This is a genomic window from Lawsonibacter sp. LCP25S3_E2, assembly GCF_052117285.1.
Taxonomy (GTDB): domain Bacteria; phylum Bacillota; class Clostridia; order Oscillospirales; family Oscillospiraceae; genus Lawsonibacter.
This window is the reverse complement of sequence record NZ_JBQKJL010000003.1, coordinates 1-53,636: the sequence shown is the minus strand read 5'-3', so window position 1 is coordinate 53,636 and position 53,636 is coordinate 1. Positions and strand designations below refer to the sequence as shown.

The following is a 53,636-nucleotide window of genomic DNA, read 5'->3' as shown; positions in this document are numbered from 1 at the left end:
CCTGTTGGATGACAGCAATATTATGGCTTTTATCCGAAAGCTGCGAAAGAAAATCGAGCCCAACCCCGACTCCCCCCAATATATCCTGACCATCTGGGGCATTGGATACAAATTCAGTGATAAACTGTAAGGTTCAATTCTTACCAAATCGCAAGAAAATCGCAAGGTTTCGGCCCTGTGATTTTTCTTGCGGTTTTTTTATACTCGTGGAGGACGCAAGAAAGGGGGGAACAACATGGATTCTGACGGCAGTCCTCAAAGGCCGGTACAATATGGTATGCATGGAGTTCCGCTCCCAGCAACGGTACCGCCTTGCATACACACAAGGAGGTAAGAAATGATGAACAAAAAGGAAAATCGCCGCTCGGCTCGCCAGGCAGCGCAGAAGGCTGTCCTGCGCGATCAGCAGAACCGCCGCATTCAGGATGCGGCGACCGCCCCGGTCAATATTCTCCTGAGCGAGCTTCACGCTCCGCTGGGGGGGCTTGCTCCGCAGGCCGTTGCCGCCAGCCGGGCCAGATACGGCAGCAACAAGGTAACCCACGAGAAAAAGAAATCCTTTCCCAGGCGGCTGGCGGGGGCTTTTATCAATCCCTTTACTGCCATTCTGCTCTGCCTGGCTCTGGTGTCCACGATGACGGACATGGTATTCCCTTGTCTTTCGCTGTTTGGCAGTACACCGGAGGATTTTGACTGTTTGACGGTGGTCATTATTTTGACAATGGTCATGATCTCCGGCACACTCCGTTTTGTCCAGGAATCCAGAAGCGGCAGTGCGGCGGAGAAGCTGCTGGCTATGATCACCACCACCTGCACGGTTACACGAAAGGGCCAGGAAAAGGTGGAGATCCCCATGGATGAACTTGTGGTGGGTGACATTGTCCACCTGTCTGCGGGGGATATGATCCCCGCCGATGTGCGCATTTTGGAGGCGAAGGACCTGTTTATCAGCCAAGCAAGCCTCACCGGAGAAAGCGAGCCGGTTGAAAAACAGCCTCAGGTGAACCAACCGAAAGAAAGCATCACGGACTATACCAACATCGCCTTTATGGGAAGCAGTGTGGTTTCCGGCAGCGCCATCGCCGTGGCGGTCTGCGTGGGGGATGATACCCTCTTTGGTTCCATGGCTTCTGCAGTGGCGGGAGAGGCGGCCGAAACCAGCTTTACCAAAGGGGTAAACGCCGTCTCCTGGGTGCTTATCCGCTTTATGCTGGTGATGGTTCCACTGGTCTTCCTCATTAACGGCATCACCAAGGGAGACTGGCTGGACGCGTTCCTATTCGGTATCTCAATTGCTGTGGGCCTAACACCGGAAATGCTGCCCATGATCGTGACTACCTGCCTGGCCAAGGGGGCGGTATCCATGAGCAAAAAACAGACCATTGTCAAAAACCTCAATTCGATTCAGAACTTTGGGGCCATTGATATCCTGTGTACGGACAAGACCGGAACCCTGACGCAGGACCAGGTGGTGCTGGAATACCATCTCAACGTAAGGGGGGAGGACGACACACGGGTGCTGCGCCACGCCTATCTCAACAGCTATTTCCAGACCGGTTACAAGAATCTTATGGACCTGGCCATCATCCGGAAAACCGAGGAGGCCGAGGCGGAGGACCCGCGGCTGGTGGATCTGTCGGAGCACTATGTGAAGGTAGATGAGATCCCCTTTGACTTTTCCCGCCGGCGTCTGAGCACCGTGGTACAGGACAAGACCGGAAAAACTCAGATGGTGACCAAGGGGGCGGTGGAGGAAATGCTCGCTGTCTGCTCCTTTGCTGAGTACGGCGGCGGGGTCCAGCCATTGACGGGCCATGTACGCCAACAGATCCTTCAGACGGTGGACAGCCTTAATGACAAGGGCTTTCGTGTGCTGGTCATCGCCCAGAAGAGTAACCCCTCTCCCGTGGGAGCGTTTGGGGTAAAAGATGAGTGTGACATGGTGCTTATTGGCTATCTGGCCTTTCTGGATCCGCCCAAGGAGTCCACAGCGGATGCCATCCGGGCCCTCAAGCACCACGGTGTTACCACCAAAATCCTGACCGGTGACAACGACAAGGTGACCCGAACCATCTGCAAGCAGGTGGGGCTGAAGGTACGCAACATGCTGCTGGGCTCCGACCTGGAGGCTATGAGCGACGAGGAGCTGGCAAGGGCGGCAGAGTCTACCGATGTGTTCGCTAAACTGACTCCCGATCAGAAGGCACGGGTGGTTTCGGTGCTGCGGGAGAGCGGGCACACGGTCGGCTTTATGGGAGACGGCATCAACGATGCTGCTGCTATGAAGGCTGCCGATATCGGTATTTCCGTGGACACTGCGGTGGATGTAGCCAAGGAGTCGGCGGATATTATTCTGCTGGAGAAAGACCTGATGGTTCTGGAGCAGGGAATCATCGAGGGGCGCAAAACTTACGCCAACATGATCAAATACATTAAGATGACTGCCTCGTCCAACTTTGGAAACATGTTCTCAGTGCTGGCCGCCTCGGCCCTGCTGCCCTTCCTGCCCATGATGAGCGTACACCTTATTTTTCTCAACCTCATTTACGACCTGTCCTGCACTGCCATTCCCTGGGACAATGTGGATGAGGAATTTATCGCCAAGCCCCGAAAGTGGGATGCATCCAGTGTGGGTAAGTTCATGCTCTGGATCGGACCCACCAGTTCCATCTTTGACTTTACCACCTATCTCTTTCTGTACTTCATTTTCTGCCCCATGTTTGTCTCCGGAGGTGTGCTTTTCCACGACCTGTCCGCCCATTTCGGCGGCGCGGAGCTGGCCCTGATGCAGGTAAAGTATATCGGCCTTTTTCAGGCGGGATGGTTTGTGGAGTCGATGTGGAGCCAGACCCTGGTCATTCACATGATCCGTACACCCAAGCTGCCCTTCCTTCAGAGCCGGGCCTCCGCACCGCTCACGCTGCTCACATTGACCGGCATTACCGTGCTGACCGTGATCCCCTTTACGCCCTTGGGTGCTGTGCTTGGATTTGTTGCCCTGCCTGCCGCTTACTTTGCTTACCTGATTCCTTGTATCCTGCTCTATATGGTGCTGGCAACCAGTCTGAAAAAAGCCTATGTACGCCATTACGGTGAATTACTTTGATGATGGGAGGAATTTGTATGACCTGGTCTGAACTGTGGATGAACTTATTTGGATGTACTTCCTTTTGCGGCATTGACATGGGGTTCTGGGTGGCCCTGTCCGCTGTTTTGTTGATCGTAATTTTGATGAATGTAGTGTTTTGGAGTATGAAGCCCAAAGAGAACAAAGACTGCTGACTTGCGCTGAAGAAAAGAATATGTCCTCTGAAATTAAGCTAATTTCAGAGGACATATTCTTGGCCTATCCGGTGTCAAGCCTGTGCCCTGTGTTGAAAATCACGTTTCAGCGCTTGCGGTTATGGGGGAACGACGGGAAGAAGTTTTGATTGATAATTTCTGTGAAATTCGGTATGATGGGAACCGATTGATGGAAGCGCACCTGGGAATGGATGCGGGGCTTTTTTCGTCAGAACGGAGGAGCGGAATGAAAAAGCTGATACTGAACCCCATTGGAATGCTGTTGAGCGGCCTTTTGCTTGGCGTTTTGAGCCGGTGCTTGGATGTTTATACAACGAATCTAGGCAATGTATTTTCCCAGCTTGCGGTCTGGATTCTATTCGGCGTGCTGATCTCCATTTACAGCAGCACAAAAGGACGGGCTGCGGGCAATCTTCTCCTCTTTTCCCTGGGGATGCTGCTGACCTATTATGGAGCGGCTGTGGCGACCCATGGGGTTTACAGCCGCACCTTCATCCTAGGCTGGACGGTATTTGCCCTTTGCTCGCCGGTTCTTGCCTGGTTTGCCTGGAGCGCAAAAGAAAAAGGCGCTTTTCCTGCGATGATCCGAATTGGAATCTTACTGGTTTCGGTGCTGTCCAGCATAATTCTCTTTGATGGGTTTCGGATCTATGATTGGATCATAAACGGATTGCTGGTTTATATTCTGTTTTTCAAACGAATCAAGCGGTAGGTGGACAAAGTATCCACTGAATCGGCAAGGCGGATCGGGAAGTGCTTGGTCCCATATGATTGACGGATGCCTTCCGGAGCTAGTCTATCATGCGGCTTTTGTGTTCTGGGTCACGACAATGTCTGACACTGGTAAAATGGCAGATAGGCTGAAAACATATGAAACCTAGGAAGGCCCCCTGCCGTTCATAACGGCAGGGGGCCTTCCTAGGGTAGCGGGATCACTCTAAAAATTCAACGCTGTCATCTTCGCCGATGGCAAGTTTGATATACGTCATGGTATCATCTTCGTAGGTGGCATACACACCCAGGAAAGCAGTGTCCGGTGCAAGCTCTGTTTTGCTGTATGCGGTGCCGTTTAAGACAAAATCCGGACCGTCCGTTAGCACACCAATGGCGGATTCTGTCTCCACGGTGACTCCCTCACAGGCAACAAACACTTTGATGAGGTTATCTTCCAGTGTGATCTCCTTGGAAGCACCGGAGGTGGCTTCCTGACAGGTGACAACGGAACCATCACCAAACGAACAGTTTGCCCCTAAGCTGACCATGGCGTGGTAGTCACCCACGATGGTAAGGCCGGCGTTGAAGGTACAGTTGTCAAAATAGATGTTGCTGCGCAATTCGCTGCCGCCATCGCGGGTACTGGCCGGGTCAATGGTAACCGTAACCATTTGATCAAAGGTCACATCGTAGACCTCGGTCGTTTCCCCGGCTTTCAGCGAATAATCGTACAGTATCTTGGAATCTTCTGAGCTGGATTCAGCGCTCTGAGAGGTGCTTTGAGAGGGGCTCTGAGAAGTGCCCTGAGAAGTGCTGCCTGTATTTGTGCAGGCGCAAAGTGACAGCAGCATAAACGCGGAGAGTAATGCGAGTAATTTTTTCATTGTGCAACATCCTTCCTCTTTTGCTTCCGGAGAAGATTGCCTAGGGCCCCAAATGCCTCCCTTGCCACGGCCGCTGCCAGATCAAATTGTGATGAAACGCAAATGGTGTGGTATATCAGCCTGAGCTGCCATACACAGGGAAAAGGAGAAGGCCCATTCAAAATGTATGGGGACCGCGTCAGTATTTTGCTCTGTGGTAGTGTCAATGTATCATAAAATGAGAATTACTTCAACAGAATTGATAAAAAAGTGCATTTTTTCTGGAAACAGGGCAGTAAAAATGATTTGATTCCGTGACCTGTGCTGGGGAAAAGGAATTGCCTTTCAGTTCGGAAGACCGTATAATGTCAACATGAATATATAAGAGTTTGCGAAGTCAGCCAAGGAGGAAGCATTACAATGATATTTACCCCCATTGACCGGGAGCACTGGGCCCGAAAGGAATATTTTGACCACTATTTCACTCAGGTTCCCTGTACCTACAGTGCAGTGTTTCCATTGGATATTACTGCCCTTCGCCAGCGGGGAGAGAAGCTATATCCGACCATGCTGTATCACATTGCTGCAGAAGTAAATTGCCGGGAGGAATTCCGTACCGCGTTGGATGGGGCGGGAAGGCTGGGAATCTATGACCGGATGCACCCCTGCTACACCATTTTCCACAAGGAGAGTGAGACCTTCTCCAACCTTTGGACGGAATATACGCCGGACTATGATGCCTTCTGCCAGGCGTACCAGCGGGATATGGAGGAGTATGGCGGGAATCTGGGCATGGAAGCCAAACCGAACACTCCAGAGAACACCTTCCCAGTGTCCATGCTCCCGTGGGCCGGGTTTGAAGGGTTCAACCTGAATCTGCAGAAGGGATATGATTTTCTGCTGCCCATCTTCACCATGGGCAAGTACCATGAAGAGGATGGCAAGACGTTGCTGCCCCTGGCGGTGCAGGTGCACCATGCAGTATGCGACGGCTTTCACCTGTGCCGTTTCGTCAATCATCTTCAGGCGCGGCTGGATGAATCTGCGGCCATTCAAGAACATAAGGAGAGCCAATGATGATTCGAGAGATCTGTAAAGACGAGACCTTTTTGGCCCAGAGGGCACAGCCTGCCACGCCGGAGGATTGTTCCATCGCCGCTGACCTGCTGGAGACATTGGAGCACCACAAAAGCGGCTGTGTGGGCATGGCGGCCAACATGATCGGAGAAAATAAGCGCATCATTGCCTTTGATAACGAGGGGGAATACATGGTCATGTTTAACCCCGAAATTATCAAAAAATCCGGGCCTTATGACACGGAGGAGGGGTGCCTCTCCCTCACCGGCACCCGTCCGGCCAGGCGGTGGAAGTCCATCAAGGTGCGCTGGCAGAATGAGAAATTTCAGGAACGGCTGAAGACCTTCACCGGCTGGACAGCCCAGATCATTCAGCATGAAATTGACCACTGTGAGGGGATTCTCATATGAAAAAATGCAAAATTACGGTTATGCGCGTGGCCCGATATGAGGACTTGATGGCACAGTATGAAAACCCCATCTCCCACGCCTGCAATATGGAGGAAGGCCAGGTGTTCCTTGCCAACGGCTGGGAGAAGCCCGAGGGGTTTTGCCAAAGTGCCTGGGATACCCTCTCCCCATTTGTGCTGGCCCTGAGCCACGGCGGAGAGAACTTTTACGACGGCTGGATGAAAGATCCAAAGTCCGCCATGCTTTCCTGCAACGACGGCTTTCGTCCGGTGAGCTTTCTGGTGGAAGCTATGGACGAGAATGCGGACTGAGGAGGGACAAGCGATGAAAACCGCCATTTGCTACTATTCCCGTCACCACGGAAATACCTTGAAGGTGCTGCAGGCCATGGCAGAGGAGGGGGATGTGGAGCTGATTGATGTGACTGTGCGCCAGAGTGTACGGCTGGAGAGCTATGACTGCGTCGGTTTTGCCTCCGGGATCTATGGTTTTGCATTTCAGAAGGCCGTGGTGGAGTTTGCCCGGCAGTATTTGCCCCAGAGGAAACCGGTATTCTTCGTCTATACCTACGGAGGGGCCAAGGGCAGCGGTGCAAAAGCCGCGGCAGACATTGCTGGGGAGAAGAATTGCCCGGTTTTGGGAGAGTTTTCCTGTAAAGGGTATGATACCTTCGGCCCCTTCAAGCTGGTGGGAGGCATTGCCAAGGGCCGCCCCAACAAGCGTGACCTGGAGAAGGCCCGCAGATTTTACCGGGATCTGCAAGCGCGAATGAACCAAGCATAACGAGACCCCGCACAGCGGAGATCTGGAACAAATCCGGCGCATGGAAGCAGGATGAGAGGAGCTTATATGAGACTTGCCATTCTCTCCGACACCCACGGCCTGCTGCGGCCTCAGGTGCTGGAACAGTTGAAAACGGCCGATGCCATTCTCCACGGGGGAGACATCAATCAGCAGGCAATTGTAGAGGAACTGAGCCAATACGCCCCTCTCTACGTCGTCCGGGGCAACAATGACAAGCAGTGGGCGGAGGAAATCCCCCATCACTTGACCGTTACACTGGGCGGTATGACCTTTTTTATGGTCCATAACCGGAAAGAGGTTCCGGCGGACCTCTCCGATGCGGACGTGGTGGTGTTTGGCCATTCCCACAAGTATGTGCAGGAGGAAAAGGAGGGGATCCTTTGGCTGAATCCCGGCTCCTGCGGGCCCCGGCGGTTCCATCAGGAGATCACCATGATGATGGCGGAGGTGTCCCATGGGAAGATTCGGGTGGAGAAAATCACGATCCCCCACGAGGTGAAGGAATGGAGTTAGGACTGACCTTTCCGCTCCAGCGGTTTCGGAACGTAAAAACGCCGCCCTACGGCAGGTCGCCGGACCGGAGATTCTGCTGGGACCTGCATGTGATCGACCTGCGGGGGAACAAGAGTTTGCTGGCCGTCCACTGCTATAGCCGGTATACCTTTGTGCGCTATGGCGTAACCCCCATTCAGTGGGGAGACATCTTCGGCCTGTTTCGGGAGGGACTTCAGGAGAGCTTTGCAGCCGCCGGTTTTTCCACCCGGCAAACAGAGGAGTATCTGCTTCAGGGAGGAAGGATGGAACTCACCCGTACCCACGGCCGAAGGGAAGTGGCCTTTCTCAACCGGGCCTGGGAGGATGTGCTCTCGCTGGACTTGTGCCTGGACACCGCCAGCCAGGCCCAGCCTTTGCTGGATCATGCCGTCAATACCCGTTTCAGCCGGTGCGCAGGGGTTGAGGGACTTGGAACGGGGCTGGAGCGGATGGCGCTGTGTATGACCGGGGTGTCCAATAAACAATGAAGTAATGGGGGAAACGAGCATGTACGCCATCATTCGGGATGGACAAGGAGGATATTATACTTCGATGGTGTTCGGCTGCTACTGTCCGCTGTCATCAAACAACAGGCGTAAGCGTTATCTTGAGCGTATATACAACCAATTTTTTGTAGTGCTCAGCGAGGATAAAACAAGATTAGTAAAAAAAGAAGTCTTTTCCAAACAAAAACAGGGCCTTGATCCTCTTGTGCTGATCGTAGATGAAGAACACACAAGGTGGATTGTGGACCAAGAGGGATATGGCTGTCTTGACTTTTTAGCAGGAATAGATTTTGAATCGGGACAAGAGGAGTTTGAACTGGAGCCGGAAGTGTTAAAGCGGTGCATTGAGATGGATTCCGCCTATGCGTATCAGGAATATCAAGAAGTGAGGACGGAAGCGGAATTGAGGAATTTATCCTGTGCAGCCGGTGGCTTTCATGATGCCTTCCTGGAACGATGCCAGCAGGATGGCGACCGGATTTATGTGCTGTTTGGCGGTATTTGGGGCTGCAAGGTAGAACTGTGGTTTGAAGGTGAAGCCGCGTGTTCCATCGAAGCACGCGATCCCCAGACGCAGGACCCAAATTGGTTTTCGGCCGCACTGGTGAAGGAGAATGGCTTTTACTACTTAATTGATGACGAAGCTGCAGATGTAAAACAGCTTGACCGCAACAATTGTTGGTTCAAAGCAAGAAGACTTCGTTATCACGTAATTCCAAATCCCTGATGATCGGCAAAAAACAAATCGGAGAGCAGCGGTAAATGGGAGAGTGTATGATCTAAAAAGTGCTCTGGAGTACCAGGTGGAAGATGAAGTGATGGAGTGTGCCATCTGCCATAAAAAGAGTCCAGCACAAAAACTGTCAGGAAAGCGGGCGAAAGTGTCCGCTTTCCTTGGTGGATGTTTGATGACCCAGGCGGTATAATAGGGCCAAACGTTCACAGTCAGGAGGATACTGCCATGAGTTTGGGAAGCAGCTTGTACCATGCCCGGAAAAAGAGCGGACTTTCACAGGAAAATGTAGCGGAAAAGCTGGGGGTCAGCCGCCAGACCATTTCCAAATGGGAGACCAATGAGACCCTGCCCGACATCCGCCAGTCAAAGGGGCTGGCTATGCTCTATCACATGACGCTGGACGAGCTCATCGAGTATGATTTTGACGAACAGCAGGCCCAGCAGATGATCGAAAGCGTGAGCGACGAGGCCCAGGCCCGGATCGACTGGAACAAGGTGTGGAGCAAGAAATATCCGGTGCTGGCCACCTACCATAAAACCGTGCGGATGGGCGACTACGCCCCTGCTCTGCGGGAAATGCTCACCCAATTGCGGGTAGACTACGGCTATAACAATACCGATGCCCTGTTAGTGCTCAAGGACATCCTGGCACGGGTATGGAAGGGACAGCTGTGAGCCCTCTGAACCGTGGGGGCTATGCAGGTGTTTGTGCAAAGGCCTAGAAAGCGGGATCATAAAACATTCCCCCGATTCTGTGCTTTGACGATGTGTCAGCAGAGAATCGGGGGATTTTACTCCGTTGGCCGCCCGGCAGGCAGCCATTATTTTCTTAAAATTTGGTCCATAGCCTTTCCATTGGCCAGCTCGTCCACCAGCTTATCCAAATACCGTATATCCCGCATCAGAGGGTCCTCGATCTCTTCCACCCGGAGCCCGCAGATCGTCCCGGTAATGAGCGTGCGGTTGGGATTCATGGCGGGGGCACGGCGGAAAAAGTCACCGTAGCTGGTGTCGGACTGTTCCAGGCGGGCAATGTCCTCGGCAATGTATCCAGTGAGCCAGGTGGTCACCTGATCTACTTCTTCCCGTGTGCGGCCCTTTTTCTCGGCCTTCTGCACCAATAAGGGGTAGAGCTTGGCAAAAGGCATCTGTGTGACATCAGTACGGGGCATGAGAACACCTCCTTACAGAATAGCTCCATCATAGCATGAATGGCACCATCTGACAATGCAGGGGAGAGATTTCTTCCATGGAGGATAAAACCGGCCGCAGGGATCCCCTGCGGCCGGTTTGGTTATCGTTTGCAGCTTCCTCCACAGCAGCCCGAGCCAAATGCGCCGGACAACAGCCATCCGACAAGACCCATGTACAGCATGGAGCTTACGGGGCTGGAGGTAATGACGCAGGACCCGGTGGAACAGCCTACCAGCTTGTAGTAAATGAGACCCGCCAGTGCGCCGCCCAGGGTAAACAGGACTGGACGCAGCCATTTTTTCATGCGTTCCTTCATCATCGGTCCGCTCCTTTCTGTTGTTTGTCTTAGTATATCCAAATGTCTGGTTCGATTCTGTGATCAGATCACGCAAATGAGGTGAGGGGCCATACTCCGGCGGCGGGCACAATGGTTTATGGGTTTGTTCCGTTTTTGGCCTTGCAGATGAGCTGTGTCATGGTGCCCATGGGACAGTAAACGCACCAGCTGCGGGGCTTAAAAAGTACCATGGTCACAAGCCCCAGCAGGGTGGAGGTGAGCATGACGCTGTAGAACCCAAAGGCAAATTGGGCCACACCGGGATGGAACAAGGTTCCGTGGTAAGCCCAGTGCCAGGGAAGCTGAAAGGTCCACAGCAGAGTGACGGCCTGCTTCAGATCCTGAGCCCCGGCGAACACCAGGTATGTATTCCACAGCATCAAAAAGAACATGATGAAGAAAAAGATGAGAAAGCCATAGCGAAAGGCCTTGCTTTTCATCCAACGGGGGATGTCCTTCCTTCTGGACAGACCAAAGCGACCGCCCAGCAGGCCAAAGAGCTGTCCCCGGCCGCAGTAGCGGTTGCAGTACCCTTTCGTCCCACCGAATACGGAAATGAGCAGCGGAATAAAAAAGCACAGCAGCCCCAGCCAGGCAAACAGAATATTGAAAAAGCCTAAGAGAAGATACAGCAGCGATGCAATCCACAGGTAGTCGTACCAATGCTTTTTCATGCCTCTACCTCCCGGATCTCAATGACGCTGGCAGGGCATTCTTTGGCACAGCGGCCGCAGCCCACGCATGTTTCCGTATCGACCTGGGCCGTGATGCCCCGGACAATTTGGATGGCCTGCAGGGGACAGACCTTTACACAGCACCCACAGGCCACGCAGGCCGAGCGATCTACCACGGCCTTGCGCCGCTTCTTTTCCAATGTCATACAATGCCTCCCTGATGTTTGTGTTTGGATGATATCATAAACAGTATGAGCGGTACTGTGATAAAATCACACAGAGCAAAAAGATAAGGAACATGGCTTGTATTGCGGTACGCAGATCAATTCCGTTGTCACAGCCAAAGAGGAAATTTAAAACCAGCCGGGAATGGATCCAACGAGGGAGTGACCATCCCGATGCAGATGATGGCATTGCCGCTGCAACTGACCGGTTGGGCAGCCAGTTGGGAATAAAATGCAGTTAAAAAAATTCTTTCCCGTTTGAACGAAAAAGACAAGAGGCTAACCATCTAGGTTAGCCTCTTGTCTTGCCGGTTGGAGTTGGTCCGGCCTGTGAGGAGAAAATAGGGCGCATAATGAATTATGCTGGAAAGCGGGCGGGTTTGGATGGAACCTGTCCGCGCAACGAGCGAAAAGCGACTTCACGGTAAAAATCTTGATTCTGCTGGTTTGCCGTTTTCCTTTGGAAGTGAAAGTATTGTATCACAAAACCATAAAAAGATAAAATACATATGTTATTGCAAATATAATATATTTTTTGTATGATAGAATAAGGGGAGGAAAAAGATGGAACTTCGAACGCTGCGCTACTTTGTGACGGTGGCGCAGGAGCTGAATATTACCCATGCGGCACAAAAGCTGAATATCAGCCAGCCGCCACTGAGCTATCAGATCCAAAAGCTGGAAGAAGATTTGGGAACTACGCTGTTTCTTCGGGGAAAGAGAAAGCTGCAGCTCACGGACGACGGCGTTTTGCTTTTGCGGCGGGCCATGCAGATACTGGACCTGTCAGAAAAGACGCGGCAGGAGATTTTGGCCCGGAAAAATGAAGTGACCGGAACGCTCTATTTGGGCCTGGTGGAGGGAAGAGCGCCCTATTTAGTGGCCAGATGGATTGCGGAATTTCGGAAAAAGTATCCGCTGGTCCGGTATCATCTATGGAACGGAAGCAGTGACGATGTGCTTCTGCGGCTCAACCAGGGATTGGTGGATTTGGCCGTGATTGCCGCGCCCTATGATACAGAGCATCTCTCCGGATTTTCGGTGGGCGAGGAGCCATGGGTGGCCATCATCCCCAGTGATCACCCTCTGGCCAAGCTGCCGGGAGATCAGGTATCCCTGCAAGCCCTGGTAGGGCAGCCGCTGATCGTTCCGTCGCGTAAGTCCAGGATTCAAGCGATTATCCAGTGGTTTGGGGCCATTGATGCGGAACCTGATATTCTGTGTGAGATGTCCAACTATTTGGATGCGGTGGCTCTCTCAGAACAGGGGGTTGGAATCAGCATTTTTCCGCGGACCACTGAAACCAATAATCCGCTGGTCCGGTCCAAGGTCATTGTTCAGCCGGAGCTGCAGGTGGAGTATGTCCTTGTGTGGGATAAGCAGAGTCCGCCGCTGGGAACTGCGTCTACGTTTATGCAGGAGGTGGCGGCCCACTGTGGCCAGAGGTCAGAGAAGCAAGAGAAAAAATTGGACGGTTCCTTTTTATAAGCGCAGTACAAAAAGCATAGCCTTTGGGGAAAAGACAGAAAAGGAAGGGTTGGATATGTTAGCTTATACCTATGTGGGACATGAGAATTTTCAACTGATGGAGAAGCAAAAACCGGTGCTTTTGGATGACCGGGATGCCATTGTAAAGGTAACGCTGGCCAGTATTTGCACCAGTGACCTGCACATCAAACACGGCAGTGTGCCCCGTGCGGTGCCCGGTATCACAGTGGGGCACGAGATGGTAGGCGTTGTGGAGCAGATAGGTGCCAAGGTTACGACGGTAAAGCCCGGCGACCGGGTGGCGGTGAATGTAGAGACCTTCTGCGGCACATGTTTCTTCTGTGCCCACGGCTGGGTCAACAACTGCACCGATCCCAACGGCGGCTGGGCGCTGGGCTGCCGTATGGACGGAGGACAGGCCGAGTATGTCCGGGTGCCTTATGCTGACCAGGGGCTGGATAAGATTCCCGATTCGGTCAGCGATATGCAGGCCTTGTTGGTGGGGGATGTACTGGCAACGGGTTACTGGGCAGCACAGATTTCTGAGATTCACCGTGAGGACACCGTGCTGATCATCGGTGCCGGGCCCACGGGCCTTTGTACCCTGCAATGTGTGCGTCTCCATCAGCCCAAACGAATCCTCGTCTGTGACCGGGACGAGAGCCGGCAGGCCTTTGTCCGCGAGCATTATCCGGATGTGCTGACCACTGGGCCGGAAGGCGGAAAGGAGTTTGTGCTGGCCAACAGTGATCACGGCGGGGCAGATGTGGTGCTGGAGGTGGCAGGGAACGAGGAGAGCTTTCGTATGGCCTGGGACTGTGCCCGCCCCAACGCTATTGTCACGGTGGTTGCCCTTTACGACGGCCCACAGATCCTGCCTCTGCCTGAGATGTACGGAAAGAATTTGATTTTTAAAACAGGCGGTGTGGACGGCTGCCACGGCAAAGAAATTCTTCAGCTCATTGCACAGGGAAAGCTGGATACCACTGCTTTGATTACCCATACTTACCCGCTGAAACAGATTGCCCAGGCCTATGAATTGTTTGAACAAAAGCAGGATGGGGTGATCAAGGTAGCAGTTTCATTGACTTGAACTGGAATTGTGAGCAGGAAGCGCTGCCGGAACCGTGACAATATGCTGCAAATGGAACGGATTCGGGAAAAGACGCAGAGGATCATGCCCAGAGAGAACACGAAGTATTATGGCGTGTGTCGCCGGGGGGAGTTCAGCATAGAATGGTGGGAGCGCCAGCTCAATAACAAAAAAGGAGAATCACCTATTATGGGTATGCCTGTCATTACCGCCAGCGAGACCACCAGAGACCAAGCCATTACCGATCTTATTCAGTCGGTGGCTCTGGAGGAGACCGCCCTGTCCCACATCCTCAATGCGGAGGGGGAAAAGATCCAGAAAATGGTAGCCCTTCCTGATGTGACCCCGGAGGTGCTGCTTGCCACCAACAAGTCGGTGGAGTCCATGGTCAACGCGGTGTCCCGGCTGGAAATGATCCTGCACTCCAAACTGTCCAGCTTTGAGGGTTGCCTGTGCAAGTCCACTTCGGTCAAAGAATAAAGAAGGAATCAGTGGGGCTCCTCTGGGAGCCCTGCTTTTTTGTGTACCGTCCGGCCAGTGCAGCATAGGATGCATAGGGAGCGGACCCTACCCGTTCCTGCTCCTGGAAACGGAACTTTCAGGAGGGTGTAATTCCAATAGGAGGATTGAATATGGCAATCAATTTTGGCATTGCCAATGATTATAACGTATTTGTCTTTGGTAATTTGAGCCTGAGCAACACCGATGCAGAGGGCCGGGTTGCGGTGGGAGGCAATGCCACCCTCAGCAATTACGGCGTTGGTGCCGGCGTTGTCCCCCTGCCTCCCGCCAACACAGATGCATCCTTTGTGGTGGATGGAACGGTCAATGTGACCGGCGGCTCCAATGCAAGCGGCAATACGGTGGTCAATCCGGGCAGTACCATCCTCAGCTACACCATGGGAAATCCCAACGGGCAGCTGATTACGGGAACGCCCATCGACTTTCTTGCCGCCGAGCAATATTTGAAGTGTGCCTCTGCCTTCTGGGCCGGGCTGGCGCCCAACACAACAGGCCAGGTGGTCTTTGGACAGCTGAATCTGACCGGAACGGATGAGGCGCTCAACGTATTTTCCCTGGACAGCGGCAATCTCTATGGCAGCGGACTGTCTCTGGCCCAGCTAAACGGCATCAATATCATTGCGCCCCTGGGTTCTACCATCCTGATCAATGTGGCTGGGACAGCCATCCAGTATGGCAGCTACCAGATGTTCCGCAACGGTGTGACGGCCACCCGAGAAAATGCCCGCCGGATTTTGTGGAACTTCCCCCAGGCCTTGACCTGGTCCAACAGTACGACTGCCGTTTACGGTTCTGTGCTGGCTCCCTTTGCAGCTGCTAATACCACATTCAGCCAGATCAACGGCAACATCATCTTTGACAGCTATTCGGGAAACGCGGAGAGCCACAATGAGCTGTTCATTGGGGAACTGCCCGAAGCGACGGCCTGCCTCTTAACCACATCGAGTACGACCAGTACTACAACCAGCACCACGACCAGTACCACGAGCACGACTACCACAACCAGCACCACGACCAGCACCACGAGCACGACTACCACAACCAGCACCACAACCAGTACTACGAGTACCACCACCACGACTACGACAACGACGACCAGTACCACCACTACGACCAGCACAACCACTTCAAGTACCACGACCTCGACCACCACCACGCAAGTTCCGGTACCCCGGCAGCAGGCCATTACGGATCTGCTTACCTCTGTTGCCCTGGAGCAGGCTGCCCTGTCTCATATCCTCAACGCGGAGGGTGAGAAGATGCAGAGGATCCTCTCCTTTGAGCAGGTAACAGCCGAGACGGTTTTGCAGGCCAACCGGTCGGTGGAGTCCATGGTCAACACCATCTCTGGCCTTGAGATGATTTTGGCGGATAAAATTACGCTGTTCCAGGATTGCATCTGCGAAGAAAACCAGTAAACAAATGGATGGCGCAGCAGAGCTCTGCTGCGCCATCCACTTCATCAGGAAAGGGAGGCGCTAGCTATGAAGGTCGCCATTTTAACCATGTTTTCCGGCCTGTCTACCACCTATTCTCTGGTCAATGTAGTGGCGGATCAGATCAAAATGCTGCTGGAAGCCCAGGTAGAGGTAAAAATCCTGGTGTGTGAGACCTGCCCGGATGAGGAGCGCTGGGGCATTTTTCGGGACCCCAGGCTGGAGTGGGTAAAGATCACCAACACCTGCGGCGGTGTCCCCATCGTCTGGCACGACTATTCCTCGCCTACAGGCACGGTTCATGAGGGATTTTATCAGGAAGCGGAAACCATCGCACGGGATTATGTCCGGAATCTCCAGGATGTGGATGTGTGTATCCTGCACGATATCCTCTACCAGGGGTGGCACCTGGTGCATAATGTGGCAATTCGCCGGGCTCAAACGTCCTTGCCCAATGTGAGATTCCTGGCTTTTACCCATTCATTGCCTGTAAACCGGCCGCAAAAGATGGAGGAGCCTTTTTCTGCCCGTTTCACCCCCATGCCCAATACCTGTTTTGTCTATCCCAGCCGTTCCGGGATAGAAGCTCTGGCCCGGCAATATGATGTGCCACAGGGAAACTGTGCAGTGGTGTACAACAGTCTGCCTCTTTTGGAAGTGCTTAGTGAAGACGTTCAGCGGGTGGCGGGCAGCATAGATCTGCTCCATGGGGAGATCCTGGCCGTCTGCCCCGGACGGCTTACTCCGGGAAAACGATTTGAAAAGGCGGCGGCATTGGCAGGGGCAATCCAGCGCAAAACAGAACAGCGTACCCAAATGGTGTTTTGCGATTTTCCCTGTGCAGATATTCCCAGCAGAGTTTACAAAGAGATGATCCAAATGGAGGGAAGAAAATTTGGCCTGGAGGAGGGAGATATGGTCTTTACCTCTGACCTGGGATATGAGCAGGGGTTTCCCCGCAAGGGGGTGTTGGAGTTGTTTGGCTTGTCCAACCTCTTTATCTGCCCCTCTTACTCCGAGTCTTTTGGCCTGACGGTGCTGGAGGCGGCCAGCCGCGGAAACTTCCTGGTGCTCAACGAGGCAGTGCCCGCGCTGAAGGAGCTGGGAGAGAGTCTGGGAGCCTACTTCATGCGGTGGGACGGGCGCAACTTTGGTTATGATACCCATGAGCGATATGTGCCCTCGGAGCAGGCCTATTATGAGGAGCACGGCGGAATCATTGTGAACCTTATGCGGGAGGACCGCAGTCTGCGGGCTAAGACGCGGGCCCGTACCCAGTACAACGGGGCCTGGATTTGCCGCAACCAACTCATGCCTCTGCTGAGGGGGAACTGATGCGCGGAGGAAACCGGAGTCTTGTAAAGACTCCGGCTTTTTCTTGGGTGGTGCTATAAATAAGATGAATCCCAGCGCATAAGATCTAGTTATTTGTAATTTCATGCACGAAGTGCTACAATCAATGTTAATTCATTCCCATAAAGATCATATGAAACACCGGTAAGGAGGTATTGTGATGAGCAAAAAGGTTTTGGTACTTTCCACCAGCCCCCGAAAGGGTGGAAACTCAGATGTGCTGGCGGATGAATTTGTCCGGGGTGCACGGGAAGCGGGACATGAGGTGGAAAAAATTGCGCTTTATGATCAGAACATCGGGTTTTGCAGAGGGTGTTTGAGCTGCCTGGAAACCCAGCGCTGTGTCATTGGCGACGATGCCAATGTCATTGCCGAGCACATGCGCACGGCTGATGTCATCGTCTTTGCCACGCCCATCTATTACTATGGAATGTGCGGACAGATGAAGACATTGCTGGACCGGGCAAATCCGCTCTATTCTGCTGATTACCAGTTTCGGGACATCTACCTGCTGGCCGCTGCGGCTGAGCAGGAGGAGCACACGGTGGACGGGGCAGTTACGGGGCTGCAGGGCTGGATTGACTGCTTTGAAAAGGCCCGCTTTGCGGGGAAGGTCTTTGCTGGCGGCGTGACCGGTGTGGGAGAGATCCGGGGGCATCGGGCACTGAACGAGGCTTATGAGATGGGAAAAAATATAGACAGAAGTAAGTGAGGTGCTTATCAATGGCGGTAAAACAGACGGCGGGCAGAGATGCTTTGGGGAAATTTGCGCCTCAATTTGCCCAGCTCAATGATGATGTGCTGTTTGGCCAGGTGTGGAGTCGGGAGGATAAGCTCTCCCTGCGGGACCGTTCTCTGGTCACGGTGGTGGCTCTGATGGCCCAGGGGCTGGTGGACAGCTCCTTTCAGTACCATCTGGAAACTGCGAGAAAAAATGGCATCACACGGGAAGAGATTGCCGAGGTTCTGACCCATGCCGCTTTCTATGCGGGCTGGCCAAAGGCCTGGGCTGCCTTTCGCATGGCCAAGGAGGTCTGGGCGGAGGAGCAGTCTGAGGGCAGCGGTAAGTAGCAGCACCGGAATCTTGTCAAAAGAAACGTGTATGCGCGGCGCTTTCTGAAATTTGGAAAGCGCCGCGCATATGTTACAATTGGCCGTGCAAAGCCCCTTACTTCTTCTGGAAATGGTTCATGAAAAAGTCGGTAAAGGCGGCCAGCTCCTCCTCCTGGGAGACGTAGACATAGAGCGTTTCATCCTCCAGCCAGTCGTAAGCGTTGATGGCAAGGTAGCCGCTCTTGTCCGGGTAGATGACAAAGGCATCGGTGGGATACTTGTTGCGGTAGGCCTTTAAAATGTCAGAACGGCGGTAATAGGTGGGGTCTCCTCGGCCGGAGAGGTCGGGCACGGTGGGGACCACCACGATGGTCTCTGCGGCCTCGTTCCAACCTACGATCAGGTTGCCGATTTTGGTCTTGCTGCCGTGGACAAAGCCGTAATTGAAACGGGAGACATCCTCGGTGTAGCCGAAAATCAGCCGATAGCTGTCCCCGTTCTCCACCGCATCGTTGAATAGGCTCCGCATTTTTTTGGCGTTGGCGTTGCTCTTTTCCATGTCTACTTCGGGTCCCTTAAAAAGCTTGCTGAAAAATCCCATGGTTTGGTTCCTCCTATGTTCTATAAAAGTTTTATTTGGAAACCGGGACGGAACGTGGCCCGGTTACCTACAATAAAGACGAAATATGAAAATCATCTTTATTATTCAGAAGAAAAACCGCCTGAACCAGGCGAAGTTTGGATTCAGGCGGGCAGAGGTGTATCTCTGAGCTGCTCCAGATAATCGGCGATGGCACGGATCTGAAATTCGACGGTCTCTTCGCGGGCATCGGGAACAAAAAAGGGGAGGGTATCGGGAATGGCCCGGCGAACGACGATCGCTGTCAGGCTGATATTGGTGAATAGCTGGATGCGTGCGCGGCTGGGTTGTATACCGAAGCAGAGCAGAAGCTGGCTGAACAGCTGCTCCTGCTTTTGACGAAACAACTGATAGCTCGCAGGTGACAGGCGGTGAAAAAGAAGCTGCTGTTCCTGGATCGTCATCACCGCGATTCCGCTCTCTTCTCCATAGCAGCAGGAGCGGAAGAACTGGACGACCCCCTCTTTCCAGGTGAGGGCGGGATCAGACATAAGGGACTGGGCATAGGCCAGGATTTTGGGCTGCTGGAGATAGAAGGTCTCTACGATCAAATCCTCTTTGGAGGGAAAGAAAGTATAGAAAAACGTGCGGGAGATGCCCACAGCCTGGTAGATCTGTTCCACGGTTGTGTGCTGGATCCCCTGCTTTGCCATGAGCTCCAGAGCTTTGACCACCAGTGCTTGCCGGATTTGCAGGCGGTCCTCTTCGGAATAAGCTACCTTAGGCATGAGCTCCCTCCAATAAAAGCAAAATCACAAAGTTGTATTTATTTTACCACGTGCTGCCTTGCGGCACAAGATGAAAATTATGATTTATATAGTGGAAACCGTTTCTTAAATTTATTGATTATCAATAAAAAATAATTGTAATTCAATAAAATAGGTGGTAATATGAGGTTGTGAGATGGAACGTGCAGTTTTAGGCAGAATGCGGGGGGAGATTATGGAAGCGGAATTGAGGGAAAAACAATGTAGACGGGCGGCGCTGTTGGGGTTTCTCTGGAGCGGGAGCGGCTTTGCCGCAGCCATGTATCCAGTCAATTATGGCCTGAAGGATCCGGGAGGTGTTATGGGGTGGGCAGCTTATGGGGTGATGGTAATCTACATGGGTGCACTACTTTATTTTGACACCCTCCTTTTCCAAGTGCATAATCTGGGTGCCAATCGTTTGATGTTACGCTATTGGGGCCTTTCGACCCTGGGACTTACCTTGTGGCTGCTGGGTGGCCGATCTGTGTGGAATGCAGAACAGGGGGGTGTGCTGGTTATGCTTTTGCTGTTATGTGCATTTACCCCCTTTTCGGCTGTACTCCCCCTTGGCCGCGCTTGCGTTTCGGATGGAGGATGGAGTACAATGATAATGACCAACACAATGATCGCCCTTCTCCTTTCTCTGTCGCAGTTATTGTTGTTTTATCTACTTCAAAAGAGAGAGGATAAGGTGGTCTGAAATGGGAGGGACCTTTTATGCAGACATCCAACGACCTGAAAAACCTGCTGGAGCGCATTGACCGCAGAAGCTATCCCGCCTATAAGGATACCAGGGGAGCGTACCGCTTCGGCGATTATGTGCTGTCCATCGACCATGTCCAGGGTGACCCCTTTGCCGCTCCCTCCAGGGTGAGTGTGCGGGTGGAGGGAAAGCGTGCAGGGTTTCCGCCGGAGCTATACCGGACGGATTGCCGGCGTGTGGCCGTTCAGGATGCCCTGACCCGCCGCTTTGGCCGTTTGGCAGCCGGGGCATCCTTCCAGGCCAAAGGTTCTGGACACAGCGGTTTGATTTCGCTGAGCCGATGTGGTCAGGAGGTGCTGGAGCGTACCGCTTGTACCCTGAATCCAAATAGCGGAGAGGTACTGCTGCGCCTGGAAGTGGGATTTCCCGCCAATGGCCGGACGATCAACGCGCGGGAGCTGGAGAAGATCCTCTTCGTGCTGCTGCCCCGGTGTGTGAGCGAAGCCCTGTTGTATCAGAACTGGGACCCGCGGGAGCTGAACGCGGCGGCCGATCTGGCTGAGGACCAGGACTATATCCGCAAAACCCTGCCCCAGATGGGCCTATGTGCCTTTGTGGCGGATGGGAGTATCCTCCCCCGTGCCTCTGGGGTGTCTCAACTGCCCATGAAGGGGGCAGTGCCCTTCCATTCCCCCGAAGCGCTGTCGGTGGAGCTGGAGCTGCCCCACCGGGGGAAAGTTACCGGTATGGGGGTCAGAACAGGAGTCACCCTCATCGTGGGCGGCGGCTATCATGGCAAATCCACTTTGCTCAAGGCCCTGGAACTGGGCGTTTATAACCACATCGCCGGAGATGGAAGGGAGTATGTGATCACGGACCCCTCTGCGGTAAAGGTTCGGGCTGAGGATGGGCGGAGCATTGGCAGAGCAGACATCTCCATGTTTATTCGAAACCTGCCAAATGGGAAGGATACCACTCGTTTTACCACCGAGGATGCCAGCGGCAGCACCTCCCAGGCGGCCAATGTGGTGGAGGCCATAGAGGCAGGGACGTCCCTTCTGCTCATGGACGAGGACACCAGTGCGACCAACTTTATGGTCCGGGACGCGCTGATGCAGCGGGTGATCCACCGGGACATGGAGCCCATCACCCCCTTTTTGGACCGGGTGCGGTGGTTGTACGAGCACCAGGGTATTTCGACTATCTTAGTAGCGGGAAGCTCAGGGGCCTACTTCCACATGGCAGATACGATTATCCAGATGGACCGCTATGTGCCCCAGGACATTACGGTCCCGGCGAAACGAGAAGCTGCCCTCTTTCCTTTGACTGGAGAACTCCCGGAACCGGCAAGGGAACCAGCCTTTGATCGCCGGCCGAAGGCCTCACAGGAGTTGAGAGACGGCCGGACAAAGGTAAAATCTCTGGGCCGGGACGGGGTGTCCCTGAACCGGGAGAACATTGATTTAAGGTATGTAGAGCAGCTGCGGGATGGGGAGCAGTCCGCTGCCCTGGGCTACTGCCTGCGCTACGCCCACCGGTACCTGCTGGATGGAGAAAAGACGCTTCGCCAGGTGGTGAAGGAGCTGGAACAGGTCATGGACCGGGGTGGTGTAGCAGCCCTGTGGGAGGAGGGGGGAGGCGTCCCCTTCCTGGCCAGACCCAGGACCCAGGAGATTTTTGCCTGCTTTAACCGGGACCGGACTTTGAAGCTGGCTCCATAATGATGGTTGATGTTCCAAAGATGCAGATATGCCCGGCAGTGGGGTCCACTGTCGGGCATATTTTTTTGCCCATAGATTCATGGGCAAAAAAACTAAAAGAAATGGAATTCACAGGTTGCATTTGTTCATAATTGTGATACACTTAACATATGTAACAGAAAGGGGGCGGCGCCCATGTATACCAGCGGGGAAAAGGAGCGGCGGCTGGCCCATGTGGCCAAACGGTATTACCTGGAGGAGCAGAAGCAGAGCGACATTGCCCGAGAGATGGGAGTGTCCCGCCCTCTGATCAGCCGCATGCTCAGCGAGGCACGGGAGCTGGGGATTGTAGAAATTCTGATTCACGAGCCGGGCGAAAAGGACAAGCAGGTGCTGGACCGGCTGTGCCGGGCGTATGGGCTGCGGGGTGGCTCCCTTGCTCCTGATGGGGAAGATGACAGCCAGACCAACCAGAGCCTGTCACGAGGTGCGGTGGAATTGCTGGAGGAGCTGGGAGCACGGCGCGTGGGCATCGGCTGGGGCCACCTGATCGGCCAACTGGTGACCTGGCTGGAGGAGAATCCCCAGCCGGGCAGCACCGTCAGTGACCTGTGCCCTTTGGTGGGCAACGCCAGTATCCCGGCCCGAAACTACCAATCCAATGAAAATGTCCGCCTGATGGCGGAGCGATTGGGGGCAGTCCCGCATTTTCTCTATCTGCCTGCATTGCCGGAGAGTTTGGAGGAGAAGCAGCTGCTGTGTTCTACCGAGGTTTACCGCCAGATCCAGCTTCAGTGGGACCGGATGGACACGGCCCTGGTGAACATCGGAAACTATCCCTCCAGTCCTGATTTTGCCTCCCTGGTGCGCTATGGAAGCTTGCTGCAGCAGGAGCATACCTGTGGGCGGCTGCTGGTCTACTACTTCAATGAAGAGGGAAAGGTCATCCAGTCGGACCAGGATTTTGCCATCCAGATTCCCCTGGAGCAGCTGCGGCGCTGTCCCAATATTATCGGTGTCTGTTCGGCGAATACCAGCCTCAGGGCTTTGCGGGGGGCAGTGCGTTCTGGGATGTTCAGTCACATCGTGGCGCGGGCGGAACTGGTGCGGGAGCTGCTGTCAGAAAAGTAACATATGTAACATATATGGGACTGCTGCAGAAAAAAGACGAAAAAATATTTGTATATTTCCACTAAAATTAAGGCGGTTTTCTGTGAGAAGCAGGGAAAATACACTGTGTTATTGACATTTGTTATAGCTGGGAATACAATCACCTTACAGAAGTAACAAGCTGGGGCTGATTGCAATGCAGTGTCCCACTTGACCGAAAGGATGGCCGTAATATGAATAAGGAAGCGTTTTCCCTCCGGCTGAAGCACGCCTGTGACAAGGTCATTGCCGCGGAGGATATGCTCACAGACATTGACTCCAAATTTGGCGATGCCGACCACGGCCTGACCATGGCTAAAATCGCAGGAGCCATTGCCCAGGCGGTGGAGGAAGCGGAGGGAGGTATCCAGTCCATGCTGGACGATGCCGCCATGGCTGTGATGGTGCTTAACGGCGGCAGCGCCGTTCCCCTGTGGAACACCTGGCTGGATGGGCTGCAGGAGGCGGCCCCCGAGGGGGATGAGGTGAGCACCCAGCAGCTCCAGACCATGTTCGCCCACGCCCTGGAGGCCCTCAGCGATATCTCTGGGGCCAAAGTGGGGGATAAGACCATGATGGACGCTCTGATTCCGGCCAGCGAGGCCATCGCCGCCTATTCCGGGGATGAGGCGGGGCTCTTTGCCGCCGCGGCCCAGGCGGCCCAGGAGGGGGCGGAGGCCAGCAAGAATTTTGTCTCGAAATTTGGCCGGGCCAAGAGCTACGGTGAAAAGACCATCGGTACTCCCGATGCGGGTGCTGTGTCCATGGCCTGCTTCTTCCAGGGACTGGCCGAGGGCTGAAGAAACGATTATTTAATTTTAATAAGGAGGCACTCCATATGAAGATGAAGAAGTTTATCAACGCCCCCGAGACCATCACCGACGAGGAGCTTGTCGGCCTGGGGCTGGCCTATCCCGACATTGTGGAGGTGGACGGCCACCTGGTCATCAGCAAGGACCTGGCCGATGCGGACCGGGTGACCATCGTCACCTATGGCGGCTCCGGCCACGAGCCTGCCCAGGCCGGTTTTGTGGGCAAGGGCATGCTGGACGTCCAGGCCGTGGGCGACATCTTTGCCGCTCCCAATGCCAAGCTGGTGTTTGACGCCATGAAGCTGGCCGACAAGGGCCACGGCGTGCTGCTGCTCACCCTGAACTACGCAGGAGACCAGCTGGCCGGCAAGCAGGCCATCAAGCTGGCTCAGAAGGCGGGGCTCAACTTCCGCCAGGTGGTCACCGGAGAGGAGATCCAGTTTGACCCCAATGGCGAGGACAACAAGCGCGGCCTGGCCGGTGCGGTGGCCCTCTACCATGTGGCCGCTGCCGCAGCCCGTGAGGGCAAGAGCCTGGACGAGGTGGCCGAGATTGCCCAGCGCTACGCGGACAACATGGCCTCCATCACCGTAAAGTCCACCGACGCCACCCACCCCCAGAACGGCATGTCCTTCGGTGACCTGGGCGAGACCGATCTGATGGAGATCGGCGCCGGCCAGCACGGCGAGGGCGGCGGCGTCCGGGTGCCCATGATGTCCGCCAAGGACACCGTGAACACCGTGGCCGAGGCCCTGAGCAAGAAGCTGGAGCTGAAGGCTGGGGACAATGTTTTTGTCATGATCAACGGCTGCGGTGCTACCACCATGATGGAGATGCTCATTCTCTTCAAGGATACTGTGGAGTTCCTGAAGGACAAGGGCGTCAACGTGGTGGCCAGCATGGTGGGTGAGATCCTCACCGTTCAGGAGGCTGCCGGCTTCCAGATGAACATCGCCAAGTGGGACGATGAGATCCTCCGCCTGTGGAACACCCCCTGCCACACCCCCGCCTACAGCAAGGAGTAAGCCATGGCAGATAATATTGGAAACAAGGCCGCCCACGACTACCACCTGGACATTCCCCAGGCCCAGGAGGGCTTTTACGTCAAGGGCGCGGGCCACTGTGACTGGGGCCTTCAGAACCGGCTGGGCCGGATGTTTGACCCCAAGTCGGGCAACACCGTCATGCTGGCCTTTGACCACGGGTACATTATGGGCCCCACCGCCGGGCTGGAGCGCATCGACCTGGTGATCCCGCCCCTCATCCCCTATGTGAACGTGCTCATGGGGACCAAGGGCATCATCCGCTCCTGCATCTCCCCCGCCGACCGGGTGGCCAAGTGCGTCCGGGTGACCTATGACTCCACCGTCCTCTTTGACGACATGTCAAACGGCGGCGGCATCGCCTGCGATATGGAAAACGCCATCCGCATGAATGCCGACTGTGTGGCCGTGCAGACCTTCATCGGCTCGGCGGGAGAATCCCGCTCCCTGGAGCTTCTGTGCCGCACCGCTGACGCGGGTGCCCGCTACGGCATCCCCACCCTGGGCGTGGTGGCCGTGGGCAAGGAGATGGAGCGCACGGAGAAGTTCTTCCTGCTGGCCACCCGAGTGCTGGCAGAGAACGGGGCCAACGTGGTGAAGAGCTACTACTGCGAGGGCTTTGAACGGGTGGCTGCCGCCTGTCCGGTGCCCATCGTCATCGCCGGAGGAAAGAAACTCCCGGAGCTGGAAGCCCTGGATATGGCCTACCGGGCCATTCAGGAGGGTGCCCACGGCGTGGATATGGGCCGGAACATCTTCCAGTCCGACTGCCCCGCCGGTATGGCCCAGGCCATCGGCAAGGTGGTCCATGAGGGGTATACCCCCAAGCAGGCCTTTGAGGTCTACGAGAGTGTCAAAAACAGCTAATGAAAAAATAGGAGGAAACGTTATGTCCGCTGAGTATATGCACATTGGTATTCCCATCACCAACCGCAAGCCCAACATGACCTACAACGAAGGGGGCAAGTTCTGGGTCAGCAAGGTAGACGACTATGATTTCAAGATCGAGTACCTGAAGTTTGAGGAGGGCACTCCCTTCCCCGAGGAGATCCACCGCCATCCCCATGTGGCCTATAAGGTGGACGACCTGGACCACTACATTGCCGACGCGGACAGCGTCATCTGCGGCCCCATGTCCATGGGGGACAGCGCCAAGCTGGCCTTTGTGTGGAAGGACGGAGCCATCATCGAGCTCTATCAGGAGCTGTAACGGAACATAAAAAACGCCGCCGGACCGATTCGAAGTCCGGCGGCGTTTTTTATTTGAGTGATCAGGAATCAATAAAGCTGCGGATGCGCAGGCGCACCCCCAGATCGGCAGCAATCTGCTTGCAGTGCTCGATCTCCTCCGGGGTCTTGTCCTTATCCACAATGGTCATGACCACATGGGGGACATAGTGTTTGGCCTCACCGGCAAAGTCCAGCATGGCCTGATAGGCCTCCTCCCCCTGAATGGGATGGCACAGAGCGGTGTAGTCGGCGGCGTTGTCGGAGTTGAGGGAGATGGACAGGGTGTCGATGCGTCCCTTCAGCTCCGGGCACACATCACGGCCGTTAATGAGATTGGCGTGGCCGTTGGTGTTGATGCGCACGGGGGGCAGCTTCGCGCCAAAGCGCTCTTTCAGCTCATCCACCAGCCACAGCAGGTCATCCAGCCGGTAGGTGGGTTCCCCGTAGCCGCAGAAGACGATCTCCCGGTAAGAGGGAATGTCCCGGCCCAGGAAGCTGTCCAGCGCCTCCTGCCGGGTGGGTTCCCGCTCCAGCCACAGGGAATCCTCCGTATAGATAGAGCCCTGGGCCTTTCCGTGGCGCAGACAGAACTCACAATTGCAGTTGCATTTGTTGGTGAGGTTCACATACAGCGCGCCCTCATATTCATAGGTGATGGTCATAGCCTTCACGCCTCCTTAAATATTAAAAAACCGTTTGCCGTTTTCCAATGTGATCCGGGCGACCTCTTCCGGCTCCATGCCTTTTACCTGGGCGATCTTCTCTGCCACCAGGTGGACCTTCCCGGAATCGTTTCGCTTGCCCCGGAAGGGCTCGGGGGTGAGGTAGGGGGAATCAGTCTCAATCATAATGCGGTCCATAGGCAGCCATTCAATGACCTCCAGGGATTTCCGGGCATTTTTATAGGTGACCACTCCGGTGAAGGAGAGCATCCACCCAAGTTTGACCAGTACCTTTGCATCCTCCAGGCTGCCGGAGTAGCAGTGGTACACGCCCCGGACATCGGGGTACTCCCGGACGATGGATAAGCAGTCCTGGTGGGCTTCCCGGTCGTGGATGATGACGGGCAGGTCCAGTTCCCGTGCCAGCTCCATCTGCTTGCGGAAGACCTGCTGCTGAAACTCCCTGGGGGGATTTTCCTTCCAGTAGTAGTCCAGGCCAATTTCGCCGATGGCCTTTACCTTTTCATGGGCGGCCAGGGTCCGCAGCTCCTCCAGCCAGCTGTCCTCCCAGTCTCCGCAGTCGGAGGGATGGACCCCCACAGCGGCGTAGACAAAGGGGAACTGCTCCGAGAGGGCCACAGCGGTGCGGGAGCTCTCCAACTCGCAGCCGGGGTTTAAAATAAGCGCCACATCCTGCTCGGGCATGGAGGCAAGTATCTCCAGCCGGTCGGCGTTGAAGGCGCCGGAGTCGTAATGGGCGTGGGTATCGAATACTCTCATGGATGTTCCTCCTGGGGATGTATCTCCTTTTTGTGGGCAGAGTTTATCATACCTCCAATTGTGGGGAAATGCAAGAGGTGGGGAGCATAGCTGCCAATTTTAGAGCGAAAAGGGGTGAAAACAGGCAACTTTTGTCGATTTCCCACCACCTGATCAAATATTGGCGGGCCAGAAATTCCCTGTTTGTTGAAATTTTACATTGACTTTTCCCCATGGAGCAGGTACAATACGCTCAAATATTTTAATTAAATAATTTTAACTAAAATATTTTAACTGAAAACAAACCAATTATTGAGAGGAGAACTTCCCATGTTTGAGAAAGTACGCGAGATCATTGTTGATACCCTGAGCTGTGAGATGGACGAGGTTACCATGGAGGCCGACCTGACCGAGGACCTGGGCGCCGACTCCCTGGACGCCGTGGAGCTGAACATCGCTCTGGAGGAGCAGCTGGGCCTGTCCATCGCTGACGAGGACCGCCCCAACCTGAAGACCGTGGGCGACATCGTGCGCTACCTGGAGGCCAAGGAGGCCTAATCAATCTAACCGCAAGAGGAGTAATACCATGGAACTGGAATCCATTTACGCGCTGATGGAGCGCTTTGAGCGCTCCTCCATCACTGGGCTGGAGCTGGAGCAGAACGGCACCCGGCTGAAGCTGGAAAAGGCTGTGGCCGTGGCCGCCGCCCCTGTGGTTGCTGCCGCCCCTGCTGCTGTGGCTGCTGCCCCTGTTGCTGCCGCCCCTGCTGTGCAGGAGGAGGGCGAGTACATCAAGGCCCCTCTGGTGGGCACCTTCTACACTGCCGCGGGTCCTGACGCCGCCCCCTTCGTTCAGGCGGGGGACAAGGTCCAGAAGGGCCAGACGGTGTGCATCCTGGAGGCCATGAAGGCCATGAGCGAGATTCCCGCTCCCATGGACTGCGTCATCGAGGAAGTGCTGCTGGACAACGGCAGCCTGGCCGCCTTTGACGCCCCTCTGTTCCGGGTCCGGAGGCTGTGAGATGTTTCAGCGTGTTTTGATCGCCAACCGCGGCGAAATCGCGGTACGCATCGCGCGGGCCTGCCGTGAGCTGGGCGTGGAGACGGTGTCGGTCTATTCTCAGGCCGACGCCGATGCCCTCCACGTTCAGCTGGCCACCCGTGCGGTTTGCATTGGCCCCGCCAAGGCGGCCGACAGTTATTTAAATGTGAACGCTCTGCTGACCGTGGCTAAGGAGACCGGCTGTGATGCCGTTCACCCAGGCTACGGTTTTCTCTCAGAGAGCGCGGAATTTTCCGATCAGTGTGCCCAGCTGGGTCTGCGGTTCATCGGTCCTTCCGGAGACGTGATCCGGATGATGGGCAACAAGTCCGCCGCACGGGACCTGATGAAGAAGCATCATGTCCCGGTAGTTCCCGGTTCGGATGGGGCGGTGGAGACCGCCGAAGAGGCCGGGAAGATCGCCGCGGAGATCGGCTACCCCGTGCTGGTGAAGGCCAGCGCCGGAGGCGGCGGCCGCGGCATGCGCCGGGTAGACCGTCCTGAGGATATGGAGAGCAAATTCCAGCAGGCTCGGGCGGAGGCCCTGGCTTGTTTTGGAGATGGGCAGCTCTATGTGGAAAAGCTCATTCTCAACCCTAAGCACATTGAGTTTCAGATCCTGGCCGACCGCCAGGGCAACGTGATCCATCTGGGGGAGCGGGACTGCTCCATTCAGCGGAAAAACCAGAAGCTGGTGGAGGAATCTCCCTCCAAGGCCCTTACTCCCGAACTGCGGGAGGCCATGGGCCAGGCTGCGGTGGCTGCCGCCAAAGCCGCCGGCTATGAGAACGCCGGCACCATTGAGTTTGTCCTGGATCAGGAGGGACATTTCTATTTTATTGAGATGAACACCCGAATTCAGGTGGAGCACCCGGTCACCGAGATGGTTACCGGCCTGGACCTGGTGCGGGAGCAGCTGCGTATCGCCGCGGGTCTTCCTCTGTCGGTGCGGCAGGAGGACGTGGTCCTTCGGGGCCACGCCCTGGAGTGCCGCATCAACGCGGAGGATGCGGCCCAGGATTTCCGGCCCTGCCCCGGTACCACAAAGTTTCTGCATTTCCCCGGAGGCCCTGGAGTGCGGGTGGATTCTCTGCTCTATAACGGCTATGAGGTTTCCCCCTTCTACGACTCTCTGGTAGCCAAGGTCATTGTCCACGCGCCCACCCGGCTGGAGGCCATTCGCCGTATGCGCCGGGTGCTGGAGGAGATGATCATTGAGGGGTATCCCACCACCGCCGATTTCTGCCACCTCATTCTGCACCACCCCGACTTTGTCAAGGGGCGGTACGACACCGGCTTTTTGGCCCAGCACCAGGATGAGCTGCTCCGTTGGAATAAGGAGGACTAAATGCAACCACTGTTTCGTTCCCGCCGGGACCGGCTGGACCGGCTGCGCCGTCAGCGGGAGGATGCCGTCAAGGCGGCCGCCCAGCGCTCCGACCTGACCACCGGCGGTTCCCGGACCTGTCCGGACTGCGGGGGTGAGTGCCAGAACCAGGAACTGGTGAAGACGGAGTACGTCTGTCCCCACTGCGGCTATCACCTGCCCATTGGGGCCTATCTCCGGCTGTCCCTGCTGCTGGACCCCTTTACCTTTCAGGAGCTTTGGCCCGAGCTCACTGCTCCCAATGCGCTGGATTTTCCTGGCTATGAACAAAAGCTCGCCGCCCAACGGGAGAAGACCGCCCTCAGCGACGCGGCGGTGGTGGCCACCGGAAAGCTGGACGGCCGCCAGGCGGTATTCGCTGTGCTGGACAGCCGCTTCTTTATGGGCAGCATGGGGGTGGCCGTGGGGGAGAAGATCACCCGTGGTGTGGAGTACGCCCAGAAGCATAAACTGCCCCTCATCATCTTTTCCGCCAGCGGCGGAGCCCGGATGCAGGAGGGCATCCTGTCCCTTATGCAGATGGCCAAGACCAGCGCTGCCATTGAGCGATTTTCTGAGGCTGGTGGGCTCTATATCTCCGTGTTTACCCACCCCACCACCGGCGGTGTCACCGCCAGCTTTGCCTCTCTGGGAGACATCACCCTGGCCGAGCCCGGAGCCCTCATCGGCTTTGCCGGTCCACGGGTTATTCAGCAGACCATTGGCCAGGAGCTGCCCGAAGGCTTTCAGAGGGCGGAATACCTGGAGGAGCACGGCTTTGTGGACCAGATCGTCCCCCGCAGCCAGATGCGCCAGGTACTTTCCCAACTTCTATTTCTTCACAGGAAGGGGGTCATGCACCGATGAGCAATCTCACTGCCGCTCAGCGGGTAAAGCTGGCCCGGTATCCGGGCCGTCCGGGTACCATGGACTTTGTCCATCACCTGTTTACCGATATTTTTGTTTGTCAGGGTGACCGCCTGGGCCGGGAGGACCCCAGCATTTTCGGGGCCATTGCCCGGTTCCATGGAAAGCCCGTTACCGTCATCGGCCACCGAAAGGGCCGTAATTTTGAGGAAAATATGAAGTGCAACTTCGGTATGCCCTCCCCCGAGGGTTACCGCAAGGAGCAGCGCCTGCTGCGGCAGGCGGAAAAATTCGGCCGTCCGGTCATCACCTTTGTGGACACGCCGGGGGCCTACCCCGGTCTGGAGGCCGAGGCAGGGGGACAGGGAGAGGCCATTGCCTCCTCGCTGGCCCTCATGAGCTCTCTCACCGTGCCTGTGGTTACCGTGGTCATCGGCGAGGGAGGCAGCGGCGGGGCGCTGGCCCTGGCTGTGGGCAACCGGATCATCATGCTGGAGAACGCCATCTACTCGGTGCTCTCCCCCGAGGGGTTTGCCTCTATTTTGTGGAAGGATGCCGCACGGGCAGACGAGGCCGCATCCATTATGAAGCTCACCGCCGCAGACCTTCTGCGTCTGGGCGTGGTGGATCAGGTGATTCCTGAACCCGAGGGGGGCGCCCATGTGGACCCCAGGCCGGTTTTTGAGGCGGTAGACAAAGCCATTGCCCGCAGCCTCACCCAGCTGGGCCGGGAAAAGGACCTGGCCGCCCACCGCTATCAAAAGTTCCGCGCCATGGGCGCGGTCCGGGAGGAGAAAGAGACATGAACGGACTGCACATCCTTGGCACCGGCCGGGCGGTTCCGGAGCAGATCGTGACCAACGACGACCTGGCCCGCCGGGTGGACACCAACGATGAGTGGATTGTGACCCGCACCGGAATCCGGGAGCGGCGTTTTGCCCGAGAGGGGGAGACCCTCACCCAGCTTACCGTCCAGGCTGCCCGCCAGGCCCTGGACCGGGCGGGGTTAAAACCCGAGGACATCGGACTGTGCCTGACCGCCACAGTGACCCCCGACCGGCTGACCCCCGCCCAGGCCTGCCTCATTCACCAGAAACTGGGCCTGCCGGAGGACTGCCCTGCCTTTGACCTGGGGGCGGGGTGTACCGGCTTCCTCTATGCCATGGAGACTGCCGCGGCTATGCTGCCCCGCATGAACCGGCCCTATGCCTTGCTGGTGGGAGGGGAGCTTTTAAGCCGCATTGTAGACATGGATGACCGCTCCACCTGTATCCTGTTTGGAGACGGGGCGGGCGCCGCCGTGGTGGAGGCCACCGAAGACGGCTGGTACAGCCAGCTGGGGACACGGGGAGATAAGGACATCCTGTGGGCCTGGGGGCCCGGACAGGACCGGCCCTACCTCCATATGGATGGCCAGGGCGTATTTCAGTTTGCGATCAAGACCGTCCCCGAAGTGGCAAAGCAGCTTTTGGAAAAGGCCGGCCTTCAGAAGGAGGACGTAGCCTGGTATGTGCCCCATCAGGCTAACCACCGCATTGTGGAATCGGTGGCCAAGCGGCTGAAGCTGCCTCTGGAGCGTTTTTATGAGAACATGGACCGCTACGGCAACACCTCCGCGGGCAGCATCCCCATCGCCTTGGACGAAATGGTGGAAAAGGGACTGCTTCAGAAGGGCCAGTGGGTCATGTGCCTGGGCTTTGGCGCGGGGCTGACGTGGGGAGGAGTTTTATTCAAATGGTAAAAGCGTTCCGCTTTTACCATTTGAGGAATTGCACCCAAAACGGGCCTCGATTCCTGACGGAAAAGTCGGCCCGTTTTGGGCGAGAAGTGTTTTTTCGGCGGCAGAGCCGCTGAAAAAACCGATTTAAAAATATTCCGCCGCCTGCGGGCGACGGAACTCCCTGCGGGAGGGCCCTTGATACATAGATTGACAGCCTGATGGTTAACAGGCTGAAGTGGGAGGAACACCATGAAATTAAACGAGCTTCTGGGGATCGAATTTCCCTTTATTCAGGGTGGTATGGCTAACATTGCCACCGCCGAGTTTGCCGCTGCTGTTTCCAACGCCGGGGCCCTGGGCCTCATTGGCGGGGGCGGAATGTCCCCTGAAATGTTCCGGGACAGCATCCGCCGCTGCCGCAGCCTCACCGATAAGCCCTTTGGTGTGAATATTATGCTCATGCACCCCCAGGTGGAGGAGCTGGCCGCCATTGCCGCAGAGGAGAAGGTGGCTGTGGTCACCACCGGTGCCGGTGATCCCTCCCGCTTTATCCCTGCCTGGAAAGAGGCTGGGATCAAGGTGTTTCCCGTGGTGCCTGCGGTGGCTCTGGCCAAGCTGGTGGCCAAGCGGGGCGCGGACGGCGTTATCGCCGAGGGCACCGAGAGCGGCGGCCATGTGGGCGAACTGACCACCATGGCCCTGGTGCCTCAGGTGGTGGAGGCGGTGGACATCCCCGTCATTGCCGCCGGCGGCATTGCCAGCGGCCGTCAGCTGCTGGCTGCCTATGCCCTGGGTGCCATCGGAGTTCAGGTGGGCACCTGCCTGCTGGTGAGCGAAGAGTGCCCGGTCCACGAGAACTACAAGCAGGCGGTGCTGAAGGCCACCGACCGCTCCACTGTAGTCACCGGACGCTCTGTGGATGCCCCGGTGCGCTGCCTTCGCAACCAGATGACCAACGCCTACATCGCCAAGGAGCGGGAGGGCGCTGACCGGATGGAGCTGGAGCACTTTACCCTGGGTTCCCTGCGCAAGGCTGTGTTTGACGGCGACGTAAAGACCGGCAGCGTCATGGCTGGACAGGTGGCCGGTATGCTCCATGAAATCAAGCCCCTGCGCAAAATTTTTGAAGAGCTCCAGGCCGGTTGTGAGCAGCGCCTTCGTGAGCTGGAGCAGTAAATGAGAATTGGAAAACGTGAATTGACCCTGCCCATCCTCCAGGGGGGCATGGGGGTGGGGGTCTCCATGGGAGGCCTGGCTGGAGCGGTGGCCGCCTGCGGCGGCATGGGCACCATCAGCACCGCCGACGCGGGTTACCTGGAGCCCGATTTTGAAAAGAACCCCTTTGAGGCCAACCTCCGGGCATTGAAGCAAGAGATCGGCAAGGCTAAGGAGATCGCCAAGGGGGCCGGTGTGGTGGCGGTGAACGCCATGGTGGCCACCGTCCAGTATGCCGACGCGGTGAAAGCCGCTGTGGCGGCGGGGGTGGACGCAGTGGTGTCCGGAGCTGGGCTTCCCCTGGACCTGCCCGAGCTGGTGGGAGAAAAAGCCGCCAAGGCCCCCATTGTCTCCTCTCCACGGGCGGCCAAACTCATTTTAAAGACCTGGGACCGGAAGTACCACACCACCGCCGATTTCATCGTGCTGGAGGGCAAGGATGCGGGCGGTCACCTGGGTTTTGAGGAAGAACAGCTGAAAGCTGGTTCCTGTCCCACGTTGGAGCAGCTGCTGCCCGGCGTTCTGGCCGAGGTGCGGCCCTATGAGGAAAAATACGGCCACCCTATCCCGGTGTTTGTGGCCGGAGGTGTGTATTCCGGTTCGGACATGGCCCGGTTTACCCGCCTGGGGGCGGCCGGAGTGCAGTTGGCCACCCGGTTTATCGCTACCTATGAGTGCGACGCCTCCCAGGGGTATAAAGACGTCCTTTTGCACGCCGGAGAGGAAGACCTGACCATTATCCACAGCCCGGTAGGCATGCCTGGCCGGGCGGTGCGCACGCCTTTGGTGGAGCGGCTGGAGCAGAGCCTTCGTCAGGCCCCTCAGCGCTGTTCCCGGTGCATAAAGGGCTGCGTTCCCACCCAAATCCCTTTCTGTATCACCCACGCCCTCATTGAAGCGGTAAAGGGTAACCGGGAGGAGGGGCTCTTTTTCAGCGGTTCTAATGTGGGGCGGATGAACAAGATGGTCCATGTCCGGGAATTGATGGACGAACTGATAAACGAATGGAGGGTTTCCCAATGAAACTTGCCTTTTTGTATGCCGGCCAGGGCTCCCAGCACGTGGGTATGGGCCGGGACCTGTATGAAGCTTACCCCGTGTTCCGCCAGGTGCTGGACAGTGCCCCGGTGGACTTCGACCTGAAAGGCCTGTGCTTTGACGGGCCTGAGGAGCAGCTCAATGACACTCGTTACACCCAGCCCTGCATGGTGGCCTTTGCCGCCGGGGTTACCGCTGTGCTGAAAGAGGCGGGCATTGTTCCGGAATATGCCGCCGGGCTCAGCCTGGGCGAGTATTCTGCCCTCCAGTGTGCCGGAGTGTTTGACGCCCCCACTGCCATCTCTCTGGTGGCCTTCCGGGGCCAGGCCATGGCCAGCGCGGTCCAGGGCCGCCCCTGCGGCATGGCGGCCGTGCTGGGGATGGACCGGGAGAGCCTGAAGGCCGTGTGCGGGGAAGCTTCTGATGCGGGCGTGGTGGAGTGCACCAACTTCAACTGCCCTGGACAGATCGTCATCTCCGGGGACGCCGCCGCCGTAGACAAGGCTGGAGCGCTGGCAAAGGCCGCGGGGGCTAAGCGGGTGCTCCCCCTGAAGGTGAGCGGCCCCTTCCATACTTCCCTGATGGCTCCTGCCGGAGACGCCCTGCGGGAAAAGTTTAAGAGTGTAACCTTTGGTGAGATGGAAATTCCCGTGCTCTTTAACTGCCTGGGAGATTTGAAAGGGGAGCGGGATACCATTCCCAATCTCCTGGAGCAGCAGGTCCAGTCCAGCGTCTATCTGGAGGATACCATCCGCCGCCTCCACGAGCTGGGGGTGGACACCGTGGTGGAGATCGGCCCCGGCCGGGCCCTGTCCGGCTTTGTAAAGAAGACTGCTAAGGAAATCAAGTGTTACCCGGTAGAGACGGTTTCTGAACTGGAAGCTGCCATCGCCGCCCTGAAAGGAGAATAACCCCATGAGCTTAACTGGAAAAATCGCCCTGGTCACCGGCGGAAGCCGTGGAATCGGCCGGGCTATCTGCCTGGAGTTTGCCCGCCAGGGAGCCAACGTGGCGGTCAACTACGCCGGCAACGAGAAGGCCGCCCAGGAGACTGTGGCCGAGTGTGAAGCGCTGGGGGTGAAGGCCCTGGCCATCAAGGCCGACGTGGCCGATGCCAAAGCCTGTGAGGACATGGTCAAGCAGGTGCTGGACACCTTTGGACGCATTGACATCCTGGTAAACAACGCCGGTATCACACGGGACGGCCTGACCCTCCAGATGAAGGAGGAGGACTTCGATGCCGTGCTGGACACCAACCTGAAAGGGGCCTTCTGCTGCTGCAAGGCGGTTTACCGTCCCATGATGCGCCAGCGTTATGGCCGCATCATCAACATGAGCAGCATTGTCGGCCTGCGGGGCAACCCCGGCCAGGCCAACTACTGCGCCAGCAAAGCGGGCCTCATCGGCCTGACCAAGTCCCTGGCCAAGGAGCTGGCCGGACGGAAGATCACCGTCAATGCGGTGGCCCCTGGCTTTATTGATACGGATATGACCGCCGTGCTCTCTGAGCAGGCCAAAGAGGCTATGCTCGCCACCATTCCCATGGCCCGCCTGGGCCAGGCGGAGGACGTGGCCCATGCGGTGGCCTTCTTCGCCTCGGACGAGGCTGCCTATGTCACCGGCCAGGTGCTGTGTGTGGACGGCGGCATGGCCGTTTGAGAGCAGAAAGGATGCGGATTATGGAAAAAAGACGAGTTGTCATCACCGGCATCGGCGCGGTCACCCCTGTGGGCAACACCGCTCCCGACAGCTGGCAGGCTGTGAAGGACGGCGTATGCGGCATCGCCCCCATTACCCTGTACGATCACAGCAATCAGAAGGTCTCTCTGGCCGCCGAGGTCAAGGACTTTGACCCCACTGTGGCTCTGGACAAGAAAGAGGCTAAGCGTATGGACCGCTTTACCCAGTTCGCCGTTACCGCGGCGGTGGAGGCGGTGCAGGACAGCGGCCTTAACCTGGAGCAGGAGAACACGGCCCGGTGCGGCGTGTCCGTTTCCAGCGGCATTGGCGGCATCGCTACCATCCAGTCCTCCTGTGAGGCGGGCAATGTCCGGGGGTTTGACAAGGTGTCCCCCTTCTTTATTCCCATGTCCATCACCAATCTGGCCGCCGGCCACATTGCCATCCGCCTGGGGCTGCACGGCATGTGCATCTGCCCCGTGGCCGCCTGTGCCGGCGGCAGCAACGCAGTGGGGGATGCCTTCCGCCACATCCGGGACGGCTACGCCGAGGTGATGCTCTCCGGCGGCGCCGAGGCTTCCATTACCCCCCTGGCCATGGGCGGCTTTACCTCCATGAGTGCCCTGACTACCGCAGACGATCCAAAGCGGGCTTCCATCCCCTTTGACGCAGAGCGCAGCGGCTTTGTCATGGGCGAGGGCGCGGCCATTCTGGTGCTGGAGGAGCTGGGACATGCCCAGGCACGAGGCGCCAAGATCTACGGAGAGATCGTGGGCTACGGTGCCACCTGCGATGCCTACCACATTACGGCCCCCGACCCCCACGGCACCTGGAGCGCGGAGTGTATCCGCCAGGCTCTGGAGGATGCGGGCATGGCCGCAGCTGAGGTGGACTATGTGAACGCCCACGGCACCTCAACCCCCCTCAACGACAGCGGCGAGACCGCCGCCCTCCACCAGGTCTTTGGGGAGCATGCCAAAGAGCTGATGGTCAGCTCCACCAAGTCTATGACCGGCCACCTGCTGGGAGCCAGCGGCGCGGTGGAGGCTATGTTCTCTGTGCTGGCCCTGAAGGACGGCTTTGTCCCCGCCACCATCAACTACCAGGTGCCCGATCCTGCCTGTGACCTGGACATCGTACCCAATGAGGGCCGGAAGACGGACATCAAGGTGGCCATTTCCGATTCCCTGGGCTTCGGGGGGCACAACACCTGCCTGGTCTTCAAAAAGTGGGAGGGCTAACAATGGAACTGAACATTCAGGAAATTATGGATATTCTCCCCCACCGTCCTCCTTTCCTGCTGGTGGACAAAATCACGGACTGTGAGCCGGGGGTAAAGGCCACGGGAATCAAATGTGTTACGATGAACGAGCCCTTTTTTGTGGGCCATTTCCCCGGAAAACCCATTATGCCTGGGGTGCTCATTCTGGAGGCTCTGGCCCAGACCGGAGCGGTAGCCGCCCTGTCCCTGCCGGAGAACAAGGGCAAGCTGGCCATTTTCGGCGGGGTGAAGAATGCCCGGTTCAAACAGCCGGTGCTGCCCGGAGATGTGCTGGAGCTGGAGTGCGAACTGGTGGAGCAGCACGGTCCCATCGGCTACGGTAAGGCGGTGGCCAAGGTGGAGGGTAAGATTGCCGCCCGGTGCGAGCTGACCTTTGTCATTCAGTAACGGTTGCTTCCCGCCTGTAAGTTTGTTATACTGGCTATGATAGAAGAAATTGCAGGAGGAAGCGCTATGCTGGATCAGGCTTTTAATCAAGTGTATACGAAATTTAAGCTCCATTTTTACCAGGCGGTTTTTTCCCGGTTTCAGGATCGGGAGGCCAGCCTCACCACGGTGGAGACCTTCTGCATGGAGATCATCAACGCCCTGGGCAACCCCACCATCGCGGAGTTCTCCAGCTTTGTAAATATCTCGCCCCCCAATGCCGCCTATAAGATCAACAGCCTTGTCCAGAAGGGCTATGTGAGAAAGATACAGTCCCCCGAGGACAAGCGGGAGTATCACCTGGCGGTAACCCAGAAATATATTGACTACTACAACGTGAGCTACCGCTACCTGTCCACGGTGATGGACCGGATTAAAGAGCGGTTTCCTGCCCAGGATGTGGAGAAGCTGGAGGAGATGCTCACCATCATTTCTGACGAGCTCATGCCTGAGCTGAACCAGCTTCCAGCCAAGCAATAAACGGACCGGACGCGGCGGAACCATTCCGCCGCGTCCTTTTTTTACCGCTAGTTTGTGCAAAACCGCCCTTGTATCCCCAGTGGGAATGTAGTATGCTGGAACAAATCCAATGGGACTTCCCGGACACAGAGAGGAGGGAAGAACTTGTCCCAATTTGTATCTGCCGTGATTTCTGCGGCCAATGCCCTGCGTCAGCTGCCGCTGGAGTATCCTCAGGTGTTTGCCTGGTATACCCTGATTCTGCGCTTTGTATTTCCTGCACTGGCCATCGCCATGCTGGCTAAGGTGATCCGGTCTCTCATCAACGCTTCCCCAAAGCCAGAGGTTTGGGCAGTACTTTCTCTGCCCAATGGGGCAGGGGAACCTCTTAGCCATTGGGAAAACCTCCTGGGCCGGGGAGAGAGCAATGACGTGGTACTCAATTACCCGGTGGTCTCCCGCCAGCACGCCGCCCTCATCCGGGGCGAGGAGGGGTGGACCGTGTATGACCTGGGTTCTAAAAGCGGTACCACTGTGAACGGCGCCCCAGTGGGCCCTGAGGGCGCAGCGGTGAAGCTGGGGGATGTGCTGGGATTGGGCGGAGTGGAGACCGTACTGCTCCCGGCACCCAGCCGGCAGGAGCCGGAGAAGCCGGAAGAGAAGCCGGTTTCCCCCTGGGGCTCCCTGGGGATCCTTACCCTCTTTCAGATTCTTACCGCATTCCACTTTCTGCTGCGGGGGGAGGAGCACATCCTTCTGGTTCCGGTCTGCTTTTTGTGTCTGACGGGATTGATGTGGATCTATTGTACCGGTATGGGCGCCTTGGGGCGTACCGGCTTTGAGATGGAGACCATTGCCTTTTTTCTGTCCACCCTGTCCCTGGCGGTCACCGCCTCCTCCGCACCGGGGTCGGTACCGAAGCAGCTGGCGGCCATTGTGCTGGGGATCGTCCTCTTTTTAATCCTGGGGGTCTTTCTCCGGGACCTGGAGCGGGTGAAAAAGATTCGCTGGCTCATGGCCGCCGGAGCAGTGGGACTTCTGGGGCTGTCTTTGGTGGTAGGGCAGGTGAAATATGGGGCGGCCAACTGGATCAGTATTCTGGGGATGTCCTTTCAGCCCTCGGAGCTGGCCAAAATCTGTTACATCTTTGCGGGAGCGGCCACGTTGGAGCGGCTGTTTCGCAAGCGGAACCTGGGGCTTTTCATTTTGCTTACCGGGGTGTGCATGGGCTGCTTGGCCCTGATGAGTGATTTTGGCACTGCCGCCATCTTTTTCATTACCTTTCTGGTCATTGCCTACCTGCGCTCCGGGGACTTTGCCACCCTGGCCCTCGTCTGCGGCGGGGCGGTGTTCGGGGCCTTTACCCTGGTGAGCCTGAAGCCCTATGTGCTGCGGCGCTTTGCCTCCTGGGGCCATGTGTGGGAACAGGCCTCCGCCGGGGGCTACCAACAGACCCGGACCATGTCCGCCGCCGCATCCGGGGGACTGATTGGCGTGGGACCGGGGGAGGGGTGGCTGCACCGGGTGGCCGCCGCGGATACCGACCTGGTGTTTGGCATGCTGTGTGAGGAGTGGGGGCTGGTGATTGCGGTTTTGGCCGTATTATGCATTGTGGCCCTGGCAGTGTTTGCCGTGCGCTGCTGCCGGGCGGGGCGGTCCAGTTTCTATGCCATTGCCGCCTGTGCTGCCACCAGCCTTTTGGTGTTCCAGACCATTTTGAATGTGATGGGGTCGGTGGACATTCTGCCCCTTACCGGAGTCACCTTCCCCTTTGTCTCCAACGGCGGCTCGTCCATGCTCTCTGCCTGGGGGCTGTTGGCCTTCCTCAAGGCTGCCGACACCCGGCGGGATGCCAGCTTTGCCATCCGCAAGCAAAATTTCCACGGCCCACAATGGCTGAGCGGCGCGGGAACCAAGAAGGAGGCCGGCTATGAGAAAAATTGAAAAGCGTACCCTGATCTGCCTGGCGTTAACCCTGGCGCTGGTGTTGGGATTGGGCCTGTTTGTGATCAAATTCTTTCTCTTCGGAGGAGACTGGGCATCCTTTGCCGCCAACCGGCACCTCTACAACTCCAATGGGGCTCTGGCGGTAGGCCGGGTGCTGGACCGGGACGGGGATGTGCTGTCCTGGGTGGACGAGGATGGAAACCGGCAGTATTATGCCAACGCCACGGTCCGTAAAGCTACCCTCCATGCGGTGGGGGACCCCGCCGGTTCCATCGGTACCAGCGCTTTGGTGGCCTTTGCCGATAAGCTCTCCGGCTATAATTTCCTGACTGGGGCGGATAATCCCTTCGGCCAGGGAAACGACCTCTACCTTACTTTAGATGCCCGCCTCAATTACATTGCCTATGAGGCCCTGAAGGGCCATAAGGGGGCGGTGGGCGTCTATAACTACAAGACGGGGGAGATCCTGTGTATGGTTTCTGCTCCCACCTTTGATCCGGCCGATCCCCCGGAGATTCAGGAAGGGGATGAGCGATATGAAGGAGTTTATGTCAATCGCTTCCTGTCCAGCTCCTTTACTCCGGGGTCAGTGTTCAAGACCATTACTCTTACTGCCGCTCTTGAGAACCTCCCGGATCTCTATTCCCGCACCTTTTCCTGTGATGGTTCTACCACCGTAGGGGGCGAGGAGATCACCTGCCCCTATGCCCACGGAGAAATGGACATTGCCGATGCCCTGGCCTGTTCCTGCAACGGAGTATTTGCTCAGCTGGCAGTGGATCTGGGGGAGGAGACCATGAGCCGCTATGTGGAGAAGGCGGGCATGCTGGATAGCTACTCGGTAAGCGGCATTTCCACGGCCAAAGGCAGTTATGAGCTCAGCGGGGCCTCTGTGGGCCAGCTTGGATGGTCGGGTGTGGGGCAGTATAACGACCTGGTGAACCCCTGTGCCGTGATGGTATGGATGGGGGCCATCGGAAACGGCGGCAAGGCCGCCGTGCCCTATCTGGTGCTGAAGACCGAAGGGGAATTGCCTCTGCCCGCTTTGCCCCATCTGGCCAGACATACGGGTACATTGATCAAGAAGGACACCGCCCAGCAGCTGGCTGATATGATGGCCAACAACGTGGTGGTGAATTACGGTGCAAATCGCTTTCCCAATATGGACGTGTGCGCCAAGTCGGGCACGGCCGAGGTGGGAGGGGGCAAGCAGCCCAGTGCATGGTTTGCGGGGTTTCTTCGCAATGAGGACGCCCCCTATGCCTTTTCCGTAGTAGTGGAGGAGGGAGGGGACGGTTCCGTCTCTGCCGGAGGCGTGGCTGCCCAGGTGTTGGATGCCCTGGTCAACGGATATTAAAAAAGCGCCTGCCGAAGCAGGCGCTTTTTTTAAGATAAAAAGGGAGAGTGCAGCAAAACAAAAAAGACATCTGCAAAAAGCAGATGTCTTTTTCTTTGTCAGGTGGCTTCAATCCGGATATTTTGCCTTGGAATCCTTGCACCGCAACGGCTTGCAAATTTCCGGAAAAAAATACTCGCAATTTTTTTGAGGTACTACTGACGCTATTCGAACCCCCGGCCGAATTTAACGCAGATATTACTCGTCCAGCTTTTGGAACTCATCCAGCCGCAATTCTCGCTTCAGTTCTTCTTCTGTCGGCAGATAGGTGAAATATTTGGATGCGAAAATCTGGTGATTATCCTCCGGTAAAGTGTACTTTACAACAGCATCACTTTTATCGGCACAGAGGACAATGCCAATCGGCGGTGTGTCCCCTTCGTTCATCAACTCACGAGTATAGTAGTTGACGTACATCTGCATCTGACCGAGATCCTGATGCGTAAGCTGACCCATCTTCAGATCGATTAGCACAAAGCACTTGAGGATATAATTGTAAAACACAAGGTCGATGAAAAAGTTCTGACCATCCAGCGTAAACTTTTTCTGTCGGGCTACGAAGGAGAAGCCTCGTCCCAGCTCCAGCAGGAAGTGTTGCAGGTGATCAATCAATGCCTGCTCCAATTCTCCCTCATACACATGCGTATCCGGTTGGATTTGCAGGAACTCCATTACATAGGGGTCTTTGATGATTTTTTCATATTCCGGTTTCGGCTCCGTTGTTTGTATCTCAGCAGCAACAAGTGATTTATCCTGGCTTGCCAAGATGCGCTGATAGTACATCGTGTGGATCTGCCGTTCAAGCTGCCGGACGCTCCATGCAGATTTCGCGCATTCTTCCGCATAGAAAGCTCTTTCTTTCTCATTAGGAACCCGCATCAGTAGTCGATAGTGCGACCAGCTCAATTCAGGACACAGTGTGTCTCGAATTGGATATGCGCAGTAGAACTGGCGCATTTTTCGCAAATTTGACTCGTCAAATCCTTTCCCAAATTCCGCTGTCAGATGTGCGGACAGGTACTGCAGCAGCTTTTTGCCATATCCTGCGCGGTCATTTTCTCCGCAGGCTTTGTAGATCTGCTCGCCGATTTCCCAATAGGCCGTCACCATTGCGGAGTTTACTGCTGTGCACAAACTGCGCTGTGCAGACACAATGGAATGGCGGATTGAATGATAGGTTTGCTCTGTTGTATAGTTCGTTTGAAGCTCGTTATCCATTCTGTTCACCTCGCTCCTGCAATAATTCTCTCAGAAGTCCTTGGCATCCTTCCAAAACATCCTGCCAGGTTGCCTCGAAGTCCTCGGTGTACCACGGGTCGGCAACATCGTGGGGATGGTCGGTGTAGTCCATCAGGAGGTGCAGTTTTCCGGCAAAATCGCCGCCGCAGATGCAGTGCATATTCCGCAGGTTTGCGCTGTCCATGCCAATCAGCAGGTCGTACTTGTCGTAATCCTGATTGGTGAGCTGCCGTGCCGCATGACCGCCGCAGGAGATCCCGTGCTCCGCCAGCTTGCGCCGCGCCGGAGGATAGACCGGATTGCCAATCTCCTCCCGGCTGGTCGCCGCCGACTCGATATGGAACTGTGAGGCAAGTCCTGCCTTCCTGACCAAATCCTTCATCACGAACTCGGCCATTGGGCTGCGGCAAATATTGCCGTGACACACAAAGAGTATCTTTTTCATCGCTCTCGCTCTCCTGAAACACTTCTTTTTCCTCAGTATAGCAGGAAAGCGCCTGTTCGTCGAGAGAAGAATGCAGCCACGCCTGAGATTCTATGGAGGCCAGCAGTTTTGCTTTCTTCCAGCCGAAGCGCAGCACGGCTCTGATGTACCACGCCCGTTCTTCGCTGCTGCCGCATCTCTCTAAAATCGCCACATTCTGCGTCCAGCCGAGGTTCATTGCCAGCCGCATGATCTCAGGGGATTTCTCGTAGGCTGCGTAAAACGCCCGCATACGGCGCAGGTTGCGGGGAGAAAAGCCATCAGCCGCAGGATAGACCGCTCGCAGATGTTCAGAGGCTACAACAGCCGCGCCTTTCTCTGCTTTGCTGCTGACCAGCCGACCAATCTCGCAGTACAAATTCATCTGTGAAAGCTGCTCAGCCATAAGTCTGTCCAGTTCGGAAAATAGGATGCTGTAATCTGTAGGCTTGCGGATATTCATGGGCTTTCTCCTTTCTGGCGTTGTGTGCCTGTTCTGTAAAGTAGAAGCAGCGGAATGGCAATGCCATCCCGCTGCCGTTTCAATTTTAAGGGGTTACTTTTCATCCAGAGGGTTCGGTCGGTATCCGTCCATCAGAGTATCGTTCTCGATGATGAAGGGCCGCGTCGTATCCTGGCCCCATGAGGTATCGTATTTCTCCATCAGGTAGTCACTCAGCTCCGTGCGGTTTTGGAGCTTCACTAAACGGTATGGTTCCTGGAACGCCACCTTTTCGATGAAGTACAGTGAACCGTCCTCCACAGGCAGCAGCACGCCGACATGACCAATGAAGAGCGTATTGTCCTCATCCGAGAATTTATCGTGGAAGACAACCGAGATCATGCTTGCCCTGCTGTCTGCAAACGCGATACCACGGGCTGCCCAGTCCTCCTGAAGCGCTTTGACCTGCGCTTCGACCTCTGTGCTGTCCGCGGCGTTCACCGGTGCAAACAGCGCACAGAATTTGGAGATGCTGTCACCGCAGAGCGCGTCAGGATCGGCGTCGACTGTCTCTAAATCGGTAAAGAGCGAGTCCTCGCCCTGTACCTCCGGCTGGTCGGCTCCTGCTGTGATGAATTCGCTGAACAGGCCAAATGCTGTAATGCGGCAGTTATAACCGGGAAAGCTGCCGTTTGCCGCCGTCCATTCATCCTGCATTTCATAGGGATCGTACTTGGTGTCGGTCGGCGCAGCACTCTCGAAGCCATCGGTCAGCCACTCGCTCTTGACACTGGCGTTAAACTGTTCCACCCGATCCATTAGAGCGGTGATGCGGAATTCTTCGATTCCCGCATCCGAGAGAAGCTGTGAAAGCTGTTTGCGGGAATCATCATCGGTCAGGTTGGAGTATTCCACCGTCTCCAGCGCGGGCTGCTCTGTGGTCGGTTTTTCCCGCTTGCCACAGCCGGTAGCCGCGGCAAAGAGCATAAGGGTGCATAGCGCAAGCGCCGCGGCTCGAATTTGTTTTTTCATAGAGTCACCTTTCTGCAAATCTTGTAGATATTCGTCTTACTGCCTAAGCCAAGCATTTAGTATGATAGCACGTCGGCAGAGAAAGTCTACAGGAACTTGAAGGAAAGCGGTTTTGCTCTTACACCGCAATGACGCTCGTTACCGGCAGCCTCTTCAACCGAATGCCATGATCACGCTCGAGTTCTTCTAAAAATTCATCGATTTTAGGGTCGCCTACTATATGACCTTTATACCTCGCCCTCATGCACTTGCGAACGGTTTCCTTTTCTTCCTCTGACAATGTATCATAGAAAAAGAAGATGTCTCCTTGAATGCTGAATTCCATTAACGTATCCATATCTCTATTCGCTCCTGTTCTTTTGTTGCTTCCAGTATATCAGGCCACGGATCTACAGTCTATCAAAAGGAAGCATCGAAAGCATTCTTCTACTTTTCCAACAGATCCGCTCAACTTGCAAGCCGTTACTCGGTTTTTCTACTCTGCTGCAAAGCCGCAAAGGAAAAAGCGGCGCTGCACCGCTCTTTCCTTTACTGCCTTTTCCACCAGATCTTAGCAGATCTGCACGATCTGCTCCCACAGCAGGATGTGCTTTTCATCAACGGCTTTGTTGTCATGATAGTGGCCGAACAGCCAGTAGTGATATTTTGCTCTCTTTTGTACATCTTGTAGGAAGTCCGTGAGTCGGTCCGCCTCGTTGTGGCGGCTCCCCATGAGGGCGATGCTGGTGGGAGCGCAGTGGGTGATGATGTAGTCCACCGCCCAGCCGACCGCGTCGAGGTTTCGCCGCGCTTCGGCATATTCCTCATCGGAGGGCAGTTCCTGCGCCCACCACGAGATATGGTTGATGCGGTACCTCGCTCTGGGCTTGCGCTGGAGCGTCATGAGCCTTCGCTCAAAATCCGAGGCATCCGGCTCCAGAATCCCATCCTCAATATCGTGGCTTTTTGCGCCGCCCATGGTGAAGAAGCGGTAACTCTCCAGCTCGAAGATCTGACCGCGCATCAGGTGCAGAACATGGGGACGAATACGGTGTACCTTACCGCCGTGCCACTCCACCACTGGATATCGTTCCAGCGCGTCATAGTTTTCATGGTTGCCGCAGACGAATACCAGCGTGAAGGGCAGGCGTTCCAGCCAGTCCAGCGTTTCATCGTCGCGGCTATCGCCAAACCACACGCCGCCGAAGTCTCCTGCGATGATGACCACATCGTTCTTCGTCATCCCAGCTTGCTCCGGGAAGTATTCCGGCTGGAAGCGCCGGAAGTTTCCGTGGGTATCTCCGGTCACATAGATCATGCAAATTTCCTCCTCTTAGGTTGGTCTACGGTCTGTTCGATTTCTACGCCGTTGCGGAAGGTGACCTTGATGCGGTTGTCCGCCAGAACGGTGACCTTTTCCAGCATCTGATAGACTACGCCATCGTCCCACTCTGTAATTCCCATGGTCACCGCGGTCATTGCCGAGGCTGCCGCATGGATACGGCGGCTGATCTGCTCCTGCTCCTGCCGGATACTGAGGATAGCGGCCTTTCGGCGCTTCAGTTCCTCCATTGTGGTGGAGATGGCACGGAAACGCTCGGCGTATTCGTCCGCGTCACCATTTGCCGCCTCTGCCAGAAGCGTATCAAATTGCTTGCCCAACTCCGTGACCGCTCGGTCAATGTCTCCGAGGCTCATGCCCTCACCGGGGACCGGAGCCAATTCCTGCTCCATCGCATCCACAAGCTGGTCCGCCAGCACCTTGCGCCCCGACATGGAGGCGTTGATGGCTGCCAGCGCCGCCTGCTGGAGCGGCAATTCGTCCAGCGTTGGAGATTCTTTGCAGTATTTCTTCCCATAATCCAATCGGCTGCTGCAGCGCCATACGGCACGTTTCTCACCGTGCTGTGTCCACACCACTCTGCGGTATGCTGTGCCACACTCGCCGCAGAACAGCAGACCACTGAGCGCGTACTTGCCGCTGTAGCGGCTCATGCCTGTGGGGGCGCTCTTTTTCGTGCCGCCGGTCTGAGCCCGACGCCGCGCCAATTCCATCTGCACAGCATCGAACCGTTCTCGCGGGATGATGGCCTCATGGTGGTTCTGGATCAAATACATAGGCAGCTGTCCGGTATTTCGGATGACCTGCTTGCTGATGCAGTCTCGAATGAAGGTCTTCTGGAGCAGGACGTCACCGCAGTATTTTTCATCAGAGAGGATCGTCCGCAGGTTGGAGGTTGTCCATTCCGTCGTTCCTGCCGCATTCTTAAAGCCTCCTGTTTCCAAGGTTTCCTTGATATTGCGCAGCGTTTGACCGGATAGGTACAGCTCGTAAATCTTTCGAACAGTCTCCGCCTGCTCTGCGTTGACCACCATCTCTCCGTCAGGCCCTTTTTCGTACCCCAGCAGGGTCTTATACTGGATGTTTGCCTTTCCCGTCCGCATCGCCTGATGCTTGCCCCACTTGACGCGGGAGGATATATCGGATGATTGATACTTCATCCTCCTGAATCTCCAAATGATCTTTGACGAGCCGATAGCCATAAGGCGCTTTGCAGGTGGAAAATCTTCCCTTGCTCATTCGGACTTTGTAACTCCACCGTACCCGCTCGGAGATGGCCTCGCTTTCACGCTGGGCCAGCGCCGCGAACATGGCGATAAGGACTTCGCCGGATACCTGCGCTGTGTCGATGTTCTGCTCCTCGAAGTAGACGCTGACGCCCAGCGCAGCCAGTTCTCGAACCGCTTCCAAGCTCTCCTTGGCGTTGCGGGCAAAGCGTGAGGATGACTTCACAAGGATACGGTCGATGCGCCCTTTCCGGCAGTCCTCCATCATCCGCAGAAAGTCATCCCGCTTGTCTATGGACGTGCCGGTGATGCCCTGGTCGGCGTATATGTCCGCCAGCTCCCAATCGGGGTTATCTGTGATGAGCTTGGAGTAGTAGGCATTCTGCGCGGCGAAGGAGTGCTTCTGATCCTCGGAGTTGGAGCTGACGCGGGCGTATGCCGCCACGCGGAGCTTTCTGGTGTTTTCCTGACTTGCTGCAGGAATCGTAATGACCCGCGGAGCCATGGCCAGAGAGCCGTTGGTTTTCTCCTTGCCGCTCATTTGTTGCCACCTCCTTTTTCAGCAACACACAATACCATGAAGCATCCGGAATAGCTATACCTAAAAGCGAAGAAATCAAAGAGAAATAATGATGTCCGCGCCAAGCTGTACCATCAGTCGCGCGGCGATCTTTTTAGCCTCGCTGCCGCTGACCAGTCCCTGCTCCCGCAGACCGCGGAGCAGGGTGACGATGCCGAGATAATCTGCGTTTGGATTCATTCGAAATCCTCCTCTTTCTTTGATTTAATTTGAATGATAATGAAAACTCCCAAGCCCAGTTCAAATTCAAATGGGTTTGGGAGTTTTCGTTATGGTATTTTTACGGGATGATCTCGATGCTGAAAACATCCGCGATGGGTATACACTGCCGGTCCGCCATCTGGATCACGCCGTTGACCGCGTCGATCCGCTTGACCGATCCGGTGACAGTTTGGTAGCTGCCTCCGTCCTTTCGCTCATCCGGCACAAAGTAGGTGATGGACGCAGTGGGCCTGCCGGGAAGCAGCTCCTGGAGACGCTGCAATTCCGCGTCCACTCGCGCCATTTCGTATTCGTCCAGTTCGACACGGCGGTCCGTCAGCCGCCCGGTTTCCGCAATGGCGGCGCTGTGACCAGTCAAAGCGGCAAAGGGTGAAAACTGCGCCGCACGGTCATAGAGAGACATCCGCGGATGTTTTGGCGAATCCGGATGGGGCAAATGGATAATGTCTTCATATTTTCTGCTCAAGCCCTATGCCCTCCAATCTGCTTATTCCGTTCTTTGGCGGTGGCGCCATCCAGATAGCTTCCGCCATTCAAAATAGCATTCTTGCCGAACTTCTTTTTAATGTCGAGCATGGCTTCCTGAATTTTGCGCTCCCGCTCCAACTGAGCCGATTCCTCCTGCAGTCGTTGCTCCTGTACCTCGATATTATCGAACAGGTTAAACTGCACCGGAGCTTCCGGCTCCTGCTGTGCCGTATCTTCGCCCACCAGCCGATTAGCTGTGATGGTAAGCCTGCGGATAGACAGCCTCGGGTTGACTTTTGCATTATAAACGCCAAGAACAGCGTCTGTGATGTTCCGAGCCGAAGATGTCTTTCTCGGCAGGTTTGCTGTTCCGTGGGTGTGCTTGGGGATCTTTCTGCCATAGCGGTCTGTCACAATCTCGCCGTGATAGCTGCCGCCTGCTGTGTTTTCAATGTCATACCCCACAGTCAGGGTCACCTGATCCGTCACCAGCTTCTTTTCCAGCAGATCCAACGCGACAGATTCCGCCATTTCCCGCACCACCAGCCGAGCTTTCTCAAAGGAATAGGGGCATTGCAAGACCTGTCCGGAGCAGATGCTGTTCGTTTCCGGCCGGTATGCCTTGATATCCTGCATTCGGCACGGCTCCCAGCCCCATGCGTGGTCGATGAGGAGTTCAGCGTTGATGCCGAACATCCGATAGAGCAGTTCTTCATTATAGTATTCGTTCGGCTTGCCGATAGAGCACCTTGCAACATCCCCCATGGTGTAGATGCCGATGGCTTCCAGCTTCTTTGCATAGCCGCGCCCAACACGCCAGAAATCCGTCAGCGGACGGTGCGCCCAGAGCTGCCTGCGGTAGCTCATTTCGTCAAGCTCCGCGATGCGGACGCCATCTTTGTCTGGCTGGACGTGCTTCGCCATAATGTCCATAGCGACCTTGCAGAGATAGAGATTGCTGCCGATGCCCGCCGTGGCTGTGATGCCTGTGGTATGCAGGACGTCCGAGATCATAACCTTTGCCAACTCACGGGCGGTCATGTGGTAAGTTTGCAGATAGTTCGTCACATCCATCATCACCTCGTCGATGGAATAGACATGGATGTCCTCCGGGGCGATGTATTTCAGGTATACGTTGTAGACCTGAGTGCTGACCTGGATGTATTTTGCCATTCGAGGAGGGGCAATGAGATAATCTACCTCTCTGGATGGATCAGCCGCCAGTTCATTGGCGTTGAAGCTCTTTTCGGAAAGGCAGCCAGCTTTGCGCCGCCGTTCCGCGTTGATTTCCTTGACACGCTCCACCACTTCAAAAAGCCTCGCTCTGCCGGAGATGCCGTATGCCTTTAGGGAGGGGGACACGGCAAGGCAGATGGTTTTCTCCGTCCGGCTGGCGTCAGCCACCACCAGATTGGTGGTCAGAGGATCAAGCCCGCGCTCCATGCATTCCACGGAGGCGTAGAAAGATTTCAGGTCAATGGCGATATATGTCCGTCCGCTCTGCTGCATAGCGCGCCTCCTCATCCTTAGTGTCTATCAGTATATCATGCCACCGCAAATCGAACAACTGTTTGTGACAAACTTTTGAGAGGAAACTTGTGAAAACAGCCCATTTTCAAAACAAGGGCACCGTGTTACAATGATGCATGTTTGCGGAATGAGAGGGAAAACATGTTCTATACAACGGAAGAAGCCGCCATCGTCTGCGGCTTTCTGAACTTATATCTGGATCGGGCCAGCGTGGATGTCTCTGTGCGGAGACGCAACGCGGCATTCCAGCTTGGCGCTGCAACGGAAACGCTGCAGCCAGAGGACTACCGATGGGCGGAGAAAGTTCTCCACTTCCTTAAGCCCTGTTGGTGGCAACTGCATGAGGATCATCGAGCCTTGGAAAATGCGCTTTTGAAAACACATCTTTTAGCTCAGAAATAAAAACAGAGGGCCGCTCCTGTCTTGGTTGGAAGCATATTGCTATACCCGGATATGGAGCGGCCCTCATTATATTTTTTAAAGTTCTTTTGCTCAGTCCTATTCGACACTACTTCCCGGACTGTCGGGCGGTTGAACGAACCGGCGCCTGGCAGCGCCCATCGGGAATCTAACCCCTCAGAGGATCTCTCCGAGCTGCCCCCATTGCTTGCGGCTGTGGCTGGACAGAATGTACCATTATAGGCTGACGGGATCATTGCGAGACAGGCTGCCATGCCCGCTTTTGGCTGAATGAGTTTCGCTCTGCACCTTATTGGCCGTTCATTGACATCGGAGTAATTCCGATGCAGGTGGTCTTCGCGCATCCGCCGCATCGCTGTTCCCCCTCGCCGGGGGACCGTCAACTGACGTTATTCGTCACCGGATATTCAGTTTTCAATGTTCACAAGAAGATTCTTTTCTTCTCGTATGTATACGGGAAAAAACTGGCATCTTAACAACCCTGCTCATCCAAATTATTTTTAATTTTTTTCAGGATGCGCTTTTTCCGCACATGAATGGCCTGCTGAGAGACCCCAAGCATCTGTGCGCATTCCTTTTCGGAGCGGTTTTTGAAGTAAAGCTCGTAGATCAGCTCATAATCCTTCGGCGGGAGCAGATCCAGAATATTACGCAGGGACTGGCGCACCATCTCCTCAATTGCCTGATTTTCAGGGGTGTTGTCATAATCAATAAATTCACGGAACCGCTCGTATGCGCTGGATCTTGAAGATGGCCTTGCTGCCTTTACCGGAGAACACACGCCTCTGCTCAACGAAGTGGGGGCGGAAAAGGTCCGTGCTTACCGAGAGGATCTGATCGCTACCGGTAAATACAATCCCATGCCAACGCCCATGAATACGATCCGCTATATCGATAAGCCCGTCAGCAATCTCAGAGTCTCAGCCGGTACAGGCAGTTTCTTGGATGAGGACAACTTTGAGATGGTCAGTTTTCCGGAAAACGCGGTCCCGGCGGAAGCGGATTTTGGCGTTAGAGTATCCGGCAACAGTATGGAGCCGGTCTACCATGACGGGCAGATCGTCTGGGTGGAGCGGTGCGAGACGCTCTCGATAGGCCAGGTCGGTGTGTTCGTCTATGACGGTGAGGGCTATTTGAAATCCTATGGGGAGCGTGAGCCTGACGAGAGCGACCGTGACGCATTTACGGACAGCTACGGAAGGCTCCACATGCAGCCGGTTCTGATTTCGTATAACAAAGACTATTCTGATAGGATCATTAGCCCGGAACGAGGATTTCGAGTCATTGGGCGTGTGCTGTAAGAAACTTTGAAAATTAAAATGCTGAGAGGCGGGGATTTGATGAACACGATTGCAATAGTGAGAGAGTTGGCAGATGAGCGGGGTCTTACGTTTTTTAAGCTGTCTCAGATATGCGATGTATCTCATTCGACCCTGAAAAACAGCGAACGCCGCGGCGGACAATTATCTGTCGACACAATTGAGCGGATCTGCGATGGGTTGGGCATTACCATGTCGGAGTTCTTTGCGAGGAAAGGTTAATACGCGAGAAAAGGTTAATACGAACACAGCCTTGCCAATTTGCCTTGAATTCGATATAATTACTTCATATCAAAGGCAAGCACAATGTGCTATGAGGAGAAATTACTATGAATAAGGCCGAATTGATTGCCACCATGATTGAGACCAGTGGCCTCTCTAAGAGGGATTGCGATGCTGCTCTGTCTGCGTTCATCACCACTATTGAGGGTGCTTTGAAGTCTGGCGATAAGGTGCAGTTAGTTGGCTTCGGCTCTTTTGAGGTCAGAGAACGCGCTGCACGTATCGGGCGCAATCCCCGTACCATGGAAACTGTGGAGATTCCCGCATCCAAGGTTCCTGTCTTCAAGGCGAGTCTGGCATTCAAGGACGCAATCCAGTAATTACAAAACACGGCCTGGGCTTTTGCCCCAGGCCGTGTTTTCAATATGTGAAACGATTATCCGCAAAGATGGCAATTATATTTTATTGATTTGATAGACGGAAATCTTCTTATAAGCCCGCGCAAGTGTTTATAAAACCTTGCGAAAATGGCTTAAAATCAAGGTTTTCCGCGTATCGTCATTTATCTTGCCGTATCTCCGTATAAGATGATTTTGTAAGACCGGGCACCATTTTGGCACCACAGATTATAGGAGGACGACATGAAAAACGTACTTTTAGACAAGGGTATTATACTCCCGTCCGGCGAAATCAGCAAGGATAAGGTAAACCTTGTAACCGAAGCAATCACGCAGCCATTCGCAGAAATGGTATGGGTAACGACAGGCGGCGACATGGAAACCGTAAACCGCTTGACCGACGTACTTGTTACCATGAACACCCCCGCCGACCGGGGCAATGTCACTTAGTTAGCAAGTAAGGAACCTCACAAAGGCAGCACACAGCAAAGCGAAAGCAAGCTGTGTGCTGTCTTTTGCGACATTAGGGCATGACAACAAAGCGGATC

The 53,636-nt window shown here is 55.8% G+C and carries 66 protein-coding genes and 2 pseudogenes (1 of these 68 running past the window's edge); 47 read left to right on the top strand and 21 right to left on the bottom strand.

The genetic code is table 11. The features are described from left to right. The 4 genes from ACTQ3R_RS04040 to ACTQ3R_RS04025 form a co-directional block, all read left to right on the top strand. Positions 1–130, top strand: the end of a protein-coding gene (locus ACTQ3R_RS04040) for a winged helix-turn-helix domain-containing protein (protein WP_441778118.1). Its footprint begins 365 nt before the window's first position; only the last 130 of its 495 coding nucleotides appear in the window; the start codon falls outside the window, past its left edge; it ends in the stop codon at positions 128–130. A 210-nt stretch (positions 131–340) separates the two neighbouring features. Next, the gene (gene mgtA / locus ACTQ3R_RS04035) at positions 341–3,106 is read left to right on the top strand and encodes a magnesium-translocating P-type ATPase (protein WP_441778215.1); all 2,766 of its coding nucleotides are present in this window, start codon (positions 341–343) and stop codon (positions 3,104–3,106) included. A gap of 17 nt (positions 3,107–3,123) precedes the next feature. After that, complete coding sequence (locus tag ACTQ3R_RS04030; RefSeq protein ID WP_441778117.1) at positions 3,124–3,282, top strand: hypothetical protein; 159 nt, start codon at positions 3,124–3,126, stop codon at positions 3,280–3,282. 82 nt (positions 3,283–3,364) lie between these two features. Further along, positions 3,365–4,015, top strand: coding sequence for a hypothetical protein (locus ACTQ3R_RS04025; protein WP_441778116.1), 651 nt, complete (start codon positions 3,365–3,367; stop codon positions 4,013–4,015). A gap of 220 nt (positions 4,016–4,235) precedes the next feature. On the opposite strand, the gene ACTQ3R_RS04020 is transcribed toward ACTQ3R_RS04025, so the two are convergent. Beyond that, on the bottom strand, positions 4,236–4,901 hold the full coding sequence (locus ACTQ3R_RS04020) for a hypothetical protein (protein ID WP_441778115.1): 666 nt from the start codon (positions 4,899–4,901) through the stop codon (positions 4,236–4,238). A gap of 399 nt (positions 4,902–5,300) precedes the next feature. Between ACTQ3R_RS04020 and catA the strand changes: the two genes are divergently transcribed. The 8 genes from catA to ACTQ3R_RS03980 all read left to right on the top strand — a co-directional run bounded on the left by catA (position 5,301) and on the right by ACTQ3R_RS03980 (position 9,622). Continuing rightward, positions 5,301–5,957, top strand: coding sequence for a type A chloramphenicol O-acetyltransferase (catA, locus tag ACTQ3R_RS04015; RefSeq protein ID WP_441778114.1), 657 nt, complete (start codon positions 5,301–5,303; stop codon positions 5,955–5,957). Then, positions 5,957–6,367 (top strand): peptide deformylase, encoded by a 411-nt coding sequence (locus ACTQ3R_RS04010; RefSeq protein ID WP_441778214.1) that lies wholly within the window; start codon positions 5,957–5,959, stop codon positions 6,365–6,367. The genes catA and ACTQ3R_RS04010 overlap by 1 nt, the downstream gene beginning before the upstream one ends. Further along, the gene (locus ACTQ3R_RS04005) at positions 6,364–6,678 is read left to right on the top strand and encodes a TIGR04076 family protein (RefSeq protein WP_441778113.1); all 315 of its coding nucleotides are present in this window, start codon (positions 6,364–6,366) and stop codon (positions 6,676–6,678) included. Before ACTQ3R_RS04010 ends, ACTQ3R_RS04005 begins: the two co-directional genes overlap by 4 nt. Before the next feature lie 13 nt (positions 6,679–6,691). Then, positions 6,692–7,150, top strand: coding sequence for a flavodoxin domain-containing protein (locus tag ACTQ3R_RS04000; RefSeq protein ID WP_441778112.1), 459 nt, complete (start codon positions 6,692–6,694; stop codon positions 7,148–7,150). A gap of 66 nt (positions 7,151–7,216) precedes the next feature. Further along, positions 7,217–7,684: a metallophosphoesterase family protein gene (locus ACTQ3R_RS03995; RefSeq protein WP_441778111.1), complete on the top strand. Its 468-nt coding sequence runs from the start codon at positions 7,217–7,219 to the stop codon at positions 7,682–7,684. Then, complete coding sequence (locus tag ACTQ3R_RS03990; protein WP_441778110.1) at positions 7,675–8,193, top strand: DUF6933 domain-containing protein; 519 nt, start codon at positions 7,675–7,677, stop codon at positions 8,191–8,193. The genes ACTQ3R_RS03995 and ACTQ3R_RS03990 overlap by 10 nt, the downstream gene beginning before the upstream one ends. 19 nt (positions 8,194–8,212) lie before the next feature. Further along, positions 8,213–8,938 carry a hypothetical protein gene (locus ACTQ3R_RS03985; RefSeq protein ID WP_441778109.1) on the top strand — a complete coding sequence of 242 codons (726 nt, stop codon included), beginning with the start codon at positions 8,213–8,215 and terminating at the stop codon, positions 8,936–8,938. Positions 8,939–9,172: 234 nt separating this feature from the next. Next, on the top strand, positions 9,173–9,622 hold the full coding sequence (locus ACTQ3R_RS03980; protein WP_441778108.1) for a helix-turn-helix transcriptional regulator: 450 nt from the start codon (positions 9,173–9,175) through the stop codon (positions 9,620–9,622). A gap of 146 nt (positions 9,623–9,768) precedes the next feature. On the opposite strand, the gene ACTQ3R_RS03975 is transcribed toward ACTQ3R_RS03980, so the two are convergent. The 4 genes from ACTQ3R_RS03975 to ACTQ3R_RS03960 form a co-directional block, all read right to left on the bottom strand. Continuing rightward, positions 9,769–10,119, bottom strand: coding sequence for a DUF2200 domain-containing protein (locus ACTQ3R_RS03975; RefSeq protein WP_441778107.1), 351 nt, complete (start codon positions 10,117–10,119; stop codon positions 9,769–9,771). 122 nt (positions 10,120–10,241) lie between these two features. Further along, positions 10,242–10,460, bottom strand: coding sequence for a hypothetical protein (locus tag ACTQ3R_RS03970; RefSeq protein WP_441778106.1), 219 nt, complete (start codon positions 10,458–10,460; stop codon positions 10,242–10,244). 113 nt (positions 10,461–10,573) lie between these two features. Beyond that, positions 10,574–11,152 carry a 4Fe-4S binding protein gene (locus tag ACTQ3R_RS03965; RefSeq protein ID WP_441778105.1) on the bottom strand — a complete coding sequence of 193 codons (579 nt, stop codon included), beginning with the start codon at positions 11,150–11,152 and terminating at the stop codon, positions 10,574–10,576. After that, complete coding sequence (locus tag ACTQ3R_RS03960; RefSeq protein ID WP_441778104.1) at positions 11,149–11,358, bottom strand: ATP-binding protein; 210 nt, start codon at positions 11,356–11,358, stop codon at positions 11,149–11,151. Before ACTQ3R_RS03960 ends, ACTQ3R_RS03965 begins: the two co-directional genes overlap by 4 nt. Positions 11,359–11,940: 582 nt before the next feature. Here ACTQ3R_RS03960 and ACTQ3R_RS03955 point away from each other — a divergent pair. The 7 genes from ACTQ3R_RS03955 (at position 11,941) to ACTQ3R_RS03925 (ending at position 18,339) form a co-directional block, all read left to right on the top strand. Further along, a complete protein-coding gene (locus ACTQ3R_RS03955; protein WP_441778103.1) occupies positions 11,941–12,864 on the top strand; it encodes a LysR family transcriptional regulator in 924 nt (307 codons plus the stop codon). A gap of 55 nt (positions 12,865–12,919) precedes the next feature. Then, positions 12,920–13,957, top strand: a complete 1,038-nt coding sequence (locus ACTQ3R_RS03950) for an alcohol dehydrogenase (RefSeq protein ID WP_441778102.1) — start codon at positions 12,920–12,922, stop codon at positions 13,955–13,957. Positions 13,958–13,999: 42 nt separating this feature from the next. Beyond that, positions 14,000–14,437, top strand: a complete 438-nt coding sequence (locus ACTQ3R_RS03945; protein ID WP_441778101.1) for a hypothetical protein — start codon at positions 14,000–14,002, stop codon at positions 14,435–14,437. A 152-nt stretch (positions 14,438–14,589) separates the two neighbouring features. Beyond that, positions 14,590–15,897, top strand: a complete 1,308-nt coding sequence (locus ACTQ3R_RS03940) for a choice-of-anchor A family protein (RefSeq protein ID WP_441778100.1) — start codon at positions 14,590–14,592, stop codon at positions 15,895–15,897. Between the two features lie 66 nt (positions 15,898–15,963). Further along, positions 15,964–17,250, top strand: a complete 1,287-nt coding sequence (locus tag ACTQ3R_RS03935; protein ID WP_441778099.1) for a glycosyltransferase — start codon at positions 15,964–15,966, stop codon at positions 17,248–17,250. Positions 17,251–17,428: 178 nt separating this feature from the next. Further along, positions 17,429–17,980 (top strand): flavodoxin family protein, encoded by a 552-nt coding sequence (locus tag ACTQ3R_RS03930; RefSeq protein WP_441778098.1) that lies wholly within the window; start codon positions 17,429–17,431, stop codon positions 17,978–17,980. Between the two features lie 11 nt (positions 17,981–17,991). Continuing rightward, complete coding sequence (locus ACTQ3R_RS03925; protein ID WP_441778097.1) at positions 17,992–18,339, top strand: carboxymuconolactone decarboxylase family protein; 348 nt, start codon at positions 17,992–17,994, stop codon at positions 18,337–18,339. A 97-nt stretch (positions 18,340–18,436) separates the two neighbouring features. On the opposite strand, the gene ACTQ3R_RS03920 is transcribed toward ACTQ3R_RS03925, so the two are convergent. Continuing rightward, positions 18,437–18,922: a hypothetical protein gene (locus tag ACTQ3R_RS03920; RefSeq protein ID WP_441778096.1), complete on the bottom strand. Its 486-nt coding sequence runs from the start codon at positions 18,920–18,922 to the stop codon at positions 18,437–18,439. A 143-nt stretch (positions 18,923–19,065) separates the two neighbouring features. Continuing rightward, entirely contained in the window at positions 19,066–19,689 is a 624-nt protein-coding gene (locus ACTQ3R_RS03915) for a TetR/AcrR family transcriptional regulator (protein WP_441778095.1), read from the bottom strand. A gap of 175 nt (positions 19,690–19,864) precedes the next feature. On the opposite strand from ACTQ3R_RS03915, the gene ACTQ3R_RS03910 reads away from it, so the two are divergent. From ACTQ3R_RS03910 to ACTQ3R_RS03880, 7 genes are all read left to right on the top strand, one after another. Continuing rightward, positions 19,865–20,410: a hypothetical protein gene (locus ACTQ3R_RS03910; protein WP_441778094.1), complete on the top strand. Its 546-nt coding sequence runs from the start codon at positions 19,865–19,867 to the stop codon at positions 20,408–20,410. Between the two features lie 17 nt (positions 20,411–20,427). Then, positions 20,428–22,134 carry an ABC-ATPase domain-containing protein gene (locus ACTQ3R_RS03905; protein ID WP_441778093.1) on the top strand — a complete coding sequence of 569 codons (1,707 nt, stop codon included), beginning with the start codon at positions 20,428–20,430 and terminating at the stop codon, positions 22,132–22,134. Positions 22,135–22,308: 174 nt separating this feature from the next. Beyond that, on the top strand, positions 22,309–23,244 hold the full coding sequence (locus ACTQ3R_RS03900) for a sugar-binding transcriptional regulator (protein WP_441778092.1): 936 nt from the start codon (positions 22,309–22,311) through the stop codon (positions 23,242–23,244). A 212-nt stretch (positions 23,245–23,456) separates the two neighbouring features. Beyond that, positions 23,457–24,062 (top strand): DAK2 domain-containing protein, encoded by a 606-nt coding sequence (locus ACTQ3R_RS03895; RefSeq protein WP_441778091.1) that lies wholly within the window; start codon positions 23,457–23,459, stop codon positions 24,060–24,062. Between the two features lie 38 nt (positions 24,063–24,100). Beyond that, positions 24,101–25,099 (top strand): dihydroxyacetone kinase subunit DhaK, encoded by a 999-nt coding sequence (locus ACTQ3R_RS03890; RefSeq protein WP_441778090.1) that lies wholly within the window; start codon positions 24,101–24,103, stop codon positions 25,097–25,099. 3 nt (positions 25,100–25,102) lie between these two features. Next, complete coding sequence (lsrF, locus tag ACTQ3R_RS03885) at positions 25,103–25,984, top strand: 3-hydroxy-5-phosphonooxypentane-2,4-dione thiolase (RefSeq protein ID WP_441778089.1); 882 nt, start codon at positions 25,103–25,105, stop codon at positions 25,982–25,984. Positions 25,985–26,006: 22 nt separating this feature from the next. Further along, positions 26,007–26,327 carry a hypothetical protein gene (locus tag ACTQ3R_RS03880; RefSeq protein WP_441778088.1) on the top strand — a complete coding sequence of 107 codons (321 nt, stop codon included), beginning with the start codon at positions 26,007–26,009 and terminating at the stop codon, positions 26,325–26,327. A gap of 61 nt (positions 26,328–26,388) precedes the next feature. Here the strand turns inward: ACTQ3R_RS03880 and ACTQ3R_RS03875 are convergent, their stop codons facing one another. After that, positions 26,389–27,009, bottom strand: a complete 621-nt coding sequence (locus ACTQ3R_RS03875) for a TatD family nuclease-associated radical SAM protein (protein ID WP_441778087.1) — start codon at positions 27,007–27,009, stop codon at positions 26,389–26,391. A gap of 15 nt (positions 27,010–27,024) precedes the next feature. After that, positions 27,025–27,789 carry a TatD family hydrolase gene (locus ACTQ3R_RS03870; RefSeq protein WP_441778086.1) on the bottom strand — a complete coding sequence of 255 codons (765 nt, stop codon included), beginning with the start codon at positions 27,787–27,789 and terminating at the stop codon, positions 27,025–27,027. Between the two features lie 309 nt (positions 27,790–28,098). Here ACTQ3R_RS03870 and acpP point away from each other — a divergent pair, with 309 nt between their 5' ends. The 16 genes from acpP to ACTQ3R_RS03790 all read left to right on the top strand — a co-directional run bounded on the left by acpP (position 28,099) and on the right by ACTQ3R_RS03790 (position 42,357). After that, positions 28,099–28,326: an acyl carrier protein gene (gene acpP, locus ACTQ3R_RS03865; protein ID WP_441778085.1), complete on the top strand. Its 228-nt coding sequence runs from the start codon at positions 28,099–28,101 to the stop codon at positions 28,324–28,326. A gap of 28 nt (positions 28,327–28,354) precedes the next feature. Then, positions 28,355–28,789: an acetyl-CoA carboxylase biotin carboxyl carrier protein gene (gene accB, locus ACTQ3R_RS03860; protein ID WP_441778084.1), complete on the top strand. Its 435-nt coding sequence runs from the start codon at positions 28,355–28,357 to the stop codon at positions 28,787–28,789. 1 nt (position 28,790) lies between these two features. Beyond that, the gene (gene accC, locus ACTQ3R_RS03855) at positions 28,791–30,158 is read left to right on the top strand and encodes an acetyl-CoA carboxylase biotin carboxylase subunit (protein ID WP_441778083.1); all 1,368 of its coding nucleotides are present in this window, start codon (positions 28,791–28,793) and stop codon (positions 30,156–30,158) included. Beyond that, positions 30,159–31,043 carry an acetyl-CoA carboxylase, carboxyltransferase subunit beta gene (gene accD / locus ACTQ3R_RS03850; RefSeq protein WP_441778082.1) on the top strand — a complete coding sequence of 295 codons (885 nt, stop codon included), beginning with the start codon at positions 30,159–30,161 and terminating at the stop codon, positions 31,041–31,043. Next, positions 31,040–31,849: an acetyl-CoA carboxylase carboxyltransferase subunit alpha gene (locus tag ACTQ3R_RS03845; RefSeq protein WP_441778081.1), complete on the top strand. Its 810-nt coding sequence runs from the start codon at positions 31,040–31,042 to the stop codon at positions 31,847–31,849. Before accD ends, ACTQ3R_RS03845 begins: the two co-directional genes overlap by 4 nt. Beyond that, on the top strand, positions 31,846–32,784 hold the full coding sequence (locus ACTQ3R_RS03840) for a beta-ketoacyl-ACP synthase III (RefSeq protein ID WP_441778080.1): 939 nt from the start codon (positions 31,846–31,848) through the stop codon (positions 32,782–32,784). The genes ACTQ3R_RS03845 and ACTQ3R_RS03840 overlap by 4 nt, the downstream gene beginning before the upstream one ends. Before the next feature lie 228 nt (positions 32,785–33,012). Then, entirely contained in the window at positions 33,013–33,939 is a 927-nt protein-coding gene (locus tag ACTQ3R_RS03835) for a nitronate monooxygenase (RefSeq protein ID WP_441778079.1), read from the top strand. Beyond that, the gene (locus ACTQ3R_RS03830; protein ID WP_441778078.1) at positions 33,940–35,001 is read left to right on the top strand and encodes an NAD(P)H-dependent flavin oxidoreductase; all 1,062 of its coding nucleotides are present in this window, start codon (positions 33,940–33,942) and stop codon (positions 34,999–35,001) included. Then, a complete protein-coding gene (gene fabD, locus ACTQ3R_RS03825; protein ID WP_441778077.1) occupies positions 34,998–35,927 on the top strand; it encodes an ACP S-malonyltransferase in 930 nt (309 codons plus the stop codon). Before ACTQ3R_RS03830 ends, fabD begins: the two co-directional genes overlap by 4 nt. 4 nt (positions 35,928–35,931) lie before the next feature. Continuing rightward, complete coding sequence (fabG, locus tag ACTQ3R_RS03820) at positions 35,932–36,675, top strand: 3-oxoacyl-[acyl-carrier-protein] reductase (protein ID WP_441778076.1); 744 nt, start codon at positions 35,932–35,934, stop codon at positions 36,673–36,675. A gap of 20 nt (positions 36,676–36,695) precedes the next feature. Then, a complete protein-coding gene (gene fabF, locus ACTQ3R_RS03815) occupies positions 36,696–37,937 on the top strand; it encodes a beta-ketoacyl-ACP synthase II (RefSeq protein WP_441778075.1) in 1,242 nt (413 codons plus the stop codon). 2 nt (positions 37,938–37,939) lie between these two features. Then, positions 37,940–38,365, top strand: coding sequence for a 3-hydroxyacyl-ACP dehydratase FabZ (gene fabZ, locus ACTQ3R_RS03810; RefSeq protein ID WP_441778074.1), 426 nt, complete (start codon positions 37,940–37,942; stop codon positions 38,363–38,365). Positions 38,366–38,431: 66 nt separating this feature from the next. Continuing rightward, on the top strand, positions 38,432–38,884 hold the full coding sequence (locus ACTQ3R_RS03805) for a MarR family transcriptional regulator (RefSeq protein WP_441778073.1): 453 nt from the start codon (positions 38,432–38,434) through the stop codon (positions 38,882–38,884). Between the two features lie 144 nt (positions 38,885–39,028). Further along, positions 39,029–40,807 carry an FtsW/RodA/SpoVE family cell cycle protein gene (locus ACTQ3R_RS03800; protein ID WP_441778072.1) on the top strand — a complete coding sequence of 593 codons (1,779 nt, stop codon included), beginning with the start codon at positions 39,029–39,031 and terminating at the stop codon, positions 40,805–40,807. After that, entirely contained in the window at positions 40,794–42,167 is a 1,374-nt protein-coding gene (locus tag ACTQ3R_RS03795) for a penicillin-binding transpeptidase domain-containing protein (RefSeq protein WP_441778071.1), read from the top strand. The genes ACTQ3R_RS03800 and ACTQ3R_RS03795 overlap by 14 nt, the downstream gene beginning before the upstream one ends. Further along, positions 42,145–42,357, top strand: coding sequence for a hypothetical protein (locus ACTQ3R_RS03790; protein WP_441778070.1), 213 nt, complete (start codon positions 42,145–42,147; stop codon positions 42,355–42,357). Before ACTQ3R_RS03795 ends, ACTQ3R_RS03790 begins: the two co-directional genes overlap by 23 nt. A 47-nt stretch (positions 42,358–42,404) precedes the next feature. Here the strand turns inward: ACTQ3R_RS03790 and ACTQ3R_RS03785 are convergent, their stop codons facing one another. The 11 genes and pseudogenes from ACTQ3R_RS03785 to ACTQ3R_RS03735 all read right to left on the bottom strand — a co-directional run bounded on the left by ACTQ3R_RS03785 (position 42,405) and on the right by ACTQ3R_RS03735 (position 50,708). After that, complete coding sequence (locus ACTQ3R_RS03785) at positions 42,405–43,424, bottom strand: PDDEXK nuclease domain-containing protein (RefSeq protein WP_441778069.1); 1,020 nt, start codon at positions 43,422–43,424, stop codon at positions 42,405–42,407. Further along, entirely contained in the window at positions 43,417–43,890 is a 474-nt protein-coding gene (locus tag ACTQ3R_RS03780; RefSeq protein WP_441778068.1) for a low molecular weight protein-tyrosine-phosphatase, read from the bottom strand. The genes ACTQ3R_RS03785 and ACTQ3R_RS03780 overlap by 8 nt, the downstream gene beginning before the upstream one ends. Positions 43,891–43,978: 88 nt before the next feature. After that, positions 43,979–44,293 (bottom strand): annotated as a pseudogene (locus tag ACTQ3R_RS03775) (DUF1016 N-terminal domain-containing protein); the annotation flags it as partial. Positions 44,294–44,464: 171 nt separating this feature from the next. Further along, positions 44,465–45,382, bottom strand: a complete 918-nt coding sequence (locus ACTQ3R_RS03770) for a DUF4300 family protein (protein WP_441778067.1) — start codon at positions 45,380–45,382, stop codon at positions 44,465–44,467. A gap of 118 nt (positions 45,383–45,500) precedes the next feature. Then, on the bottom strand, positions 45,501–45,719 hold the full coding sequence (locus ACTQ3R_RS03765; RefSeq protein WP_441778066.1) for a hypothetical protein: 219 nt from the start codon (positions 45,717–45,719) through the stop codon (positions 45,501–45,503). Between the two features lie 213 nt (positions 45,720–45,932). After that, complete coding sequence (locus ACTQ3R_RS03760; RefSeq protein ID WP_441778065.1) at positions 45,933–46,679, bottom strand: metallophosphoesterase family protein; 747 nt, start codon at positions 46,677–46,679, stop codon at positions 45,933–45,935. Then, complete coding sequence (locus ACTQ3R_RS03755; RefSeq protein ID WP_441778213.1) at positions 46,676–47,737, bottom strand: recombinase family protein; 1,062 nt, start codon at positions 47,735–47,737, stop codon at positions 46,676–46,678. The genes ACTQ3R_RS03760 and ACTQ3R_RS03755 overlap by 4 nt, the downstream gene beginning before the upstream one ends. A 202-nt stretch (positions 47,738–47,939) precedes the next feature. After that, positions 47,940–48,434: pseudogene (locus tag ACTQ3R_RS03750) on the bottom strand (recombinase family protein); the annotation flags it as partial. A 111-nt stretch (positions 48,435–48,545) separates the two neighbouring features. Beyond that, on the bottom strand, positions 48,546–48,689 hold the full coding sequence (locus tag ACTQ3R_RS03745) for a hypothetical protein (RefSeq protein WP_197055392.1): 144 nt from the start codon (positions 48,687–48,689) through the stop codon (positions 48,546–48,548). Positions 48,690–48,789: 100 nt separating this feature from the next. After that, positions 48,790–49,197 carry a hypothetical protein gene (locus tag ACTQ3R_RS03740; protein ID WP_441778064.1) on the bottom strand — a complete coding sequence of 136 codons (408 nt, stop codon included), beginning with the start codon at positions 49,195–49,197 and terminating at the stop codon, positions 48,790–48,792. After that, positions 49,194–50,708, bottom strand: a complete 1,515-nt coding sequence (locus ACTQ3R_RS03735) for a Y-family DNA polymerase (RefSeq protein WP_441778063.1) — start codon at positions 50,706–50,708, stop codon at positions 49,194–49,196. Before ACTQ3R_RS03735 ends, ACTQ3R_RS03740 begins: the two co-directional genes overlap by 4 nt. 162 nt (positions 50,709–50,870) lie before the next feature. On the opposite strand from ACTQ3R_RS03735, the gene ACTQ3R_RS03730 reads away from it, so the two are divergent. Continuing rightward, positions 50,871–51,131 carry a hypothetical protein gene (locus ACTQ3R_RS03730; protein WP_441778062.1) on the top strand — a complete coding sequence of 87 codons (261 nt, stop codon included), beginning with the start codon at positions 50,871–50,873 and terminating at the stop codon, positions 51,129–51,131. 490 nt (positions 51,132–51,621) lie between these two features. Here the strand turns inward: ACTQ3R_RS03730 and ACTQ3R_RS03725 are convergent, their stop codons facing one another. Next, on the bottom strand, positions 51,622–51,930 hold the full coding sequence (locus tag ACTQ3R_RS03725) for a sigma-70 family RNA polymerase sigma factor (RefSeq protein ID WP_441778061.1): 309 nt from the start codon (positions 51,928–51,930) through the stop codon (positions 51,622–51,624). Between the two features lie 79 nt (positions 51,931–52,009). Here ACTQ3R_RS03725 and ACTQ3R_RS03720 point away from each other — a divergent pair, with 79 nt between their 5' ends. From ACTQ3R_RS03720 to ACTQ3R_RS03705, 4 genes are all read left to right on the top strand, one after another. Next, positions 52,010–52,450 carry a S24 family peptidase gene (locus ACTQ3R_RS03720; protein ID WP_441778060.1) on the top strand — a complete coding sequence of 147 codons (441 nt, stop codon included), beginning with the start codon at positions 52,010–52,012 and terminating at the stop codon, positions 52,448–52,450. Positions 52,451–52,468: 18 nt separating this feature from the next. Beyond that, on the top strand, positions 52,469–52,690 hold the full coding sequence (locus tag ACTQ3R_RS03715) for a helix-turn-helix domain-containing protein (protein WP_441792692.1): 222 nt from the start codon (positions 52,469–52,471) through the stop codon (positions 52,688–52,690). 107 nt (positions 52,691–52,797) lie between these two features. Beyond that, positions 52,798–53,070: an HU family DNA-binding protein gene (locus tag ACTQ3R_RS03710; protein WP_441778058.1), complete on the top strand. Its 273-nt coding sequence runs from the start codon at positions 52,798–52,800 to the stop codon at positions 53,068–53,070. 261 nt (positions 53,071–53,331) lie between these two features. Further along, positions 53,332–53,538, top strand: a complete 207-nt coding sequence (locus ACTQ3R_RS03705; RefSeq protein WP_441778057.1) for a hypothetical protein — start codon at positions 53,332–53,334, stop codon at positions 53,536–53,538. Positions 53,539–53,636: the final 98 nt, after the last annotated feature.

Coding starts and splice junctions, on each gene's coding strand:
- ACTQ3R_RS03915 (WP_441778095.1), bottom strand. CDS start 19,689: ATGCCTAAGGTAGCTTATTCCGAAGAGGACCGCCTGCAAATCCGGCAA.
- ACTQ3R_RS03790 (WP_441778070.1), top strand. CDS start 42,145: ATGCCCTGGTCAACGGATATTAAAAAAGCGCCTGCCGAAGCAGGCGCT.
- accC (WP_441778083.1), top strand. CDS start 28,791: ATGTTTCAGCGTGTTTTGATCGCCAACCGCGGCGAAATCGCGGTACGC.
- ACTQ3R_RS04000 (WP_441778112.1), top strand. CDS start 6,692: ATGAAAACCGCCATTTGCTACTATTCCCGTCACCACGGAAATACCTTG.
- ACTQ3R_RS04005 (WP_441778113.1), top strand. CDS start 6,364: ATGAAAAAATGCAAAATTACGGTTATGCGCGTGGCCCGATATGAGGAC.
- ACTQ3R_RS03770 (WP_441778067.1), bottom strand. CDS start 45,382: ATGAAAAAACAAATTCGAGCCGCGGCGCTTGCGCTATGCACCCTTATG.
- ACTQ3R_RS03895 (WP_441778091.1), top strand. CDS start 23,457: ATGAATAAGGAAGCGTTTTCCCTCCGGCTGAAGCACGCCTGTGACAAG.
- ACTQ3R_RS03715 (WP_441792692.1), top strand. CDS start 52,469: ATGCTGAGAGGCGGGGATTTGATGAACACGATTGCAATAGTGAGAGAG.
- ACTQ3R_RS03965 (WP_441778105.1), bottom strand. CDS start 11,152: ATGAAAAAGCATTGGTACGACTACCTGTGGATTGCATCGCTGCTGTAT.
- ACTQ3R_RS03920 (WP_441778096.1), bottom strand. CDS start 18,922: ATGGGATTTTTCAGCAAGCTTTTTAAGGGACCCGAAGTAGACATGGAA.
- ACTQ3R_RS03735 (WP_441778063.1), bottom strand. CDS start 50,708: ATGCAGCAGAGCGGACGGACATATATCGCCATTGACCTGAAATCTTTC.
- ACTQ3R_RS03905 (WP_441778093.1), top strand. CDS start 20,428: ATGCAGACATCCAACGACCTGAAAAACCTGCTGGAGCGCATTGACCGC.
- ACTQ3R_RS03925 (WP_441778097.1), top strand. CDS start 17,992: ATGGCGGTAAAACAGACGGCGGGCAGAGATGCTTTGGGGAAATTTGCG.
- ACTQ3R_RS03840 (WP_441778080.1), top strand. CDS start 31,846: ATGAACGGACTGCACATCCTTGGCACCGGCCGGGCGGTTCCGGAGCAG.
- ACTQ3R_RS04020 (WP_441778115.1), bottom strand. CDS start 4,901: ATGAAAAAATTACTCGCATTACTCTCCGCGTTTATGCTGCTGTCACTT.
- ACTQ3R_RS03780 (WP_441778068.1), bottom strand. CDS start 43,890: ATGAAAAAGATACTCTTTGTGTGTCACGGCAATATTTGCCGCAGCCCA.
- ACTQ3R_RS03950 (WP_441778102.1), top strand. CDS start 12,920: ATGTTAGCTTATACCTATGTGGGACATGAGAATTTTCAACTGATGGAG.
- ACTQ3R_RS03930 (WP_441778098.1), top strand. CDS start 17,429: ATGAGCAAAAAGGTTTTGGTACTTTCCACCAGCCCCCGAAAGGGTGGA.
- ACTQ3R_RS03875 (WP_441778087.1), bottom strand. CDS start 27,009: ATGACCATCACCTATGAATATGAGGGCGCGCTGTATGTGAACCTCACC.
- ACTQ3R_RS04010 (WP_441778214.1), top strand. CDS start 5,957: ATGATTCGAGAGATCTGTAAAGACGAGACCTTTTTGGCCCAGAGGGCA.
- ACTQ3R_RS03975 (WP_441778107.1), bottom strand. CDS start 10,119: ATGCCCCGTACTGATGTCACACAGATGCCTTTTGCCAAGCTCTACCCC.
- ACTQ3R_RS03760 (WP_441778065.1), bottom strand. CDS start 46,679: ATGATCTATGTGACCGGAGATACCCACGGAAACTTCCGGCGCTTCCAG.
- lsrF (WP_441778089.1), top strand. CDS start 25,103: ATGGCAGATAATATTGGAAACAAGGCCGCCCACGACTACCACCTGGAC.
- fabZ (WP_441778074.1), top strand. CDS start 37,940: ATGGAACTGAACATTCAGGAAATTATGGATATTCTCCCCCACCGTCCT.
- ACTQ3R_RS03745 (WP_197055392.1), bottom strand. CDS start 48,689: ATGAATCCAAACGCAGATTATCTCGGCATCGTCACCCTGCTCCGCGGT.
- ACTQ3R_RS03890 (WP_441778090.1), top strand. CDS start 24,101: ATGAAGATGAAGAAGTTTATCAACGCCCCCGAGACCATCACCGACGAG.
- ACTQ3R_RS03710 (WP_441778058.1), top strand. CDS start 52,798: ATGAATAAGGCCGAATTGATTGCCACCATGATTGAGACCAGTGGCCTC.
- ACTQ3R_RS03970 (WP_441778106.1), bottom strand. CDS start 10,460: ATGATGAAGGAACGCATGAAAAAATGGCTGCGTCCAGTCCTGTTTACC.
- ACTQ3R_RS03845 (WP_441778081.1), top strand. CDS start 31,040: ATGAGCAATCTCACTGCCGCTCAGCGGGTAAAGCTGGCCCGGTATCCG.
- ACTQ3R_RS03955 (WP_441778103.1), top strand. CDS start 11,941: ATGGAACTTCGAACGCTGCGCTACTTTGTGACGGTGGCGCAGGAGCTG.
- ACTQ3R_RS03795 (WP_441778071.1), top strand. CDS start 40,794: ATGAGAAAAATTGAAAAGCGTACCCTGATCTGCCTGGCGTTAACCCTG.
- accB (WP_441778084.1), top strand. CDS start 28,355: ATGGAACTGGAATCCATTTACGCGCTGATGGAGCGCTTTGAGCGCTCC.
- ACTQ3R_RS03935 (WP_441778099.1), top strand. CDS start 15,964: ATGAAGGTCGCCATTTTAACCATGTTTTCCGGCCTGTCTACCACCTAT.
- ACTQ3R_RS03705 (WP_441778057.1), top strand. CDS start 53,332: ATGAAAAACGTACTTTTAGACAAGGGTATTATACTCCCGTCCGGCGAA.
- ACTQ3R_RS03985 (WP_441778109.1), top strand. CDS start 8,213: ATGTACGCCATCATTCGGGATGGACAAGGAGGATATTATACTTCGATG.
- ACTQ3R_RS03900 (WP_441778092.1), top strand. CDS start 22,309: ATGTATACCAGCGGGGAAAAGGAGCGGCGGCTGGCCCATGTGGCCAAA.
- ACTQ3R_RS03755 (WP_441778213.1), bottom strand. CDS start 47,737: ATGGTGGTCAACGCAGAGCAGGCGGAGACTGTTCGAAAGATTTACGAG.
- ACTQ3R_RS03910 (WP_441778094.1), top strand. CDS start 19,865: ATGGAACGTGCAGTTTTAGGCAGAATGCGGGGGGAGATTATGGAAGCG.
- ACTQ3R_RS03980 (WP_441778108.1), top strand. CDS start 9,173: ATGAGTTTGGGAAGCAGCTTGTACCATGCCCGGAAAAAGAGCGGACTT.
- ACTQ3R_RS03830 (WP_441778078.1), top strand. CDS start 33,940: ATGAGAATTGGAAAACGTGAATTGACCCTGCCCATCCTCCAGGGGGGC.
- ACTQ3R_RS03805 (WP_441778073.1), top strand. CDS start 38,432: ATGCTGGATCAGGCTTTTAATCAAGTGTATACGAAATTTAAGCTCCAT.
- ACTQ3R_RS03940 (WP_441778100.1), top strand. CDS start 14,590: ATGGCAATCAATTTTGGCATTGCCAATGATTATAACGTATTTGTCTTT.
- fabD (WP_441778077.1), top strand. CDS start 34,998: ATGAAACTTGCCTTTTTGTATGCCGGCCAGGGCTCCCAGCACGTGGGT.
- ACTQ3R_RS03720 (WP_441778060.1), top strand. CDS start 52,010: ATGCCAACGCCCATGAATACGATCCGCTATATCGATAAGCCCGTCAGC.
- ACTQ3R_RS03730 (WP_441778062.1), top strand. CDS start 50,871: ATGTTCTATACAACGGAAGAAGCCGCCATCGTCTGCGGCTTTCTGAAC.
- ACTQ3R_RS03960 (WP_441778104.1), bottom strand. CDS start 11,358: ATGACATTGGAAAAGAAGCGGCGCAAGGCCGTGGTAGATCGCTCGGCC.
- acpP (WP_441778085.1), top strand. CDS start 28,099: ATGTTTGAGAAAGTACGCGAGATCATTGTTGATACCCTGAGCTGTGAG.
- ACTQ3R_RS03990 (WP_441778110.1), top strand. CDS start 7,675: ATGGAGTTAGGACTGACCTTTCCGCTCCAGCGGTTTCGGAACGTAAAA.
- ACTQ3R_RS03870 (WP_441778086.1), bottom strand. CDS start 27,789: ATGAGAGTATTCGATACCCACGCCCATTACGACTCCGGCGCCTTCAAC.
- fabF (WP_441778075.1), top strand. CDS start 36,696: ATGGAAAAAAGACGAGTTGTCATCACCGGCATCGGCGCGGTCACCCCT.
- ACTQ3R_RS03945 (WP_441778101.1), top strand. CDS start 14,000: ATGCTGCAAATGGAACGGATTCGGGAAAAGACGCAGAGGATCATGCCC.
- mgtA (WP_441778215.1), top strand. CDS start 341: ATGAACAAAAAGGAAAATCGCCGCTCGGCTCGCCAGGCAGCGCAGAAG.
- accD (WP_441778082.1), top strand. CDS start 30,159: ATGCAACCACTGTTTCGTTCCCGCCGGGACCGGCTGGACCGGCTGCGC.
- ACTQ3R_RS04030 (WP_441778117.1), top strand. CDS start 3,124: ATGACCTGGTCTGAACTGTGGATGAACTTATTTGGATGTACTTCCTTT.
- catA (WP_441778114.1), top strand. CDS start 5,301: ATGATATTTACCCCCATTGACCGGGAGCACTGGGCCCGAAAGGAATAT.
- ACTQ3R_RS03765 (WP_441778066.1), bottom strand. CDS start 45,719: ATGGATACGTTAATGGAATTCAGCATTCAAGGAGACATCTTCTTTTTC.
- ACTQ3R_RS03995 (WP_441778111.1), top strand. CDS start 7,217: ATGAGACTTGCCATTCTCTCCGACACCCACGGCCTGCTGCGGCCTCAG.
- ACTQ3R_RS03785 (WP_441778069.1), bottom strand. CDS start 43,424: ATGGATAACGAGCTTCAAACGAACTATACAACAGAGCAAACCTATCAT.
- ACTQ3R_RS03835 (WP_441778079.1), top strand. CDS start 33,013: ATGAAATTAAACGAGCTTCTGGGGATCGAATTTCCCTTTATTCAGGGT.
- ACTQ3R_RS03880 (WP_441778088.1), top strand. CDS start 26,007: ATGTCCGCTGAGTATATGCACATTGGTATTCCCATCACCAACCGCAAG.
- fabG (WP_441778076.1), top strand. CDS start 35,932: ATGAGCTTAACTGGAAAAATCGCCCTGGTCACCGGCGGAAGCCGTGGA.